Raw genomic sequence first — 57,671 nt, 5'->3', positions numbered from 1 at the left:
CGAGATAGAAGGGCGCAAGCTGCGTTTCTCCTACGCCACGCTGCGCGCCGCGGGAGTCGATCCGGCGGCGGCGATCTGCGCCCAGCTCACCGGCAACAGCATGGAGCCGCTGATCATGGATGGCTCCACCATCGGCATCGACACGGCCACCACGCACATCACCGACGGCGAGATCTACGCCCTGGAACACGAGGGCATGCTGCGGGTGAAGTTCGTCTACCGCCTGCCCGGCGGCGGCATCCGCCTGCGCAGCTTCAACCGCGACGAATACCCCGATGAGGAGTACCCGCCGGAGCAGTTCGACGGCGGGCAGATCCGCCTGATCGGCTGGGTGTTCTGGTGGTCCACCGTGCGCCATCGGCGCGCGCCGACCCTGGTGCGCTGAAGCCCTCGCGAATGAACAGGCCCCGCTTCGGCGGGGTTTTTCTTGCCTGTCGATTGAAGATAAATACAACTTTTGCTATATTTACTGCTGTCGCCACCCCATCGGAACAGGAGAGCCCCATGCAGTCGACCATTGAAGTCCGCCATGCCCCGCGCCCGGAGACGGTGAGTCTGGTCTATCAGATCTTCGGGGATGTCCTGGTGCCCCTGGATCAGGTGCGCGAGCGCTGGTTCCGCAACCTGAACCGGGAGAATTTCAGCAAGGCGCTGTCCTGCGGGCGTATCGCCCTGCCGGTAACCACGCTGGACGACAGCCACAAGGCGATGCAATACGTCGCGGTGGATCACCTGGCGGCCTATGTGGAGGAGCGCTCGCAGCAGGCGGACGCCGCCCTCGCCCGGCGCAAGGCGAACCTGCAGGTGGTGGAGACACGGCAGGCGGGGTAGCCAGAACACTTCCGGCTGAGGCCAGAGCCAGCAACCACGCCAGGCAGTCCCCTCTCCCTTCAGGGGGAGGGTTAGGGAGGGGGAGCGGTGCTAAGCAGGACGCCGGAGTTGAGGCTTGCACCCTCTCCCCAGCCCTCTCCCTGAAGGGAGAGGGAGCAGTTCGGAGCAAGCTGGAAGCATGGTGCCCGACGGAAGCGCACGGCGACGACCCGGTCATTTGCGCCGCAATAAAAAAGCCCCGCCAAAGCGGGGCTTTTTCATCGAACCAACCACTCAGTCGCGGCCATGTACCTTGGCAGTGTGCTCGGCCAGCGCCACGGCGCGGAACATGGCGCGGCGCTTGTTGATGGTTTCTTCCCACTCCGCCGCCGGTACCGAATCGGCAACGATGCCGCCGCCGGCCTGGACGTGGAGTTCACCGTTCTTGATCACCGCGGTGCGGATGGCGATGGCGGTGTCCATGTTGCCGTTCCAGGCGAGGTAGCCCACGGCGCCGCCGTAGACGCCGCGCTTGACCGGCTCCAGCTCGTCGATGATTTCCATCGCACGGATCTTCGGTGCGCCGGACAGGGTGCCGGCCGGCAGGATGGCGCGCAGGGCGTCCATCGCGCTGAGCTTCTCGTTCAGCTGGCCATTCACGTTGGAGACGATGTGCATGACATTGGAGTAGCGCTCGATGACCATCTGCTCGGTGACCTTCACGCTGCCGGTCTGCGAGACGCGGCCGACGTCGTTGCGGCCCAGGTCGATGAGCATCAGGTGCTCGGCGATTTCCTTGGCGTCGGAGAGCAGGTCTTCTTCCAGCGCGCGGTCGGCTTCCTCGGTGGCGCCCCGCGGGCGGGTGCCGGCGATGGGGCGCACAGTGACTTCGCCATCCTCGACGCGCACCAGCACTTCCGGCGAACTGCCCACGACGTGGAAGTCACCGAAGTTGAAGAAGTACATGTAGGGCGTCGGGTTGAAGCAGCGCAGCGCGCGGTACAGGTCGATCGGCGCGGCGCTGAAGTCGATGGACATGCGCTGCGACGGCACGACCTGCATGCAGTCGCCGGCCAGGATGTATTCCTTGATGGTGCCGACGGCGCGCTCGTAGTCCTCGCGGGTGAAGCTGGCGCGGAACTGCGGCTCCGGGGCGTTCACCGCGCTGAAGTCGAGGCCGCGGCGCGGGGTGATCGGCTGGCGCAGACGCTCCAGCAGCTCTTCCAGCTGGGCCAGACCTTTGTCGTAGGCGTCGGCCTGCGCCGGATCGGCGAGGACGATCGCGTGCATCTTGCCGGCGAGGTTGTCGAATACGACTACCGCGTCGGAAACCATCAGCAGGATGTCGGGATTGTTCAGCGGATCGGGGTTCGGGCACTGCGCCAGGCGCTGCTCGACGTAGCGCACGCAGTCATAGCCGAAGTAGCCGACCAGGCCACCGTTGAAGCGCGGCAGACCGGCGAGGGTCGGCACGCGGTAGCGGTCCTTGAACTCCTCGACGAAGGCCAGCGGGTCGGCGCATTCGAAGCTCTCGGTCTCGACGCCGTCGACCTTGATGCTCGCCTGGTGACCGTAAACGCGCAGCACGGTGCGGCTGGGCAGACCGATGATCGAGTAGCGGCCCCACTTCTCGCCGCCCTGCACGGATTCGAGCAGGTAGGTATTGGGGCCGTCGGCCAGCTTCAGGTAGATCGACAGCGGGGTGTCGAAGTCGGCAAGGGTTTCGCAGGTCAGCGGAATGCGGTTGTAGCCTTCGGCGGCCAGGCGCTGGAATTCTTCGCGGGTCATGATCAGCCTCGTGGAATGAGGAGGTAACGGACTTGGTTGCACACACGCGCCGGGCGTACCGGCCAAAGGATGTCAGGCGCGCCAGCGCCAGCGGGCCAGGGCCTTGATGACTTTCATCCAGAGTGTGTGGGGAGCCGTTTCCACGGTGCTGTCTCGCTGAGCGGGAGTTGAGGCGGAGTCGGGCAACACTATCGCTTTGCCCGAGTCGAAGCAAGGCAGCAGGTGGCGCAGGTCATCGAGCACCAGCGTCGGGGTTTCCTCCGCGATGGGGCGTCCATGGTTGTAGCCGTAGCTCAGGCCCACGCTGCGCACGCCGGCAGCCTTGGCGGCGAGGATATCGTTGCGCGAGTCGCCGACGAACAGGGCCTGTTCCGCCGACACGCCGGCCATCTTCATCACGAACAGCAGCGCGGCCGGGTCGGGCTTCTGCTGCGGCAGGGTGTCGCCACCGATGATCCAGCGGAAGAACTTGCCCAGCTTCATCTCGTCCAGCAGCGGGCCGACGAAGCGCTCGGGTTTGTTGGTGATCAGCGCCAACTCGACATCGCGCTTCTTCAGCCACTTCAGCGTTTCGATCACGCCGGGGTAGACCACGGTCAGCGCATGGCTGTCAGCGTAGGCATCCATGAACAGCTCAAGGGCGCGCTCGGTGTCGTCCTCGCTGACGTCATCGTGCTCGATGTCGTTGGCCAGGGCGCGGCGTACCAGTACCCGTGCGCCGTTGCCAACCCAGTGGCGCACGGCGTCCAGGCCTGCCGGCTGGCGCCCGAGCGCCAGCAGCATCTTGTCCACCGCCGCCGCCAGGTCGGGGACCGAGTCCACCAGGGTGCCGTCCAGGTCGAACATCACCAGACGCGGCAGCCCGGCGAACGGCAGTTGTGCAGCACTCATCACTTGCGCGCCTGCGCCAGCTCAGCGTGCATGGCGCGGATGACCTCGGCGTAGTCCGGTGCATTGAAGATGGCGGAGCCGGCGACGAAGGTGTCGGCGCCCGCTTCGGCGATCTCGCGGATGTTCTTCACGTTCACTCCGCCGTCGATCTCCAGGCGGATATCGCGGCCGGACGCGTCGATCAGCGCGCGGGCTTCGCGCAGCTTGTCGAGGGTGCCGGGGATGAATTTCTGCCCGCCGAAGCCGGGGTTCACGCTCATCAGCAGGACCATGTCGATCTTGTCCATCACGTACTTGAGCGCATCCAGCGAGGTGGCCGGGTTGAACACCAGGCCGGCCTTGCAGCCGCCGTCCTTGATCAGTTGCAGGGAACGGTCGATGTGCTGCGAGGCTTCCGGGTGGAAGGTGATGTAGGTGGCGCCGGCTTCGATGAAGTCGCCGATGATGCGGTCCACCGGGGACACCATCAGGTGCACGTCGATAGGCGCGGTGACACCGTACTTGCGCAGGGCCGTGCAGACCATCGGGCCGATGGTCAGGTTCGGCACGTAGTGGTTGTCCATCACGTCGAAGTGAACGATGTCGGCACCGGCAGCGAGCACCTTGTCCACATCCTCACCCAGGCGGGCGAAGTCGGCGGAAAGGATCGACGGAGCGATGGCGTAGGGTTGCATGGCGCACCTCTGTGGGCGGAAATCACGGATGGCGCGCATTGTAGCCGCTCGGACGGCTCGAAGGGGATTAGGCCGATAGTCGATGCGAAAAGTGCGGAACTGCAGTGAGAAGCGGGCAAAAAAAATCGCGGATCAATCCCGTCCCTGTGGGTGAGCACAGGGACGCAACCGTCCGCGAAACACTGTGAATCAGGAGGTCGGTGCGGTACGCAGTTTCTCGCTGCGGCCGCGCAGCCACTCGAGGGTCAGCAGGAGCACGACGGAGAAGCCGATCAGCAGGGTCGCCGCGGCGGCGATGGTCGGGCTGAGGTTCTCGCGGATACCGCTGAACATCTGGCGCGGCAGGGTGGCCTGCTCGGGGCCGGCGAGGAACAGGGTCACCACCACTTCATCGAAGGAGGTGGCGAAGGCGAACAGCGCGCCGGAAATCACACCGGGAGCGATCAGCGGCAGGGTGACCTTGAAGAAGGTCAGTACCGGCGGCGCGCCCAGGCTGGCGGCGGCGCGCACCAGGTTGTAGTTGAAGCCCTGCAGGGTCGCCGACACGGTGATGATGACGAAGGGCACACCGAGCACCGCGTGGACGATGATCAGCGAGATGTAGCTGTTGCCCAGGCCCAGCGGCGCGAAGAACAGGTAGCTGGCTACACCGATGATCACCACCGGCACGACCATCGGCGAGATCACCAGGCTCATGACCAGTGCCTTGCCGCGGAACTCGCCGCGGGTCAGGCCGATCGACGCCAGGGTACCGAAGACCATGGCCAGCACGGTGGCCGCCGGGGCGACGATGATGCTGTTGGTCAGCGCACGCATCCACTCGGCGGAGTTGAAGAAGTCGGCGTACCAGCGCAGGGAGAAACCCTGCAGCGGGTAGACCAGGAAGGTGCCGGAGTTGAACGACAGCGGCACGATGACCAGTACCGGCAGCACCAGGAACAGCAGGATCAGGCCGCAGAGGATGCGCAGGGTGTAGAACCACACGCGCTCGACCGGGGACATGTACGGGCTCAGCATCTTCTTGTTCTCCTCACATCAGCCCAGGCGCAGGCGGCTCGCGCCCACCAGCCAGCCATAGATCACGTAGAGCACCAGGGTGGCGAACAGCAGCAGGCCGCCCAGGGCCGTGGCCATACCCCAGTTGATGGTGGTGTTGGTATAGAAGGCGACGAAGTAGCTGACCATCTGGTCGTTCGGGCTGCCCAGCAGCGCCGGGGTGATGTAGTAGCCGATCGACAGGATGAACACCAGCAGGCAGCCCGCGCCGACGCCGGCCACGGTCTGCGGGAAATAGACCTTCCAGAAGCTCGAGAACGGATGACAGCCCAGCGAGATCGCGGCACGCATGTAGCTGGGGGAAATCCCCTTCATCACGCTGTAGATCGGCAGGATCATGAACGGCAGCATGATGTGGACCATGGAGATGTACACGCCGGTGCGGTTGAACACCAGCTGCAGCGGCTGGTCGATCAGGCCCATCTTCAGCAGCGCGCCGTTGATCAGGCCGCCCGACTGCAACAGCACGATCCACGCGGCGACGCGCACCAGGATCGAGGTCCAGAACGGCAGCAGCACCATGATCATCAGCAGGTTGGACTTGCGGGTCGGCAGAATCGCCAGCAGGTAGGCCAGCGGGTAGGCCAGCGCCAGGCAGATCAGGGTGATCACCGCGCCCATCCAGAAGGTGCGGGCGAAGATGTCCAGGTAGATCGACTGGTCGGGCGTGGCGCGGGCGATTTCGCCCAGGTCATCGATGCGGTGATCGAGCGCCGCCAGCAGGTAATACGGCGTGACAGAGCTGGCGTTGCGACGGATCGCCTGCCAGTAGGCCGGGTCGCCCCAGCGCTCGTCGAGGCCTTCCATTGCGTCCTTGTACGACGCCGGCTGCTCCTTGAACGGCAGCGCGCGGGCGGTCTTGGACAGCAGGCTGCGGTAGCCCGCCAGCTCCATGTTCAGGCGCTTGGACAGGTCACCGATGGTCTGGTTCTTGCGCGCGGCGACCAGGTCGTCGCTCAGCGCCTTGTACACCGCATCCGAAGGCAGCGACTTGCCGTCCCATTCGGAAATGGCGTTGACGGTCAGCGGCAGCGCACCGACGACCTCGGGGTTGTTCACGCTCTTGTAGAGCAGTGCCGCGATGGGCACGAGGAAGGTCAGCAGGAGGAAGACCAGCAGGGGCAGGACCAGCGCCTGCGACTTCAGGCGGTTCATCCGCTCCGCGCGCGCCAGGCGCTGCTTGAGGGTGGGGCCGGCGACCTCGTTCATCGACACAGCGGTGGCCATAGCGAACTCCGGTAAAACGGGCCGCCCGAAAGCGGCCAAGGTGTGGTGTCAGGAGGAGCCGTCGCGAGGGGGAGCGGCGGCTCCGGTCCGCCACGGTCCGGGCGGCCGTGGCGGTGGTATGGGCTTGCTTACTTGGCGGCCCAGGCGTTGAAGCGCTGTTCCAGCTGCTCGCCGTAGTCAGCCCAGAAGGTCACGTCCATGCCCACCTGGCCCTGCATGTTTTCCGGGGTGGTCGGCATGTCCTTCAGCAGCTCCTTGCTCAGCAGCGGTACGGCGTTCTTGTTGACCGGGCCGTAGGCGATGTTCTCGGAGTAGGTCTTCTGCTGCTCGGGTTGAACCGAGAAGGCGATGAACTTGAGGCTCTCGTCGACCTTCTTGGCGCCCTTCGGGATGGCCCAGGCGTCGAAGTCGTAGATGCCGCCGTTCCAGACGATCTTCAGGTTGCTCTCTTTCTGCACGGCAGCGATGCGGCCGTTGTAGGCGGAGCTCATGACCACGTCACCGGAGGCGAGGTACTGCGGCGGCTGGGCGCCGGCTTCCCACCACTGGATGTTGGGCTTGATCTGGTCGAGCTTCTTGAAGGCGCGGTCCTGGCCCTCTTTGGTCGCCAGCACCTTGTAGACGTCCTTGGGCGCAACGCCGTCGGCCATCAGGGCGAATTCCAGGGTGTACTTGGCGCCCTTGCGCAGGCCGCGCTTGCCCGGGAATTTGCTGGTGTCCCAGAAGTCGGCCCAGCTGGTCGGTGCGGTCTTCAGCTTGTCGGCGTTGTAGGCCAGCACGGTGGACCAGACGAAGAAGCCCACGCCGCAGTTGCTGACGGCGCCCGGTACGTAGTCTTCGGCCTTGCCGAGGATGGCCGGGTCGATGGTTTCGAACAGGCCTTCATCACAGCCACGGGCCAGTTCCGGCGACTCGACTTCCACCAGGTCCCAGGAGACGCTGTTGGTGTCGACCATGGCCTTCACCTTGGCCATCTCGCCGTTGTACTCGCCGGCGACGATCTTGTTGCCGGTGCTCTTCTCGTAAGGGCCGTAGAACGCCTTCACCTGGGCGTTCTTGTTGGCGCCGCCGAAGGACACCACGGTCAGGTCGGTAGCGGCCATGGACTGGGCCGCGAAGGCCACGCCCAGAGTCAGCGCTGCGAGTTTGAGCCCCGATGCTTTCAAGGACTTCGACATTATTGTTGTCTCCACAGTGTGCAGGTTTGTTTTTCTTGGATGCGTCCGGGAGTGGCCGGGCCGCGCTGTTACGCCGCGGACAGCGGGTCGAGCGCGCGGACGTGCTCGACTTCCCAGCCCAGCGGTACCACGTCACCGACACTGAGCGCAGGATCGAGCTCGGCGATCGGCTGTTTGACGAAGAAATCGGTACGGCCGCAGACCTCCAGGCGAATGCGCACGTGGTCACCCAGGTAGATGAACTCGGCAACGCGGCCGGAGAAGCGGTTCGCGCAGTTTTCGCTGTGGCCGTTCAGGCGCACGCGCTCGGGGCGGATCGACAGGCTGACGGTATCGCCGACGTTGCCGACGTTGACTGCCAGCGCCTCGACCTTCTCGCCACGGGCCAGGCCCACGGTGCAGCGCTCGCCATCGCGGGCCTGGAGCTGGCCGGCGATGCGGTTGTTCTCGCCGATGAAGTTGGCGACGAAGGAGTTGCGCGGGTGTTCGTAGAGTTCCGCCGGCGGGGCGATCTGCTGGATCTCGCCCTGGTGGAATACCGCCACGCGGTCGGACATGGTCAGGGCTTCGCCCTGGTCGTGGGTCACGTAGACCACGGTCACGCCCAGGCGCTGGTGGATGTGCTTGATCTCCATCTGCATGTGCTCGCGCAGCTGCTTGTCGAGCGCACCCAGGGGTTCGTCCATCAGCACCAGCTGCGGCTCGAAGACCAGCGCACGGGCCAGGGCCACACGCTGCTGCTGGCCACCGGAGAGCTGGGCGGGGTAGCGACCGGCAAAGGTGTCGAGCTGGACCATGGACAGTGCGCGCTTCACCCGCTCGCTCACGTCGGTCTTGCTCATGCCGCGCACGGAGAGCGGGAAGGCCAGGTTCTCGGCCACCGTCATGTGCGGGAACAGCGCATAGTTCTGGAACACCATGCCGATGTCGCGCTTGTGCGGGGGGACGTTGTTGATGGCGCGGCCGGCGAGCTGGATTTCACCGGCGGTAGGAGTTTCGAAACCGGCCAGCATCATCAGGCTGGTGGTCTTGCCGGAACCGGAAGGCCCCAGCAGCGTCAGGAATTCGCCTTTGCGAATGTCCAGATTGAGGTCCTTCACGATGAGGGATTCGCCGTCGTAGCTCTTCTGCACGCCACGGAAACTCACCAGCACATCGTTTGCCTGATTCTCGGCCATCACCGCACCTTTGTTTTTTTGTTAATGCCGTTGATCTCAAGCCTAGAGAAGCTGGACCGGCGCGCAAATCGGGCGGTATGAGAGATTGCTATAAGGCTTAGAGAGGATGCTTTGTAGGGCGCGCCCTACAAAAGGTGGCGATTTGAGATGTCAGGCCCGCCGCCGCGCAGCGGGCCCGGAAAATCGCCTCAGCGCTTGGCCCAGGCCTGGAAACGCTGCTCCAGCGCGTCGCCATGCTCGGCCCAGAACGCCACGTTCATGCCCACGGCATTGGCGATGTTCTGGGGTGCGGTAGGCAGGTTGGCGGCCACGTCCGGCGCCAGCAGTTCCACGGCCTTGCGGTTGGTCGGGCCGTAGGAAATGTTCTCGGCGAAGGCCTTCTGCTGCTGCGGCTGGCCGGCGAAGTTGACGAACTGTTCGGCCAGCTCCTTCTTGAACACGCCCGAGGGCAATGCCCAGAAATCGAAGTCGTAGATGCCGCCGGCCCAGACCATGCGGAAGCCCTTCTGCTCGGCCTGCGCGGCGGCGATCCGACCGTTGTAGGCGGAGCTCATCACCACGGTGCCGTCGGCGAGGTCACGCACCGGGTCCTGGCCGGACTTCCACCAGTTGATGCTCGGCTTCAGCTCATCGAGCTTGCGGAAGGCGCGGTCGACGCCGTCATTGGTCGCAAGCACCTTGTAGACGTCCCTGGGCGCAACGCCATCGGCCATCAGGGCAAATTCCAGACTGTACTTGGCACCCCAGCGCAGGCCGCGCTTGCCGGGGAATTTCTTCGTGTCCCAGAAATCCGCCCAGCTGCTGGGCGTGCCCTGCAGCTTGCTCTGGTTGTAGGCCAGCAGCGTGGTCCAGACGAAGATGCCGACGCCGCACGGCTGTACCGCGCCGGGAACGAAGTCGGCGGTGTTGCCCAGGGTCTTGGGATCGAGCTTCATGAACAGCCCTTCCTCGCAGCCGCGCGCGAGCTCGGGGGCCTCGACCTCCACCACGTCCCAGGACACATGGCTGATTTCCACCATGCGCTTGAGCTTGGCCAGGTCGCCATTGTAGGAGCCGTGCACGACGGCGTTGCCGGTCACTTCCTTGAACGGCTTGTAGAAGGCCGCTTCCTGCGCCTGCTTGTTGGCGCCACCGAAGGAAATCACCGTGACGTAGTCCGCCAGCGCCGGCATCGCAGCGCTCCCCAGCAGGCCGAACAGCAGCCCTCCCCTTACCGCTCGCAACATCTTCTTCTCCTTGTTATCACGACGTACTGCATGAAGCCGGCCATCATTCCCTGCTCCACGCCCGCTAGATAGACGGTGTGTTACAGAAATCGGACACGTCGCACAGAGTGAAGGGAAAATTCAGCGAGCCCTCTGCCGCAGGTCAAGCCCGCGGCGCGGGTCGGTCAGACGAGCTTGTGCTCCATGGCGTAACGCACCAGATCCGCCACCGAGTTGGCGTTGAGTTTCTGCATCAGCCGCGCCTTGTGGGTGCTGATGGTCTTGCTGCTGACCGCCAGTTGCTGGGCGATCTCGTTGACGCCCTCGCCGTGCACCAGGCGTTCGAACACCGAGAACTCGCGCTCGGAAAGCAGCGCGTGGGGCGGGCGCGAATCCGTGAGGCCGACTTCGAAGACCATGCGGTCGGCAAGATCGGGGTCGATGTAGCGGCCGCCGCTGGCGACCTTGCGGATCGCCGTGAGCAGCAGCGCCGGATCGCTGTCCTTGGTGGCATAGCCGGCGGCGCCGACCTTCAGCGCACGGGCGACCATCTGCACCTCGTCGTGCATCGACAGCATGAGGATCGCTGGCGGGTTGTTCAGCGCGCGGATCCGCGGGATGGCCTCCAGGCCGTTGACGCCGGGCATGGAGATGTCCAGCAGGACCACTTCGCAGGGCGTCTGGCGCAGGGTGTCGAGCAACTGCTCGCCGTTGGTTGCCTCGCCGACCACCTGCAGGTCCTTGGCCATGCCGATCAGCTGCTTGATGCCCTCGCGCACGATCGTATGGTCTTCCGCCACCAGCACTCGAATCACCGCCTCTCCTCCCGTTCCACGCTTGTCATTGTCGTTATGGTTTCCGTCCGGTCACGCGCTTCGGGACCGCAATGGCACACGGATCCACAGCGTGGTGCCCTCTCCGGGCTGGCTGTCGATCTGCAGGGTGCCGCCGAACATCAGCACTCGCTCGCGCATGCCGACCAGGCCGAAGGACACGCCCTGGCGTGTGGCGAGCGGATCGAAGCCCACGCCGTCATCGGCGATGCGCAGGCACAGCTCGCGCCCTTCGACGCTCAGCTGCAATTCCACAGTATGCGCCTGGGCATGCCGCATGACATTGGTCAGCGCCTCCTGGAGGATACGGAACAGCCCGATGGCCTTGGCGTCGGAGAGCTCCGGCGGGTTCTCCGGCACCTGCACCAGGCAGGGAATCTGCGTGCGTGATTCGAAGCGCCGCGCCTGCCACTCCAGCGCCGAACCGATGCCGGCATCGAGGATCGGCGGGCGCAGCGCAGTGGCCACGTCGCGCACCAGCTGGAACAGCTGGGCGATCAGGCGCTTCATGTTGTCCAGACGCTCGCGCAGGCCACTGTCCAGCTCGGCATAGGCCAGTTCGCACATGGAGGTTTCCAGCTTGAGCACGGTGAGCACCTGGCCCAGTTCATCGTGCACTTCGCGGGCGATGCGCGCCTTCTCCTCCTCCCGCACGCTCTCCAGGTGTGCCGACAGCTCGCGCAGTTGCGCACGGGAATCCTGCAGCTCCAGCTCGATCTGCTTGTGTTCGGTGATGTCCCAGACCACGCCGTCCCAGGCCGGGCGACCGTCGTCCAGGGTCCGCACCGTGGCCTTGATATCGACCCAGCGCGGCTCGTGGCTACGGGTGAGGATGCGCCCCTGCCACAGCCAGTTGCGATGGCCTTCCACCGCATCCAGCTGGCTGGCCAGGTAACTTTCGCGCTCGGATGGATGCACCAGGCCCATGATGCCCAGGCCGCTCTCGCGCAGGTAACCGGGCGAGTAGCCCAACGAGGTTTCGCTGCCACCGGTGATGAAGCTGATGTAGGCGAAATCGGAGTCGTCGTCCGGCGCGTTGGGCTCCAGGCGGAACACCAGTCCCGGCACGTTGGCGGCGATGCCCTGCAGGCGCGCTTCGCTTTCTTCCAGCGCGGCGCGGGCGCGACGACGCTCGGTGACGTCGTTGAGGAACACCAGCAGGTATTCCGAATCGCCGAAGCGCAGGAAGCTCAGCGAAACGTCCGCCGGCAGCCACTGACCGTCGGCGCGCAGGCAGCGGGTCTCGAAGCTCAGCGGCGCCTCGTCGGCATTGCGCGCGCGGCGCCAGAGGTTGAGCCAGCGGTCCATGTTCAGCGTCGGTTCGAAGTCAGACAGCGGCCGGTCCACCACGGCACCCGGCAGGTAGCCGAGCATCTCCTCGGCCGCGCGGTTGGCGTAGCGCACGTGGCTGTCCCAGTTGACCCAGAGGATGCCGACCGTGCTGCTGTCGATGGCGAACTGGGTCAGGCGCAAGGCCTGCTCCGCCGCCTGGCGCAATTCGATATCACGACGCGCGGCGAGCAGACGCGACTCCAGCGCGCGGTGCTGGCGGCGCAGCAGTAGCAGCGCAGCGACCGCAAACAGCAACAGCAGGCCGAGCAGGATGCAGAGGTTCTGCCAGAAGCCGGGAGACGAACCCAGGCGCGGGTAGGTCGGTTGCAGCCAGCGCTCGTGGAGCTGGTCGAGGTCCTTGGCCGGTACCGCGCGCAATGCCGCATCGATGATGCCCGCCAGCTCCGGCAGGCCACGGCGGGTTGCCACGCGCAGCAGTTGCGGATAGCCGATGTCGGCCACCACCAGCAGGCCGGTGAATTCGGTTTCGCGGGTCAGGCGCGCCAGTTGCGCCTCGTCGATCACTGCATAGTTGGCTTCGCGGCCGAGCACCTTGCGCAGCACTTCGCGGTCGCTGTCGACGATTTGCAGGGTCAGCCCCGAGTAGGTGCCGCGCAGGTAGTCCACCACCGGGCCGGGGCCGCGCACGGAGACGGATTCGCCATCACCAAGGGTGTCCAGCTCCACCGAGGTGCCGCTGCGGCGATCGCCCACGACCAGGCGCGGCACGCGCAGGTAAGGGTCGGAGAACAGCCAGTCGCGCAGGGTTGCCGGTGTCTGGCTGACACCGGGCGCGAGATCGATTTCCCCGGCGCGCACTGCCTTCTCCAGTGCCGCCTGATCCGGATAGGTGCGCCACTCCAGGCTCACGTGCAGGGCCTTGGCCAGCCACTCCAGCAGCTCGACGTTGGCCCCGGATAGCTGCTGCAGGCGGCGATCCTGCTGGACATAAGGCGCTTCGAGCACGGCGCCAACACGTAGCTGCGGATGCTCGGCAAGCCAGGCCAGTTGCGCTTGATCCAGGGTCAGGGGGGGCGCAGCGGTTTCCGCCACGGCCAGCAACGGCAGGCAGCAGAGCCAGGCCAGGCAGGCTTTCCAGAACAGACGTCTCATGCCGACAGCACCATGGATTTCACTCGGGTCAAAGCAAATGGCCGGCATACCTTACAGCAACCCCGGTTGAACCCGGCACGCCTGCGCCTGACAAAGCTAATACAAGCCGCTAGGCTGGCCGCTCTCGCGCCCCGCCGCGTGCTGCCCGCCAGACAGGGATATCTTCGATGCCGCACTTGCCTCGCCCGACGTTTCTCGCCCTCAGCCTGTGCCTCGGCCTTGCGCCGCTGGGCGCCAGTCGGGCCGAAGACGCCAAGCCCGCCGCCGGAACGCCGGCTGCCGCGCCAGTGGTGCGCCCGGCAGTGAGCGAGCGCAGCCAGGACGAAGCCAGCGGCCTGGTGCGCCAGTTGCCCGAAAGCGAGCGCCAGGAACTCAAGGCCGGCGACGAAACCTTCCTCGCCCTCTGGCTGCCGGCCAATGCTGCCGAGGCAACGGGCGCGGTGATCCTGATTCCCGGCGATGGCGAAAGCGCCGACTGGCCGGTGGCGATTGGCCCGCTGCGGCGCAAGCTGCCCGATGCCGGCTGGCAGACCCTGGCTGTCACCCTGCCGGACCCGCAAAGCACCGCGCCGATCCCGCGTCCGAAGGAAGCGCCGGACAAGGCCAGCGCCGACACCGATGCCACTGCCACCGACAGCGCCAGCAAACCCGAAGTGAAGGGCAGCGCAGGCAGCGCCACGCCGACACCGGAAAGCACCGGCGAAGCCGGCAGCGCCGAGCCGGCCCAGGCCAGCGCCGAAGCCCCACCGCCCCCCACCGACCCGGTCGAGCTGCGCAAAGCCCACGCCGAGCGCGTACTGGCGCGCATCCAGGCGGCCGTCGAACTGGCCCAGCAGCACCACCCGAAAACCATCGTCCTGCTTGGCCACGGCACCGGCGCCTACTGGGCGACCCGCTACCTGGGCGAACGCACGCCAGCCGAGGTCAAGAACCTGCTGCTGGTGGCGCCGGAGATGCCGCGCGATTTCAAGCCGTCGCTGGACGAGACCGTGCCGCTGCTGAACCTCGCCACCGGCGACTTCTATTACAAGGACAAGGCGCCTGACGTAGCGGCCGCGAAGCTGCGGCTGCAGGCCAGCAAACGGCAGAAGGCACCGAACTACGTGCAGATCGGCATGAATGCCCTGCCCGCCGACCTGGGCACCGAGCAGGACCAGCTCTACCGGCGCATCCGCGGCTGGCTGTCGATGCACCTGGAGCCGATCGAGCAGCCCTGAGGGCCGCCCGGCTCAGCGAAAACCGCGGCGCTGGCGCACCAGCAGGTAGGCATCCTGGATTTCGCGGGTCTTGTTGGTCGCCGCGGCGATCCGCTCAGGACTCGCGCCCATGCCTTCGAGCTTGTCCGGATGGTTCTGGCTGATCAGCTTGCGGTAGGCGCGTTTGATCTCCTCCGGCTCGCTCTCCGGCGTCACGCCCAACAGTCGAAGCGCTGCGGTGTAGGACTCGCGCGCAGTGGCCGGCGCCCTGGGCGGTTCGGCAGCCGCCGACAACGCCAGGACCCTGGCGCGGGCAAGCCCCAGCGAATCACCCCACTGCAGCAGCAGGTTCTTCTGCGCAGCGTTCGGTACGCCGCCGGCCCAGGCCATGCGCCAGCAGGCCTGGATCAAGCCCTCGGCCGTGGCTTCCTGGCCGTGGCGCTGGCGCAGGCCGGCGTCCAGCGACTCACCGCCGAGCTTGCCGCGACCGAAGGCATCGATGGCCTGCCGACGAGCCTTGTCGTCCAGTTGCAGACGCTGCATTTCGGCCCGCGCCTGCTGGATATGCGCATCGACCACACGACCGCGACTCTTGGCCAGCCGGCCCAGCAACAGGAAGAGCAACTCCTGGTCGCCCACCCGCGGCCCGCCGCGCAACTGATCGAACAGCCCCGTCCAGGTGCGCTGCTTCAGGCGCCGGTCGAGCACCTGGCCCAGCAACGCACCGAGCATGGCGCCCGGAATGCTTGCCAATGCCCAGCCGGCGATGACGCCCACCAAGGTCCCCGGCCAGAACACCTCAGCCCTCCGCCAGCTGGCGTTCGACTTCCGCCAGGCGCTCGTGGGTGCCGACATCGATCCAGCGCCCGCGATGATGGACGCCGCTCACCCGGCCGGCTTCCATGGCCTGGCGCAGCAGCGGCGCCAACTTGAAGGCGCCGGGTTCGCAACCCTCGAACAGTTCGGGCCGGAGGATGGCGATGCCACTGTAGGTCAGGCTCGGCTGGCCTTCGCGGTAATCGCTGACGCGGCCTTCACTCAGGCAGAAATCACCACGAGCGTGGTGGCCGGGGTTGTCTACCAGCACCAGGTGAGCCAGGTCGTCTTCGGCCAGCGCGCCGCGCAGGCTCGCATAATCGAAGTCGGTCCAGATGTCGCCATTGGCGATGACGAAGGCATCGCCGCCCAGCAACGGCAACGCCTTGAAGATTCCGCCACCGGTTTCCAGCGGCTCGCCTTCGGGCGAGTAGCGGAGGTTCACACCCAAGGCCGAGCCATCGCCCAGGTGATCCTCGATCTGCTGGCCGAGCCAGGCGTGGTTGATCACCAATTGAGCGAACCCGGCCCGGCGCAGCGCCTGCAGCTGGTATTCGATCAGCGGCACACCACCGGCGCGCACCAGCGGCTTGGGCGTGTGCAGGGTCAGCGGGCGCAGGCGTTCTCCCTTGCCCGCAGCGAGGATCATGGCCTTCATGCGGGATGCGTCTCGTCGTTGGGCAGGCTGGCCAGCAACGCCGCGAGGTCGGCCAGCTCTGGCCGGCGCGCGATGACGCTTTCCAGGTAACGGAAGAACCGCGGCACGTCGCCCAGGTAGCGCGGCTTGCCGTCGCGGTGGCAGATCCGTGCAAAGATGCCGATCACCTTCAGGTGGCGCTGGGCGCCCATCAGGTCGCTGGCGCGGAAGAAGCTCTCGAAGCTGTCCGGCAGCGCGATGCCCGCCGCCTGGGCCTTGCGCCAGTAGCGCGACAGGCCGTCGTGCACACGCGGCTCAGGCCAGCTGAGGAAGGCATCCTTATATAGGCAGGTCACGTCGTAGGTCACCGGACCGTAGACCGCGTCCTGGAAGTCCAGGATGCCGGGGTTCGGCTCGCTGAGCATCAGGTTGCGCGGCATGTAGTCGCGGTGCACGAACACGCGCGGCTGCTCCAGGGCACTCTGCACCAGCAGGTCGCAGGTGCGTTCCCAGCGGGCGAGCTGCTCGCCTTCCAGGGTTACCCCGAGGTGGCGTTGCAGGTACCAGTCGGGGAACAGCTGCAGTTCGCGGCGCAGCAGGGCCTCGTCATAGGCCGGCAGGCGCTCGGCTACATCCACCTGTTGGAACGCCACCAGGGCGTCGAGGGCATCCTCGAACAGCTCCTCGGCGTTCTGCGCGGTGAGCACGTCCAGGTAGGTCTGGCGTCCCAGGTCATCGAGCAGCAGGAACCCCTGCTCGACCTCTTCGGCCAGAATCTTCGGAACATGCACACCGGCTTCGGCCAGCAGACCGGCGACCTTGATGAAGGGCCGGACGTTCTCCTGGGGGGGCGGAGCGTCCATCACGATCAGGCTGCGACCCTCGCCCTGCCAGCGGAAATAGCGGCGGAAACTGGCGTCACTGCTGGCCGCAGTGAGGCTGGCCTCGGGCACCGGGCCCCAGCCCTGCGCGTTGAACACTGCGGGCAAACTCAAGTCCAACCAGCCGATCATCTGCTGGTAACGGGTATCCTGTGACATCTTTATGGGTTCTCCACGGCCCTAGCCGTTGCGCGGGTCATGCTTTATTATCCAGCATCTTTTTGAGCCCATCGAGAGGCGTGCGGTCCGCTTTGGGCCGATGGCTCGCAGGAAGCCCGGATTAACAAGATGGCAGTGAATTTCCCCGTGTTCCGTAGAAAATTCCCCTTACTGGTGACCGGTGGCCTGCTGGCTATCCAGCCGCTCGCCTCTGTGACCGCGGCACCCGGTGAGCAGTTCGCCTGCCAGCCCTCCGCGTCCGGCGCCTGGGACTGCTCCTCGCAGAACAGCGCCAGCAGCGTACCGCGTCCGCAGCATGGCGCCACCTCGGTCAGCGCCGGCGGCGCCGCCGCGGCCAGCAGCTCGAAGTCCTCGGGCAGTTCGAGCAGCGCCGGTGAAGAGCCCAAGCAGCTGGTCACCGAGTCCGGCGGCCGTGGCCTGAAGTCGCGCAGCAGCGACTACAGCCACCTCGACTGGATCCCGCGCGACAAGCTCACCGCCGCCCAGCAGGCGGAGATCGGGCCGTACTGCGGCGGAGAATACGTCGAACCGGTCCGCCCGGGCATGAACGACAAGACGCCGAACGACGAGGCCCCGACCTACGTTTCGGCGAAGGTGTCGCGCTACGAGCAGGAAAAACAGATCGCCACCCTCGCGGGTAACGTGGTCCTGCGCCAGGGCAGCATGCAGGTGGAGGCCGACGAGGCCAACCTGCACCAGGCCGAGAACCGTGGCGAGCTGGTCGGCAACGTCAAGCTGCGCGACAACGGCGCCCTGATCGTCGGCGACCACGCCGAGCTGCAACTGGACAACGGCGCGGCGAAGATCGACAACGCCGAGTACGTCATGCACCAGGCGCAGATCCGCGGCAGCGCGCTGTACGCCAAGCGCCAGGAAGACGCGATCATCCAGCTCAAGGACGGCACCTACACCCGCTGCGAACCGGGCAGCAACGCCTGGGTCGTCAAGGGCAACAACATCAAGCTGAACCCGGCCACCGGTTTCGGTACCGCGACCAACGCGACCCTGCGGGTGAAGGACATTCCGGTCTTCTACACCCCGTACATCTATTTCCCGATCGACAACCGTCGTCAGTCCGGCTTCCTGGCGCCTTCCTTCGCCAGCTCGACCGATACCGGTTTCACGCTGACCACGCCGTACTACTTCAACCTGGCGCCCAACTACGACGCCACGTTGTACCCGCACTACATGGTCAAGCGCGGTCTGTTGATGGAAGGTGAGTTCCGCTACCTGACCCACAGCAGTGAAGGCCAGGTCAACGCCGCCTACCTGAACGACAAGAATGACGACCGCAAGGACTTCCCCCAGTACACCGACACCCGTTGGCTGTATGGCTGGAAAAACGTCAGCGGCCTCGATTCCCGCGTCATGGCGCAGGTGGACTACACCCGCATCAGCGATCCGTACTATTTCCAGGACCTGGACACCTCGCTGGGCATCGGCTCGCCGACCTACGTCAACCAGCAGGGCAGCCTGACCTATCGCGGCGACAGCTATACCGCCCGCCTGAACGCCCAGTCCTACCAGCTGGCGACCGTGACCGACGTCACCCCGTACGATCGCCTGCCGCAGCTCACCCTGGACGGCAAGCTGCCGTTCAATCCGGGCGGCCTGAACTTCACCTACAGCACCGAAGCCGTGCGCTTTGATCGCGACCTGGACGATGGTTTCTATCGTTTGAACGAAGACGATCCGACCCTCTACCCGCGTCCGGACAACAACATCCAAGGCCTTGCACGAGCCACTGGCGACCGCTTCCACGCAGAGCCGGGTATCAGCCTGCCGATGAACCGCAGCTGGGGCTTCATGACCCCGACCGTCAAGGCGCTGTACACCAAGTACGACCTCGACCTGGACAGCCAGGGCAAGGCCACCCTGCCGTCGTATATCAACTACGACAGCAGCCCTGACCGCTCTCTGGGCCTGGCCAAGCTGGACAGCGGCCTGTACTTCGACCGCGATACCACTTTCGCCGGCACCAAGTTCCGCCAGACCCTGGAGCCGCGCGCGATGTACCTGTACGTCCCGTACAAGGACCAGGACAACCTGCCGACCTTCGACACCGGCGAGTTCACCTTCAGCTACGACTCGCTGTGGCGGGAAAACCGCTTTACCGGCCGTGACCGCATCGGCGACGCCAACCAGCTGTCCCTCGGCCTCGGCTCGCGCTTCATCGAGGACGATGGTTTCGAGCGCGCCTACATCGCCGCCGGCCAGATCTACTACTTCAGCGACCGCCGCGTACAGCTGCCGGGCCTGACCGAAGACGACCTGCGTGCCAGCGGCGCGAAGAACCCGGACGCCGATACCTGGCGCTCGCCGTACGCGCTCACTGGTATCTACCGCTTCGACCATGACTGGTACGCCAGCTCCGACTTCAACTGGAACCCGAACACGAACCACACCGACAACGGCAACCTGATGTTCCACTATCAGCCCGAAGCCGATCCGCGCAAGGTTCTGAACGCCGGCTACCGCTACCGTGCGGACAGCAAGCGCTTCAACCCGAACACCGGGCAGTTCGAGTACGGCAGCGACGAGTACAAGATCGAACAGCATGATTTCTCGTTCATCTGGCCGGTTCTACCGCAGTGGGCCGCCATCGGCCGCTGGCAGTTCGACTACAACCAGAGCCGCACGCTGGAAGCCTTCGGTGGCTTCGAGTACGACAGCTGCTGCTGGAAACTGCGCCTGATCAACCGTTACTGGGTCGACTACGACGACGAGGAGTACGTGACCTCGACGTCCAAGGCTGACCGCGGTGTATTCCTTCAAATCATCTTGAAAGGCCTTGGCGGCGTGGTTGGCAACCAGGTGGAAGGCTTCCTCGACCAAGGTATCCAGGGTTATCGTCACCGTGAAGACAATGCTATGTAAGGCCCTGCGCCCGCTGATGCTGGGCGCGCTGTTGGCAAGTTCCGTCGTGCACGCCGAAGTGGTTCCGCTGGATCGCGTCGTCGCCATCGTCGATAACGACGTGGTGATGCAGAGCCAGCTCGACCAGCGCCTGCGTGAAGTCCGTACAACCATCCAGAAGCGCGGCGCGCCGCTGCCGCCCGAGCACGTGCTGACCCAGCAGGTGCTTGAGCGCCTGATCATCGAGAACATCCAGCTGCAGATCGGCGACCGCTCCGGCGTACGCATCACCGACGAAGAGCTGAACCAGGCCATGGGCACCATCGCCCAGCGCAACAACATGAGCCTGGACCAGTTCCGCGCAGCCCTGTCCCACGACGGCCTGTCCTACGACGAAGCCCGTGAGCAGGTGCGCCGCGAGATGGTCATCAGCCGTGTGCGCCAGCGCCGTGTGGCCGAGCGCATCCAGGTCAGCGAGCAGGAAGTGCAGAACTTCCTCGCCTCCGACCTCGGCAAGATCCAGCTCTCCGAAGAGTACCGCCTGGCCAACATCCTGATCCCGGTGCCCGACAGTGCCTCGCCGGAAACCGTGCAGGCCGCGGCCCGCCAGGCCCAGGAGATGTACCAGCAGCTCAAGCAGGGCGCGGACTTCGGCCAGTTGGCCGTATCCCGTTCCGCTGGCGACAATGCCCTGGAAGGCGGCGAGATCGGCTGGCGCAAGGCCGCCCAGCTGCCCTCCCCGTTTGACAGCATGGTCGGCAGCTTGGCCGTGGGCGACGTGACCGAGCCGGTCCGTACCCCGGGCGGCTTCATCATCATCAAGCTGGAAGAGAAGCGCGGCGGCAGCAAGATGCTGCGTGACGAAGTCCACGTCCGCCACATCCTGCTCAAGCCCAGCGAGATCCGCAGCGAAGAAGAGACCCAGCGTCTGGCCGAGAAGCTCTACGAGCGCATCCAGGCCGGCGAAAGCTTCAGCGATCTGGCGAAGAAGTTCTCCGAAGACCCGGGCTCCAAGCTCAACGGTGGCGACCTCAACTGGGTCGACCCGGAATCCCTGGTACCGGAATTCCGCGAGGTGATGAACAACGCGCCGCAAGGCCAGGTCACCAAGCCGTTCCGCTCGCCGTTCGGCTGGCACGTGCTGGAAGTCCTCGGCCGTCGCGCCACCGACAGCAGCGACAAGTTCCGCGAGCAACAAGCCGCCCAGACCCTCCGCGCACGCAAGTACGACGAGGAACTGCAGGCCTGGCTGCGCCAGATCCGCGACGAAGCCTACGTCGAGATCAAGCAGTAAGCCGCGCGAGTCGCTCAGAAAGAAACCCGGCCCAGGCCGGGTTTCTTTTTGCCTGTCGAAAGCTTCGAAGAACCAGGGCTTCGTCGTAGAGTAGACCCACCTGCTGCAAATACCGATTCGAGAGCCCCCGATGAGCACCTCCCACCTGTTTGCCCTCACCCCCGGTGAGCCCGCCGGCATCGGCCCCGACCTCTGCCTGCTGCTGGCCCGCGAAGCGCAACCACACCCGCTGGTGGCCGTCGCCAGTCGTCAGTTGCTGGCCGAGCGCGCCGCCCTGCTCGGGCTGAAGATCGATCTGCGGGAAGTCGGCCCCGGGCATTGGCCCAGCGCCGCCGCTCCGGCCGGCACCCTGTACGTCTGGGACACCCCACTGGCCGCTCCAGTCGAGCCCGGCAAGCTGGACCAGGCCAACGCCGCCTATGTGCTGGAAACCCTGACTCGTGCCGGCCAGGGCTGCCTGGACGGTCATTTCGCCGGGATGATCACCGCGCCGGTGCACAAGGGCGTGATCAACGAAGCCGGCATCGCCTTCTCCGGCCACACCGAATTCCTCGCCGACCTCACCCACACCGCCCAGGTGGTGATGATGCTAGCTACCCGCGGCCTGCGCGTCGCCCTGGTGACCACCCACCTGCCGCTGCGGCAGATCGCCGATGCCATCACTCCGGATCGCCTGGAGCGCGTCACCCGCATCCTGCATGCCGACCTGCGCGACAAGTTCGGCCTGGCCAACCCGCGCATTCTGGTCTGCGGCCTGAACCCCCATGCCGGCGAAGGCGGCCACCTCGGCCACGAGGAGATCGACGTCATCGAGCCGACCCTGGAGCGCCTGCGCACCGAGGGCATGCAACTGATCGGCCCGCTGCCGGCCGACACCCTGTTCACCCCCAAGCACCTGGAGCATTGCGACGCGGTGCTGGCCATGTACCACGACCAGGGCCTACCAGTACTCAAGTACAAGGGCTTCGGCGCGGCGGTGAACGTGACGCTGGGCCTGCCGATCATCCGCACCTCGGTGGACCACGGCACCGCGCTGGATCTTGCCGGCACCGGCCGGATCGACAGCGGCAGCCTGCAGGTCGCCCTGGAAACCGCCTACCAGATGGCCGAAGCCGGCGCCGCCGCGCGCTGATCCACGGCCCTCCGTTCGGCCAGCGTTTCGTGCTGGCCGCGCCGGGCTGGTAAACTGATGGTTTTTCCGCCTCCAGCCGGCCGCCACAAGCGCCCGGCTGCTCTCCGGAGCCTTCGATGTCCGAACTCTTCCAGCACCGCGCCCGTAAACGCTTTGGGCAGAACTTCCTGCATGACGCCGGGGTGATTCACAAGATCCTGCGCGCCATCGCCGCCAAGGAAGGCCAGCACCTGCTGGAAATCGGCCCGGGCCAGGGCGCCCTGACCGAAGGCCTGGTGGACAGCGGTGCGAAGCTCGACGTGATCGAGCTGGACCTGGACCTGATCCCGCAGCTGAAATGGCGCTTCGGCCTGAAGCCCAACTTCAGCCTGCACCAGGGCGACGCCATGAAGTTCGACTTCTCCACCCTCATGGCCTCTCCCGAGGACAAGCTGCGCGTGGTCGGCAACCTGCCCTACAACATCTCCACGCCGCTGATCTTCCACCTGCTGGACCATGCCTCGCTGATCCAGGACATGCACTTCATGCTGCAGAAGGAAGTGGTGGAGCGCCTGGCCGCCGAGCCGGGCAACGGCGACTGGGGTCGCCTGTCGATCATGGTGCAGTACTTCTGCCGCGTGGATTACCTGTTCACCGTCGGCCCCGGAGCGTTCAACCCGCCGCCCAAGGTCGAGTCGGCCATTGTTCGTCTGGTGCCCTACGCCGAGCCACCGCATCCGGCCAAGGATCACCGCGTACTGGAACGCATTGTCCGCGAAGCCTTCAACCAGCGCCGCAAGACCCTGCGCAACACCCTGCGTACGCTGATGAGCGTCGAGGATATCGAAGCCGCGGGCGTCGACCCGACTCTGCGCCCCGAGCAGCTGAGCGTCGCCGACTTCGTCAGCCTGGCCAACCGCTACAGCGCAACCAACCCGGAAGCCGAGCAAGGACCGACCGCATGAGCGATCCCCGCTACCAGGTCAGCGTCAGCGTCACCACCCGCCACCTGCCCGAGCAGTCCCAGCCGGAGCAGCAGCGCTATGTGTTCGCCTACACCGTGACCATCCACAACCACGGCGAGCTGGCCGCCAAGCTGCTGACCCGCCACTGGATCATCACCGACGGCGACGGTCATGTGCAGGAAGTGCGCGGCGCCGGCGTGGTCGGCGAGAAACCGCTGATCGAGCCGGGCGCCAGCCATACCTACACCAGCGGCACCGTGATGGCCACCAAGGTCGGCAGCATGCATGGCAGCTACCAGATGGTCGCCACCGACGGGCACCACTTCGACGCCGAGATCCCGGCCTTCCGCCTCGCAGTCCCCGGAGCGCTGCACTGATGGCAACCTACGCCGTCGGCGACCTGCAGGGCTGCCTGGAACCGCTCAAGTGCCTGCTTGAGCAGGTGAAGTTCGACCCGGCCCAGGACAAGCTGTGGCTGGTGGGCGACCTGGTCAACCGCGGCCCGGCGTCCCTGGAAACCCTGCGCTTCCTCTACGGCATGCGCGATTCACTGGTCTGCGTACTGGGCAACCATGACCTGCACCTGATCGCCGTCGCCTATAACGCCGAGCGCCTGAAGAAGAACGACACCCTGCGCGAGATCGTCGAGGCGCCGGACTGCGCGCAACTGATCGAATGGCTGCGGCAGATGCCGCTGGTCCACCACGACGCCCAGCGCGACATCACCCTGGTGCACGCCGGCATCCCGCCGCAGTGGGACATCGACAAGTCCCTGCAGCGCGCTGCCGAAGTCGAAGCCGCCCTGCGCGACGACGCCCAGCTGCCGATGTTCCTCGATGGCATGTACGGCAACGAGCCGGCCAAGTGGGACAAGAAGCTCACCGGTATCGCGCGCCTGCGGGTGATCACCAACTACTTCACGCGCATGCGTTTCTGCACCCCCGAAGGCAAGCTCGACCTGAAATCCAAGGAAGGCCTGGACACCGCACCGCCCGGCTACGCCCCCTGGTTCAGCTATGCCGAACGCAAGGCCGCCGGGCGCAAGATCATCTTCGGCCACTGGGCCGCGCTGGAAGGCCAGTGCAACGTGCCCGGCCTGTTCGCCCTCGACACCGGCTGCGTGTGGGGCGGCAGCATGACACTGATGAACATCGACACCCTCGAGCGCATCCACTGCAGCTGCGCCGACAAACCAGAATGATTGCAGCGCAGCCAGAGGCTGCGCGCCTTGCGAGGTAATCCCATGAGCGACTTCAAGCGCATCGCCCCCGACCAGGCCCAGCAACTGCGCGAAAGCGGCGCCCAGGTCGTCGACATCCGCGACCCGCAGAGCTACGCGACGGGCCACATCAGCGGCTCGCGGCACATCGACAACTACTCGGTGGCCGACTTCATCCGCGAGGCCGACATGGACGCGCCGCTGGTCGTGGTCTGCTACCACGGCAACTCCAGCCAGAGCGCGGCGGCCTATTTCGTCCAGCAGGGCTTCTCCGAGGTCTACAGCCTCGATGGCGGCTTCGAACTGTGGCGCAGCGTCTATCCCGCGGATACCAGCGCTGGCGGCGCTGACTGAAAGCCCCTACGAAAGGGGCGGATTTGCCCCTTCAAAAAATCTGTAACTTCTCGCTCTTTCGTCCTTTACACACTGAAGAACGAACTATCCTTTCCCTCAGGCCATCCAAAAAAGGGAGAGCCGGCACACCGGCTTCCGGTTAATCGGCAGTGACCATTGGGGCGGATCAGGGCAGTGGCCAGGTTCCGTTGGAGTTCTGGGGGATTCTCGCCGGTAAGCACTGGCAGCCCGACCGCACCCGCACAGACCGATCCGGCGCCGGCTCCATGCATCGAGCGAGGAGACGTCATGAGCATTTTCAGTCACTTCCAGGAACGCTTCGAAGCGACCCGTCAAGAAGAGTACTCCCTCCAGGAGTACCTGGATCTCTGCAAGCAGGACAAGATCGCCTACGCCACCGCCGCCGAGCGGATACTGATGGCCATTGGCGAGCCTGAACTACTCGACACATCCGTCGATTCCCGCCTGTCGCGAATCTTCTCCAACAAGGTGATCCGCCGCTACCCGGCCTTTGCCGACTTCCATGGCATGGAAGAGTGCATCGACCAGATCGTCTCCTTCTTCCGCCACGCCGCCCAGGGCCTGGAAGAGAAGAAGCAGATCCTTTACCTCCTGGGCCCGGTTGGCGGTGGTAAATCCTCCCTCGCCGAGAAGCTCAAGCAACTGATGGAGCACGTGCCCTTCTACGCGATCAAGGGCTCGCCGGTGTTCGAGTCGCCTCTGGGGCTGTTCAACCCGGACGAAGACGGCGCCATCCTTGAGGAAGACTACGGCATCCCGCGCCGCTATCTGCGCTCGGTAATGTCGCCCTGGGCAACCAAGCGCCTCAACGAGTTCGGCGGCGACATCAGCCAGTTCCGCGTGGTCAAGCTGCACCCCTCGATCCTCAACCAGATCGCCATCGCCAAGACCGAACCGGGTGACGAGAACAACCAGGACATTTCCGCACTGGTCGGCAAGGTGGATATCCGCAAGCTGGAAGAATTCCCGCAGAACGACGCCGACGCCTACAGCTACTCGGGCGCCCTGTGCCGGGCCAACCAGGGCCTGATGGAATTCGTCGAGATGTTCAAGGCGCCGATCAAGGTCCTGCACCCCTTGCTCACCGCGACCCAGGAAGGCAACTACAACAGCACCGAAGGCCTCGGTTCCCTGCCCTACAGCGGCATCATCCTCGCCCACTCCAACGAATCGGAATGGCACAGTTTCCGCAACAACAAGAACAACGAGGCCTTCATCGACCGCATCTACATCGTCAAGGTGCCGTACTGCCTGCGCGTCTCCGACGAGATCAAGATCTACGACAAGCTGCTGATCAACAGCTCCCTGGCGCACGCCCACTGCGCGCCGGACACCCTGAAGATGCTCTCGCAGTTCTCCGTGCTGTCGCGCCTGAAGGAGCCGGAAAACTCCAACATCTATTCGAAGATGCGCGTCTATGACGGCGAGAACCTCAAGGACACCGATCCCAAGGCCAAGTCGATCCAGGAATACCGCGACACTGCCGGGGTCGACGAAGGCATGTCCGGGCTTTCCACCCGCTTCGCCTTCAAGATCCTCTCCAAGGTGTTCAACTTCGACCCCCATGAAGTCGCCGCCAACCCGGTACACCTGCTCTACGTGCTGGAACAGCAGATCGAGCAGGAGCAGTTCCCGCCGGAAACCCGCGAGCGCTACCTGCGCTTCCTGAAGGAATACCTGGCGCCGCGCTACGTCGAGTTCATCGGCAAGGAAATCCAGACCGCGTATCTGGAGTCCTACAGCGAGTACGGCCAGAACATCTTCGACCGCTACGTGCTGTACGCCGACTTCTGGATCCAGGACCAGGAATACCGCGACCCGGAAACCGGCGAAATCCTCAACCGCGCCGCCCTCAACGAGGAGCTGGAGAAGATCGAGAAACCGGCTGGCATCAGCAACCCGAAGGACTTCCGCAACGAAATCGTCAACTTCGTGCTGCGCGCCCGCGCCGGCAACAACGGCAAGAACCCCAGCTGGCTGTCGTACGAGAAGCTGCGTGTGGTGATCGAGAAGAAAATGTTCTCCAACACCGAGGACCTGCTGCCGGTCATCAGCTTCAACGCCAAGGCGAGCAAGGAGGATCAGCAGAAGCACAACGACTTCGTCAAACGCATGGTCGAGCGCGGCTACACCGAGAAGCAGGTGCGCCTGCTGTCGGAATGGTATCTGCGGGTTCGCAAGTCGCAGTAGTCTGCCATCGGCGCGGCGGCATTCCCGCCGCGCCGGTCGCCGTCGCATTCGGACCTGTCCGTGGCGGCTCCACGCCGCTGCGCAGCAGGCCCTGAGGAGCATTCATGAGCTACGTCATCGACCGGCGTCTGAACGGCAAGAACAAGAGCACGGTGAACCGCCAGCGCTTCCTGCGGCGTTACCGTGAGCACATCAAGAAGGCCGTCGAAGAGGCCGTCAGCCGCCGCTCCATCACCGACATGGAACACGGCGAGCAGATCAGTATTCCTGGCCGCGATATCGACGAGCCGGTCCTGCACCATGGTCGTGGCGGACGCCAGACGGTGATCCACCCCGGCAACAAGGAATTCACCACCGGCGAGCACATCCCGCGTCCCCAGGGCGGCGGCGGTGGCCGTGGCGCCGGCAAGGCGAGCAACCAGGGCGATGGGATGGACGACTTCGTCTTCCAGATCACCCAGGAAGAATTCCTCGACTTCATGTTCGAGGACCTGGAATTGCCCAACCTGGTCAAGCGCCACCTCACCGGCAGTGACACCTTCAAGACCGTGCGCGCGGGCATCAGCAACGAGGGCAACCCCTCGCGCATCAATATCGTGCGCACCCTGCGCTCGGCCCACGCGCGGCGTATCGCCCTGTCCGGCTCCACCCGCGGCAAGCTGCGTGCGGCGATAGCGGAGCTGGATCGCCTGAAGCGCGAAGAGCCGGACAACCTCGGCGACATCCAGGAGCTGGAGCAGAAGATCGCCGGCATGCGCGCACGCATCGACAAGGTGCCGTTCCTGGACACCTTCGACCTCAAGTACAACCTGCTGGTGAAGCAGCCCAACCCGACTTCCAAGGCCGTGATGTTCTGCCTGATGGACGTCTCCGGCTCCATGACCCAGGCCACCAAGGACATCGCCAAGCGCTTCTTCATCCTGCTGTACCTGTTCCTCAAGCGGAACTACGAGAAGATCGAAGTGGTGTTCATCCGCCACCACACCAGCGCCCGCGAGGTGGACGAGGAAGAGTTCTTCTATTCCCGCGAGACCGGCGGGACCATCGTCTCCAGCGCCCTGAAGCTGATGCAGGAGGTAATGGCCGAGCGTTATCCCACCAATGAATGGAACATCTATGCCGCCCAGGCTTCGGACGGCGACAACTGGAACGACGACTCGCCAGTCTGCCGCGACATCCTGATGAAGCAGATCATGCCCTTCGTCCAGTACTACACCTACGTCGAGATCACCCCGCGCGAGCACCAGGCGCTGTGGTTCGAGTACGAGAAGATCCGCGATACCTTCGAAGACAGCTTCGCCCAGCAGCAGATCGTCTCCGCCTCGGACATCTACCCGGTGTTCCGCGAGCTGTTCCAGAGGAGGCTCGTCGCATGAGCAAGCGCCAGCCGATCGCCACCGGCTCGGAGTGGACCTTCGAGCTGATCCAGCAATACGACCGCGAGATCAGTCGCCTCGCCGAGCGCTACGCGCTGGACACCTACCCCAACCAGATCGAGGTGATCACCGCCGAGCAGATGATGGATGCCTACGCCTCCGTCGGCATGCCCATCGGTTACAACCACTGGTCCTACGGCAAGCACTTCCTCAGCACGGAAAAGAACTACAAGCGCGGTCAGATGGGGCTGGCCTACGAGATCGTGATCAACTCCGACCCGTGCATCGCCTACCTGATGGAAGAGAACACCCAGTGCATGCAGGCACTGGTGATCGCCCACGCCTGCTACGGGCACAACAGCTTCTTCAAGGGCAACTACCTGTTCCGCACCTGGACCGACGCCACCTCGATCATCGACTACCTGGTGTTCGCCAAGTCCTACATCAACAAGTGCGAGGAGCGGTACGGCATCGACGCCGTGGAAGACCTGCTGGACTCCTGCCACGCCCTGATGAACTACGGTGTGGACCGCTACAAGCGGCCCTACCCGATCTCCGCCGAGGAAGAGAAACAGCGCCAGAAGGAACGCGAGGAGCAGATCCAGCGCCAGGTCAACGACCTCTGGCGGACCATTCCCAAGGCCGGCGGCAAGGACAAGGAGCAGGGCCTGGCCCGCTACCCCAGCGAGCCGCAGGAAAACATCCTCTACTTCATCGAGAAGAACGCCCCGCTGCTCGAACCCTGGCAGCGCGAAGTGGTGCGCATCGTGCGCAAGGTGGCGCAGTACTTCTACCCGCAGCGCCAGACCCAGGTGATGAACGAAGGCTGGGCCACGTTCTGGCACTACACCCTGATCAACGACCTCTATGACGAAGGCCTGGTCAGCGACGGCTTCATGATGGAGTTCCTCCAGTACCACACCAGCGTGGTTTACCAGCCCGGCTTCGACAGCCCCTATTACAGCGGCATCAACCCCTATGCGCTGGGCTTCGCCATGTACCGCGACATCCGCCGCATCTGCGAGAACCCCACGGATGAGGACAAGCGCTGGTTCCCCGACATCGCCGGCAGCGACTGGCTGGCCACCATCAAGTTCGCCATGAAGAGCTTCAAGGACGAGAGCTTCGTCCTGCAGTTCCTCTCGCCCAAGGTGATCCGCGAGTTCAAGCTGTTCAGCATCCTCGACGACGACCAGAAGGACGACATGCTGGTCGACGCCATCCACGACGACGACGGTTACCGCAAGATCCGCGAAACCCTGGCCGCGCAGTACAACCTCGGCAACCGCGAGCCGAACATCCAGATCTGGGACGTCGACCGCCGCGGCGACCGCTCGCTGACCCTGCGCCACCAGCAGCACGACCGCAAACCGCTGGGGGAATCCACCGACGACGTGCTCAGGCACCTGCACCGCCTGTGGGGCTTCGACATCCACCTGGAGACCCTGCAGGGCGAGAACATCGTCAACACCTTCCACATGCCCCCAAAGGGTGAACGCGACAGCGAAGAGGGCTACCCGCGTCTCGACCTGATCATCCCACCCATTTGATCGGTTGACCGGGGCAGCAGGCGTGACAAGCATGGCGGCAACCCCGCTGGAGACCGCCATGCGTCTGTTCGCCATTCTCCTGCTCTGCCTTGCTGTCGCGACCTGCAGCAACCCCGTCCCCCACGCCCAGGTCGCGCATCCCGCCGATGCGCGCCTGGCCGGGCTGCGCGATTTCCAGCTGATGCCGCCGGAAAACGCCGTCGACGCCCTGCCCTACCGCAGCCGCTATCCCCTGATCAACGCCCAGGTGCGTCAGGGCCTGATCGAGCGTGGCTACCGCGAGAGCGCCGCACCGCAACTACGCGTCTACTACTGGCTGGCGCTGCAGGACGCGCCGCTGGAGTTCAAGGTCGACGTGCCGCCGCCCGACCCGCTCGGCCCCTACCTCGCCATCCACCGTCTGCGCGATGAAACCGGCACCCTGCGCCTGCGCCTTACCGACGCGCAGGAGCAGACACTCTGGGAAGGCACCGTCAGTACCGGCCTGAGCCCCGCGCACGCCAGCGCCGCCCTGCTGCAGGACGCCATCGGCGCCCTCGTCCAACAGATTCCCCCCGCCGCGCCGTAGCCGCATACATCGTAGGAGCGGACTCCGTCCGCGATGGCATCCGGCGCGACGCGGACCTATCGCGGACGTAGTCCGCTCCTACGCGCGAGCCCAACATTCCGCCGCGCTTGCCCCCCCCGTCACAAACCCCGAAGCTATCCCCAGAACAGGAGACAGCTTCATGCAGATCTACAAGGTGGGCGGCGCCGTGCGCGATCGCCTGCTCGGCATCCCCTTCAGCGACACCGACTGGGTGGTGGTCGGCGCCAGCGCCGACGAAATGCTCGCCCAGGGCTACCGCCCGGTCGGCGCCGACTTCCCGGTCTTCCTCCACCCGAAGACCGGCGAGGAATACGCCCTCGCCCGCACCGAGCGCAAAAGCGGGCGCGGCTACGGCGGCTTCACCTTCTACGCCAGCCCCGACGTTACGCTGGAAGAAGACCTGATCCGCCGCGACCTGACCATCAATGCCATGGCCGAGGACGACGACGGCCAGGTCGTCGATCCCTACCATGGCCAGAAGGACCTCGAAGCCCGCCTGCTGCGCCACGTCTCCCCGGCCTTCGCCGAAGACCCGCTGCGTGTGCTGCGCGTCGCCCGCTTTGCCGCGCGCTATGCGCCGATGGGCTTCAGCGTGGCGCCGGAAACCCTGGCGCTGATGCGCGAGCTGTCGGAATCCGGCGAGCTGGAAGCGCTGACCGCCGAACGCAGCTGGAAGGAAATCTCCCGTGCCCTGATGGAGTCGCGCCCGGACGTGTTCATCCAGGTCCTGCGCGACTGCGGCGCCCTGGCCGTGCTGATGCCGGAAGTCGATGCCCTGTTCGGCGTGCCGCAGCCACCGCAGCACCATCCGGAGGTGGATACCGGCGAGCACGTGCTGGCCGTGCTGCGCGAATGTGCGAAGTACAACCAGCCACTGAGCGTGCGCTGGGCTTGCCTGGTGCACGACGTCGGCAAGGGCGAGACCCACGAGGAAGAATGGCCCAAGCACCACGCCCACGAACACCTGGGCCTGCCGCTGATCGACGCGATCAACGCGCGCTTCAAGGTCCCGCGGGACTGCCAGGAGCTGGCGCGGCTGGTGGGCGAGTACCACACCCACTGCCACCGCGCGCTGGAACTGCGGCCGAACACCCTCCTCGAGCTGCTGCAGTCCTTCGACGTCTACCGCCGACCACAGCGCTTCGAGGAGTTCCTCGCCGCCAGCGAGATGGACGCCCGTGGCCGCCATGGACTGGAAGACCGCGACTACCCGCAGGCCGAGTACCTGCGTGGCGCCGCACAGGCCGCCCGAGCCGTCGCGGTGCAGCCATTGCTGGAAAAGGGCTACAAGGGCGCCGAGCTGGGTGAAGCGCTCAAGCGCGAGCGCCTGACGGCCTTGAAGGCCTACAAGGAAAGCCACAATGGCTGAAGGTGACGGGATAACCCTGTAGGAGCGAGCTTGCTCGCTCCTACAGAAAAGCGGTTACGACGCCGCGCAGGCCTCGATCAACGCCGCCGGCGTCAGCTCCACGCCGCGCCATTGGAAGGGCACCGGCCAGAGCTTCTGCGCGATCTGCGCGTCCGCCCACAGGCTGGCAAACGAACGCTGCGTCCCCGGATGCTTCATCTCGGGCGCCAGCAGCGCCAGCGGCCAGAGTACGAAGGCGTTCTTCAGCACCTCGGCACGCGGCAGCGTCAGGCCGTCGAACTCGCCGTGCAGGTCGCCATACAGCAGCACGTCGATATCCAGCGGCAACCCTTTGCGCTCCGGCGCATAGCGACCGTTGTCCGCCTCGATGTGCTTGAGCCGCAGGCTCAGCTCCGCCAATGGCAGATCGGTGCGCGCAACGATCACGAAGTTGTAGAAGGGGCCGCTGCGGATGCCCACCGGCTCGCTCTCGAACACCGGCGAGCAGTGGATGTCCTGGAGAAAGCCGTCCAGCGCCTCCAGCCCGGCGAGCAGGTGACGCTCACGGTCGAAGTTGCTGCCCAGACCGAGGTAGACCGTCGTCAGCGGCATCCGCGTTCGATCTCCACTCCCACGCCGATAGCAGCCGCGACGGCCCCAGGCTTGGTGACTTTCAGGCGCAGCCACTGGATGCCGAATTCCGCCATCAGCAGCTCGGCCAGGCGCTCGGCGAAGGTTTCCACCAGCTGGAAGTGCGCGTCACGGGCGAAGGCCATGACCCGCTCGGAGAGCACCGCGTAGTCCAGGGCCTTGGCGATATCGTCGTCGGCCGCTGCCGGGCGGTTGTCCCAGCCCAGCGTCAGGTCCAGGCGCAGGCACTGCCGGATACCCCGTTCCCAGTCGTAGACGCCGATCACGGTGTCTACTTCCAGCCCCTCGATGAAAACTCTGTCCACTGACTGCATGCTCCAAGGCGACACGACAAGCGGCCGGCGCCCCGTTAGAATCGGAAACGACCTCGTCTCCGGTGGAAACCATGTTCTGGTTCTTGGCGATCCTCGCCTACCTGCTCGGATCACTGTCCTTCGCGGTACTCCTCAGTCGCCTGTTCGGCACCGCCGACCCGCGCGCCAGCGGCTCGGGCAACCCCGGCGCCACCAACATGCTGCGCCTGGCCGGGAAGAAGATCGCTATCCTCACCCTGCTCGGCGATCTCGCCAAGGGGCTGGTTCCGGTGCTTTTCGCCCGGATGATCGGCCTGACCGACGTGGAACAGGCCTGGATCGGGCTGGCAGCGGTGATCGGCCACCTCTACCCGCTGTACTTCAACTTCCGCGGCGGCAAGGGCGTCGCCACCGCCGCCGGCATGCTGCTGGCGCTCTACCCGCCGGCCGCCCTGCTCGCGGCAGTAGCCTGGCTGGTCACCTTCAAGCTGTCGCGCACCAGTTCGCTGGCTTCCCTGGTGGCCACGCCGCTGACCCTGCCGCTGCTGGCCTGGCAGGAACCTTCGGCGCTGCTGCCGATGACCGTGCTCACCGGCCTGATCGTCTGGCGTCACCGCAGCAACCTGCGCGACCTGATCGCCGGGCGCGAGCGTCATTTCTAGAGCCACGAGCTTCCCGGCCCGCGTACTGCGCTGCAAGCGAAAAAACGGCCCATGCCGCTCAGAGCATGGGCCGCGTCGTTTGCAGCTTCATTATTCAGATCGCCGGCAGCGAATCCATTGGCCAACGTGCCTGCACGCCAATCGACGGGCCGTCCTGCTGCCCGGCCACCAACCGCTGGCAGCCAGCATAGGCGATCATCGCGCCGTTATCGGTGCAGAAGCGCGGGCGGGCGTAGAACACCTGGCCTTTCATCTCGCCGAGCATTTTCTCCAGATGCTGGCGCAGCGCCTGGTTGGCGCTGACGCCACCGGCGATCACCAGGCTCTTCAGGTGAGTCTGCTTGAGCGCGCGCTTGCACTTGATGGTCAGGGTCTCGACCACGGCGGTCTGGAACGCCAGGGCGATATCGCAGCGGGTCTGCTCGCTGTCGTCACCTTCGGCCACGCAGCGCTGCCAGGTGTTCAGGGCAAAGGTCTTGAGGCCGCTGAAACTGAAATCCAGCCCGGGACGGTCGGTCATCGGCCGCGGGAAGACGAAGCGACCGGCGGTGCCGCTCTCGGCAAGACGTGCGATCTCCGGACCACCGGGATAGGCCAGGCCAAGCAGTTTGGCGGTCTTGTCGAAGGCTTCACCGGCAGCGTCGTCCACCGACTCGCCGAGCACCTGGTACTGGCCGATGCCATCCACCCGCACCAGCTGGGTGTGACCGCCGGACACCAGCAAGGCGACGAACGGAAACTTCGGTGGCTGCTCTTCGAGCATTGGCGCCAACAGGTGGCCTTCCATATGGTGCACGCCGACAGCCGGTATGCCCCAGGCGAACGCCATGGCCTGGGCGCAGGAAGCACCGACCAGCAGTGCGCCCACCAGGCCGGGACCGGCGGTGTAGGCGATGGCGTCGATGTCTTCGGCGGTACGGCCGGAGTCGGCCAGCACCTGGCGAATCAGCGGCAGCATGCGCTTGACGTGATCACGGGAGGCCAGCTCGGGAACCACGCCGCCGTATACGCGGTGCAGGTCGATCTGGCTGAACAGCGCGTCGGCCAGCAGGCCTTTTTCGCTGTCGTACAGGGCGACGCCGGTCTCGTCGCAGGAGGTTTCCAACCCCAGCACTAGCATGGGTTTGAGCCTTTACTCTGGGCAAAATTGAAGCCGCGCATCATAATCGCCGGCTGGGCTTCGGACCAGTGCTTTTCGATCGGAGGCTTTGCATTCCTCCTTCCGAACGTTTAATATCCGCAACCCTTGAAAACCGCCGACTCCGAACAACCGTCAGGAGCGCGATAAATCCTCCGGTAATCATTGAAGGTACGACCTGGATGCCCGCCGTCAAAGTTAAAGAGAACGAACCCTTCGACGTAGCTCTGCGTCGTTTCAAGCGCTCCTGCGAAAAAGCAGGCGTACTGGCCGAAGTCCGTAGCCGTGAGTTCTACGAAAAGCCGACCGCCGAGCGTAAGCGCAAGGCCGCTGCCGCTGTTAAGCGTCACGCCAAGAAAGTGCAGCGCGAACAGCGCCGCCGCGAGCGCCTGTACTGAGTTACAGCGCTTCGTCGCACGCTTTCCGCATCGCCCGGCCCACTCGCCGGGCGAGTGCCTGAAACCAGGCACCCCACTCCGATTCGCATTCGCGGACTTCGGAGTTTTTGCTTTTCCAGCCCCATGCTTAGTCTCAAGCCTCGCACGCGGCTCCAACGCCCCGAGCTATGCTTGGGTCCACCCTGCGTCCCGATGAGTCTATGGCCGGCCTGATTCCACAATCCTTCATCGATGACCTGCTCAACCGCACCGACATTCTCGATGTGGTGAGTTCGCGCATCCAGCTGAAGAAGACCGGCAAGAACTACAGCGCCTGCTGCCCGTTCCACAAGGAGAAGACACCCTCCTTCACCGTCAGCCCGGACAAGCAGTTCTATTACTGCTTCGGCTGCGGCGCCGGCGGCAACGCGCTCGGCTTCATCATGGACCACGACCAGCTGGACTTCGTCCAGGCAGTCGAGGACCTGGCCAAGCGCGCCGGCATGGACATCCCCCGCGAGGAAGGCCGGCGCGGCAACAAGCCTCGCCAGCCGGTCGACTCGCCGCTCTACCCGCTACTGGCCGCCTCCGCCGAGTTCTACCGCCAGGCACTCAAAGGCCACCCGGCGCGCAAGGCCGCGGTGGAGTACCTCAAGGGCCGCGGCCTGACCGGCGAGATCGCCCGCGACTTCGGCCTGGGCTTCGCCCCGCCGGGCTGGGACAACCTGCTGAAGAACCTGGGCGGCGACAACCTGCAGCTCAAGGCCATGCTCGACGCCGGCCTTTTGGTGGAGAACCCCGACAGCGGCAAGCGCTACGACCGCTTCCGCGACCGGGTGATCTTCCCCATCCACGACAGCCGCGGGCGGGTGATCGCCTTCGGCGGCCGGGTGCTGGGCGACGACAAGCCGAAATACCTGAACTCGCCGGAAACCCCGGTCTTCCATAAAGGGCAGGAGCTCTACGGCCTGTACGAGGCACGGAAGAACAACCGGGATCTCGACGAGATCATGGTGGTCGAAGGCTACATGGACGTCATCGCACTGGCCCAGCAAGGCATCCGCAATGCGGTCGCCACCCTGGGCACGGCCACCAGTGAAGAACACATCAAGCGGCTGTTCCGCATCGTGCCGAACATCCTCTTCTGCTTCGACGGCGACCAGGCCGGCCGCAACGCCGCCTGGCGTGCGCTGGAGTCGGCGCTGAGCAATCTGCAGGACGGGCGCAAGGTGCGCTTCCTGTTCCTGCCCGAGGGCGAGGACCCGGACAGCCTGGTCCGCGCCGAAGGCCCGGATGCGTTCCGCGCCCGCCTCGCCCACCAGGCCCAGCCGCTGGCGGATTACTTCTTCCAGCAACTGACCCAGGAAGCCGACCCCAGCACGCTGGAGGGCAAGGCGCACCTGGCGACCCTGGCCGGGCCGCTGCTGGAGAAGATTCCCGGCAACACCCTGCGCCTGCTGATGCGCCAGCGCCTGGGCGAAATTACCGGCCTGTCCGCCGAAGCGCTCAGCCAGATCGGCGCACCGCGCTCGGGCCTCACTGGCCAGGGCAAGGCCGGCCATGCGCCCGCTCCGGCCAAGGCGCAAGGCTCGGATCAGCACGCGCACGAATACGCCGACTACGACATGGGCCAGTTCGCCGGCCAGTTCGCAGAGCATGGCGACAGTCATTACCAGGATGCTTCGAACTACTTCGAGGCGCCGCAGGAGTTTTCCGCCGGCAACGGCGGCGCCAAGCAGGGCAAGAAGCCCTGGAAGGGCGATCGCAAATGGGACGGCAAGGGCAAGAAGGGCGACTTCACGCCGCGCCAGCCACGCACCGAGATCAGCGTCGAATCGCCGACCCTGACCGCGCTGCGCACCTTGCTGCACCATCCTCAACTGGCGCAGAGCGTCGAGGATGCGAGCCACTTCTCCAACGAGGGACAGACCTATTCGCAACTGCTCGCCGCACTGGTCGAAGCGTTGCAGAAGAATCCGAAACAGAGCTCGATGCACCTCATCGCGCGCTGGCACGGAACTCCCCAGGGGCGCCTGCTGCAGGTGCTGGCGGGGAAAGAATGGCTGATCGACGACGGCAATCTTGAAAAGCAGTTCGTCGACACCATTACTACACTTGCACACAACCAACTGCACAGCAGCCGCGAAGCCCGCCTGCACAGCGTGCTGCGAAAGAATCCCAGTGAACTGACCGACGAAGAGAAAGCGTTACTGCGGGAGCACTACAGCACCCCCTCTTCAACAGGCAGCCAGAGCTGAACTGGCGCCTGAAGCCTCGAATCTGGTATAATCCTCGGCTTATTTCAGCCCGCCAAGACCTTCAGTGGATAGGGTGTTATGTCCGGAAAAGCGCAACAGCAATCTCGTCTCAAAGAGTTGATCACCCGTGGTCGTGAGCAGGGTTACCTGACTTACGCGGAGGTCAACGACCACCTGCCGGAGGATATCTCTGATCCGGAACAGGTAGAAGACATCATCCGCATGATCAACGACATGGGGATCAACGTATTCGAGACAGCCCCGGATGCGGATGCCCTGCTGCTGGCGGAAACCGATACCGATGAAGCTGCCGCCGAAGAAGCTGCTGCCGCCCTTGCCGCGGTAGAGAGCGACGTTGGCCGTACGACCGACCCGGTGCGCATGTACATGCGTGAAATGGGTACCGTGGAACTGCTGACCCGCGAAGGCGAGATCGAAATCGCCAAACGCATCGAGGAAGGCATCCGCGAGGTCATGAGCGCCATCGCCCAGTTCCCGGGCGCGGTGGACGGCATTCTCGAAGAGTACAACCGCATCGTCGCCGAAGGCGGCCGCCTGTCTGACGTCCTCAGTGGCTACATCGACCCGGATGACGGCACCCTGCCGGCCGAAGAAGTCGAGCCGGTCGGTCTGAAAGACGACGCCGAAGCCAAGGACAAGGACAAGGACGAAGAGGACGAAGAGTCCGACGGCGACAGCGAGGAAGAAGAAGGCGACGGCGGTCCGGATCCGGAAGAAGCCGCTCGTCGTTTCGGCGCCGTTTCCGAGCAGCTGGAAAAAGCCAAGAAGGCACTGAAGAAGCACGGCCGTGGCAGCAAGCAGGCGACCGAAGAACTGGTCGCCCTGGCCGAACTGTTCATGCCGATCAAGCTCGTGCCCAAACAGTTCGACGTGCTGGTCGCCAAGGTCCGCGATTCGCTGGACAGCGTCCGCCGCCAGGAACGCGCCATCATGCAACTGTGCGTGCGTGATGCCCGCATGCCGCGTGCCGACTTCCTGCGCCAGTTCCCCGGCCACGAAACCGACACCGCCTGGGTCGACTCCGTACTCAAGGGCAAGCCCAAGTACGCCGAGGCCATCGAACGCCTGCGTGACGACATCCTGCGCAACCAGCAGAAGCTGGTCGACCTGGAAACCAGCTCGCAGCTGACCGTTGCCGAGATCAAGGACGTCAACCGCTCCATGTCCATCGGCGAGGCGAAAGCCCGTCGTGCGAAGAAGGAAATGGTCGAGGCGAACCTGCGTCTGGTGATCTCCATCGCCAAGAAGTACACCAACCGCGGCCTGCAGTTCCTCGACCTGATCCAGGAAGGCAACATCGGCCTGATGAAGGCGGTGGACAAGTTCGAATACCGTCGCGGCTACAAGTTCTCGACCTACGCCACCTGGTGGATTCGCCAGGCGATCACCCGTTCGATCGCCGACCAGGCCCGCACCATCCGTATTCCGGTGCACATGATCGAGACGATCAACAAGCTCAACCGTATCTCCCGCCAGATGCTGCAGGAGATGGGCCGTGAACCGACCCCGGAAGAGCTGGGCGAACGCATGGACATGCCGGAAGACAAGATCCGCAAGGTCCTGAAGATCGCCAAGGAACCGATCTCCATGGAAACGCCGATCGGTGACGACGAAGACTCGCACCTGGGCGACTTCATCGAGGACTCCACCATGCAGTCGCCGATCGAAGTGGCGACCAGCGAGAGCCTCAAGGAAGCCACCCGCGAAGTCCTCGCCGGCCTCACCGCTCGCGAAGCCAAGGTCCTGCGCATGCGCTTCGGCATCGACATGAATACCGACCACACCCTCGAGGAAGTCGGCAAGCAGTTCGATGTAACCCGTGAGCGTATCCGTCAGATCGAAGCCAAGGCGCTGCGCAAGCTGCGCCACCCGTCGCGAAGCGAGCATCTGCGCTCCTTCCTCGACGAGTGACGAAGAACCCCCGGCCAAAACCGGGGGTTTTTCTTTGGGCCTTCCATCGGGCAAAGTGCCACGTCTACACTTCGGCATAGTCCCCCCTGGAATGAGGCCCTTCATGCCGCGTCTGCAGGCAGTTCTACTGTGGTGCCTCGCATTCTGGGCGGGACAGGCATTCGCCCTGAGCCTCACGCCCGAGGAGCAGCAGTGGCTGCAGGCGCACCCCACGCTGCGCCTGGGCGTCGACGCCTCCTGGCCCCCCTTCGAGTTCCGCGACGCGCAAGGCCACTATCAGGGGCTCGCCCCGACTTACGTGGAGTACCTCAGCGAACAGCTCAAGGTGAAGCTGCAGTCGGTCGAGCCGAAGGACTGGAACGGCCTGCTGCAACAGGCCCGTGCCGACCAGGTCGACCTGCTCCCCGGCGTCATGGCCACACCCACGCGCCTCGACTACCTCAGTTTCACCCGCCCCTACCTCGACTTCCCGATCATCATCCTCGCCCGCCGCAACGGACCGGAGCCGGCGAACGTGAAGGAGCTGTACGGCCTGAGAGTCGGCGTGGTGGCCCATTACGCCCCCCACGAACTGCTGGTCGCCAACCACCCCGACCTCAACCTGCAGCCACTGCCGAGCATCGCCGCCGGCCTGCAGGCGCTGGCCACCGGTCAGGTGGACGCCTTCGTCGGCGACCTCGCCTCCAGCGTCTGGAACCTGCGCCAGCTCAAGCTCGAAGGCCTGCAGATCAGCGGCGAGACACCGTACCGCTACCAGCTGGCGATGGCCGTACCCAAGAACCAGACCATCCTGCTGGGTATCCTCGACAAGGTGCTCGCCGACATGAAGCCCGAGCAGATCGAGGCGCTGCAGGCGCCCTGGGTCGGCGGCCTGGTGGATCGCCGCAGCATCTGGCCCGAGGTGTTCCGCGTCGTACTCCCCATCGCCCTGCTCACCGCCCTCACCCTGCTGGTGCTGTTCACCATGAACCGCCGCCTGCGCGGCGAGATGCAGCGCCGCGAGAAGCTCGAACAGGCCCTGCGCGACAGCGAACAGCACTACCGTGGACTGGTGGAAAGCCTCACTGCCATCGCCTGGGAAATGCGCCTGGCGGAAAACCGCTTCACCTACGTCTCGCCCCACGCCCAGCGGCTGCTTGGCTACCCGATCAAGGACTGGCTGGAACCCGGCTTCTGGCAGCGCACCCTGCACCCCGAAGACGCCGAGCGCGCCATCCACTTCTGCCTCAGCGAGAGCCAGGCCGGACGCAACCACAGCTTCGACTACCGCATGCTCGCCGCCGATGGGCGGATCGTCTGGATTCGCGACATCGTCACGCTGATCCACCATGACGACGAGATGATCCTGCGCGGCCTGATGATCGACATCACCGAGGCCATGCACACCGAACAGGCCCTGCGCCTGTCCGAGCAGAAGTTCGCCTCGGTGTTCCACCACTGCCCGGACATCATCGTCCTCGCCCGGCGCGTCGACGGGCAGTTGCTGGCGGTGAACAGCACCTTCGAACGGCAGATCGGCATCCCCGCCAGCGAAGCGCTGGGCAAGACCTCCACCGAACTGGGCATCTGGGGCGAACCGGGCATGGGCCCGGCGATGCTCGCGCGCCTGCAGGGCGAGCCGCTGAACAACGTCGAGATCCCGCTCAACCGCCGCGACGGCACGCGCTTCACCGCCCTGCTCTCGGCCCAGCACATCGTCCTCGACGACACCCCGGCGCTGGTGGTGGTGGTGCGCAACATCTCCCAGGTCAAGGAAACCCAGGAACAACTGCGCGTCTCCGAGGAAAAGTTCGCCAAGGCCTTCCACGCCTCCCCCGACGGCATGCTCATCTCGCGCATCAGCGACGGCCGCCTGGTAGAAGTGAACCAGGGCTTCACCCGCATCACCGGGTACAGCCGCGAAGAAGCCGCCGAGCGCTCCACGCTGGACCTGCGCCTGTGGGCCAACCCGGCCGACCGCAGCAAGCTGCTGGGCATTCTCGACAACGCTTCCAGCGCCCCGGACTTCACCGCGCCGATTCGCACCCGCGACGGCGGCCTGCGCCTGTGCGAGCTGTCCGCCCACCGCATCACCATCGGCAATGACGACTGCATGCTGACCATCGCCCGGGACATCACCGAGCAGCAGCAGATGCAGGAGAAGCTCCGCCTTGCCGCCACCGTCTTCGAAAGCACCGCCGAAGGCGTGATGATCACCGACGCGCACCAGCAGATCGTCGCGGTCAACCGCGCCTTCAGCGAAATCACCGGCTACAGCGAGCAGGAAGCCCTCGGCAACTCGCCGCGCCTGCTTGCCTCCGGCCAGCACGACACCAGTTTCTACGTGGCCCTCTGGCACCAGCTCAACGCCGAAGGTCACTGGCAGGGCGAAATCTGGAACCGGCGGAAGAACCAGGAACTGTACCCGGAGTGGCTGACCGTCAGCGCCGTGCGCAACGCCGACGGCGAACTGACCCACTACGTCGGCGTCTTCGCCGACATCTCCACCCTCAAGTACGCCCAGGCGCGGCTCGACTACCAGGCCCACCACGACCCGCTCACCGGCCTGCCCAACCGCCTGCTGTTCGAAAGCCGCCTCAACGCCTCGCTCAAGGAAGCCCAGGAAGACGATCACCACGGCGCGGTGATGTTCCTCGACCTCGACCGCTTCAAGCACATCAACGACAGCCTCGGCCACCCCGTCGGCGACCTGCTGCTGAAATCCATCGCCACCCGCCTGCGCGAGCAACTGCGCGACGTCGACACCGTAGCCCGTCAGGGCGGCGACGAATTCATCATCCTGCTGCCCGGCCTGCACCACGCACTGGACGCCGAGCACGTAGCGAACAAACTGCTGGTCTGCTTCGACAAGCCGTTCATCGCCGGCGAGCAGGAGTTCTTCGTCAGCGCCAGCATTGGCATCTGCCTCTATCCCAGCGACGGCGGCGACGTCGCCACCCTGGTGAAGAACGCCGACGCCGCGATGTACCGGGCGAAAGCTCAGGGCCGCAACCGCGTCGAGTTCTACACCCGCGAACTGACCTTCCAGGCCACCGAGCGCATGGCCCTGGAACACGAACTGCGCCGTGCCCTGGAAAGCGACCAGCTGCAGCTCTACTACCAGCCCAAGCTGTCCCTCGCCAGCGGCCAGCTCGTAGGAGCGGAGGCGCTGATCCGCTGGAAGCATCCGCAATTCGGCGCGATTTCTCCGGACCGTTTCATCCCCCTGGCCGAGGAAAACGGCCTGATCCTGCCGCTGGGCGACTGGGTGCTGCGCGAAGCCTGCCGGCAGATGAGCCGCTGGCAGGACAGCCACGCCGCCTTCGGCCCGCTGTCGGTCAACCTCGCCGGCGCGCAACTGCGCCAGACCAACCTGGTCGAGCGCATCCAGGAACTGCTCGCCCACTACAACCTGCAGCCCTCGCGCCTGCAACTGGAGATCACCGAAAGCTTCCTCATGCACCAGACCGAGGAAGCCCTGTCGATCCTCCACAGCCTCAAGCGCGCGGGCGTGCAACTGGCCATCGACGACTTCGGCACCGGCTACTCCTCGCTCAGCTACCTGAAGCAACTGCCACTGGACACCCTGAAGATCGACCAGTCTTTCGTCCACGGCCTGCCGGACGACCCCCACGACGCCGCCATCGCCCGCGCCATCATCGCCCTGGGCCGCAGCATGAACCTCACGGTAATCGCCGAAGGCGTGGAACACGAAGCCCAGGAACGCTTCCTCGAAGCCGAAGGCTGCGACCAGATCCAGGGCTATGCCCTCAGCGCGCCACTGCCGGCCGATGCCTTTGCCAACAGGTTCCTGGTCCCGCTGCATCCGGTTGGCGCGAGCCAGAACGCCCCGGTATAATCCGCCCGCCTTCTGGGGGCCTATAGCTCAGTTGGTTAGAGCAGAGGACTCATAATCCTTTGGTCCACGGTTCAAGTCCGTGTGGGCCCACCACCCTTTCAGCAAAAAGCCGCGCAGATGCGCGGCTTTTTGCGTTTCTGGCGTTGGTGAGCCGATTAACCGCCATATTCGGCTCACCAAATGAGCCGAATACCCATCGCAGCAACTTGCGAATCCCCCTACACCGCAACTGCGTTGCTGTCCTACAAGGGCTCTGCGTAGCGTTCTGCCTGCCACGGTTCGCCGTGGCCAGGAGTGGAATCCTGAAGACATCAGGGGTGGCATACACACGCCATGGCGGACGACGCTGGCTGTCACAGTCAACGTCTTCCGGCTGTCCATGGCGGACCGTGTAAGGCGGGCTTCGGCCCGGCCGGGCTTCCCTGATGTCTCGGTATTCCACCCTTGCACGGTCCGCCTCCCTCTGTGGTTGTTCGGGCGGCGGCTTCTGGACGTACAGGGAGTAACAGCATGAAGTTTTCCGATTCGATGTCGGCCGACGAAGGCCTGATTCCTACCGTGTTCCCCCGTTACAACCGTCGCTTGCGCGGGCTGCTGATCGAGAAGCAGGCGTGGTTCGTCATTCGTGACCTGGCGAAGCTGACCAATAGCCACCTGGGCGAGCGGGTGACGAGCAAGCTCGACCCGGACCAGATTCGCCACGAGCTGCTGGCGGGCTCGAAGGAGAAGCTCTACCTGGTCAGCGAAAGCGGCCTCTACGCGCTGCTGCTGGTGCACTTCTATCACCCGGAGAACCGCAGCCTGCGCCAATGGATCAGCACCGAGGTGCTGCCGACCCTGCGCGATGCGCAGCAGAACAACCCGCACCTGCCGCGCCGGCGCATGGAGCAGATCGAGGGCCAGCCGACCAGCGTGATGGACTGGCAGGGCAAGGTCTGGGTGCGCTGGACCGATGCGGTGCGCATCATGGAAAACCAGGTGCGTTCGCTGCACTGATACCGCTCCTGTGCACTTCGCAGGATGGCGTGGAGCGGAGCGATACCCATCGCTTCACGCCGCCTGAGCCCCCGTTAAAGCATCGAAGTCCCCTGTGAAGCACGGTGCAGGGGGCGGCCCTCTCCCCCGCCCTCTCCCTGAAGGGAGAGGGAGCAGTTCGTGCCAGCTGATACCGTGGTTTCGGCCGGTACCATCCAGCGTTATCCGCCGCCAAGGGTATGGCGGATAACCTGTGCCGGGTTATCCGCCCTACGTTTACTGCGCGTTTCTGGCAGTTCCCCGGCAGCGCAATGCGAGCCACTTCACACCAGCCGTCGACTCCCTGGCGCAAGCCGCCTCAGCCTATGACAGGGGTCAATATCAGATAGCCACTAGCCATTAAATTGGCATCTCCCTGATATGAGCGATCCCCTCATGACTCTCCACCGGCATCCCGTCCAATTGCTTGTCGCGTCCGAGGACCCGGCGCTGGCCCGTCAGGTTCGTGCCCTGCTGGCCGCCTATGAGTTGCGCTGCGGCGTGATGGAAGGCCCTTGTGACTGCCAGCAGGCGCCGCTGTGCCGCTGGTTCCAGGACGCACCGCTGGGCGAGACCGGGAAGATCACCGCGCTGCTGGCTGATGCCATCGGTGTGCTGGAGCGCACCCGCCATGCCTTCCGCTCCCGCGAGCTGGGCGAGCTGCGGCAGCGCCTGAGCGGCGCGCTGCAAGAGTTGTCGGGGCCCCGCCCCCTGGTGTAAAAGACAAACCACCCGCGTTCCGCCGTTGCGGAAGCTGGCTTTGCCGGGCAGGACTTGTGGGCCTGCAAGACAAAGCGCCGAGTTGGTCGCCGTCGATTTCGACGAGACGACGAGCCGGCGCTTTTTTCATGCCCGACAAAAACAGCAGACCCGCAAGGAGCCGAACATGGGCCTGGGACCGAAGCTCGAGAGCGTGCTCGAGCGCATCGGCCTGTCGACGATGGAAGTCGATCAGCGCCTGAGTTACCTGGAGTGGCGCGAGGAGGATGGCGGCCATCTCCATGGCCGCGCCGCCGAACTGGACGGCTGCCACCAGCGCTTCATCGAGCAGCTCTACGATCACCTGCGCAAGTACCCGCCGCTGGGATCGATCCTCGCCGAGCCGGCAACGCTGGCGCGGCTGAAATGCAGCCAGTTCGAGTACTACCGCCAGCTCTGGGATGCCCCGCAGGACGCCGACTACGTGCGCGACCGCCTGCGCATCGGGCTGGTGCACCAGCAGGTCGGCGTAGAGCTGAAGTGGTACCTGGGCGCGTATCGCCTGTACCTCGACCAGATGCTCGCCGACCTGATGGGCGATGCACACGAAGCCAAGACCTACGCCAGTCTGCTCAAGCGGGTGTTCTTCGACATGTCGCTGGCCATCGACACCTACGGCGCCGCCCAGCGCCAGGCGCTGGAGGACAGCGAGGCGCGTTATGCCCGCGCCCTGCGCGGCGCCAACGACGGCATCTGGGACTGGGACCTGGGCAACGACCGCCTCTACGTCTCCGAGCGCTGGGCGCGCATGCTCGGGCTGACCCGCGACAACCTCGGCGAAGGCAGCACCAGCTGGTTCGCCCGCGTGCACCCGGACGACCTGCCCGGCCTGCGCAAGGCCATCGACGCCCACCTGCGCGGCAGCAGCGCGCTGCTCAGCCACGAGTACCGCATCCGCCAGCGCGACGGCAATTACCTCTGGGTGCTGGCACGCGGCGTGGTCACCGACGGGCGCATGGCTGGCTCGCAGACCGACATCAGCCAGCACAAGGCCAGCGAACACCAGCTCAGCCATGCGGCGCGACACGACCCGCTCACCGGCCTGGGCAACCGCCTGCGCCTGGACGAGCTGCTGCAGCAGGCCCTGATGCGCCAGCGCCGCCCCGGCGCGCGGGAGTCCGGCCTGCTGTTCATCGACCTGGACCGCTTCAAGCTGATCAACGACAGCCTCGGCCACGCGGTGGGCGACCGCGTACTGGTGGAAGTCTCCCAGCGCCTGCTGCGCTGCCTGCGACCGGGCGATCATCTGGCGCGCTTCGGCGGCGACGAGTTCGTCGTGTTGCTGGACGACCTCGCCAGCCTGGTCGACGCCGAGCAGGTCGCGCAACGCATGCTCGATTGCCTGCGCCAGCCGCTGCATGTAGATGGCCGCACGCTGGTGGTCAGCGCCAGCATCGGCATCACCGGGCTGATGACCGACGGCCAGGCCATCGACACCCTGCAGGCCGCTGACCTTGCGCTGTACCGCGCCAAGGAGGCCGGCAAGGCGCAGTACGCGCGCTTCAGTCTGGAGCTGCAGGCCGAGGCGCAGCGCCGGCTGGACCTGGAAAGCGCGCTGGCCCAGGCACTGCGCCGCGAGGAATTCAGCCTGCATTACCAGCCCATCGTCCGTCTGGACCGCGATTCGCCGCACTGGGAAGCGGTGGAAGTGCTGCTGCGCTGGAAGCACAACGGCCAGTCGATCTCGCCGCTGGACTTCATCCCGGCGCTGGAGGAATCCGGCGAGATCGTCCCGGTCGGCGACTGGGTACTGCGCCAGGCGTGCCGGCAGACGGCGCTGTGGCAGAGCCAGGGGCATCGCAGCCTGTACTGCTCGGTCAATCTCTCGAGCCGGCAACTGCAGCAGCCGGGCTTCGCCGCGCGGGTGCAGCAGATTCTCGCGGAGAGCGGCCTGTCGCCGCGCAGCCTGGTGCTGGAAATAACCGAAAGCCTGCTGATGCAGGATGGCGCGGAAACCCTCGCCTGCCTGCGCGAGCTGGCCGCCGAGGGTGTGCACCTGGCGCTGGACGACTTCGGCACCGGCTATTCCTCGCTGGGCTACCTCAAGCGCTACCCGCTTCACATCCTCAAGGTCGACCGCAGCTTCATCACCCGCGTGCCGGACGACCCGGAGCTCAGCGCCATCTGCCGCGCGATCATCGGCCTGGGCCACAGCCTCGGCCTGGAAGTGGTGGCCGAAGGCGTGGAGCGCCAGGAGCACCTCGACTTCCTGCGCGCCGAAGGCTGCCGCCACGCCCAGGGTTTCCTGTTCAGCAAGCCAGTGGCGCCGGAGCAACTGTTCCAGACCCGCCTGGAGCACCAGCGATGAAGCTCAACATGCCCGTCACCGGGCGCCAGGTGGATGTGCCCATCAATGCCAACATCCTTTCCACCACCGACCTCAAGGGCGCGGTCACCCATGTGAACCCGGACTTCATCCAGGTCAGCGGCTTCGAAGCCGAGGAGCTGGTGGGCTTCAACCACAACCGCGTGCGCCATCCGGACATGCCGCCCGCCGCCTTCGCCCACCTCTGGCAGACCCTGCAGGCCGGGCGCAGCTGGATGGGGCTGGTGAAGAATCGCTGCAAGAACGGCGATCACTACTGGGTCAGCGCTTTCGTCACGCCAATCCGCCATGGCGGCAAGGTCGTGGAGTACCAGTCGGTACGTACGCGCCCCGGCGCCGAGCAGATCGACGCGGCGGAGCACCTTTATGCGCGCATGCGCCAGGGCAGGACATTACGTCGCCCGCGCGTGCCGCTGGTCCTTCAACTGCTGCTTGGTGTGCTGCTGGCGCAGGCCGGCGGCGCTCTTCTCGCGCTGCTGCTACCCAAGCTGACCGCGCTGGCCTTCCTGCTGGCGCTGGGCGCATCCGGCACTTGGCTGGTGCTGCGCCTGCAACCGCTGGGCGCGCTGCTCGGACGCGCGCGCAAGATTGCCGACAACCCGCTGAGCCAGCAGCTCTATTCAGGCCGCGCGGACGAATTCGGCGAGCTGGATTTCGCCTTGCGCATGCTGGAGGCGGAGACCGCCGCGGTGGTCGGGCGGATGGCCGACGCGTCCCGGCAACTGGCAGAGCACTCCGCCGCACTGGCCGACGCCATGGCCGGCGGCAGCGCCGCTTCGCAGTTGCAGCAGCGCGAGACCGAGCAGGTCGCCAGCGCCATGCAGCAGCTGGCGCAAAGCGTCCAGGAAGTCGCCCGGCACGCACAGCACAGCGCGGTGGCGGCGCAGTGCAGCGAACGCATCACCCAGTCCGGACATCAGGACGTGCACGGCACGCGCGGGCAACTCGCTGCGCTGGAAGCCGGGGTGCGTGCGGCCAGTGCTGCGGTGGAGCAGCAGAAGGAACACAGCGAGGCGATCTCGCGGATGCTCGAGGTGATCCGCGACGTCGCCGGGCAGACCAACCTGCTGGCGCTGAACGCCGCCATCGAGGCCGCGCGCGCCGGGGAAAGCGGACGCGGCTTTGCGGTGGTCGCCGACGAGGTTCGCGCGCTGGCATCGCGCACGGAGCATTCCGCGCGGGACATCCAGTCGCTGGTCGGCAACCTTCAGCAGGGCGCCGAGGATTCGGTGCGCGCGCTATGGCACTGCTGCGACCAGGCGGTGGCCAGCCTGGCCCAGGCCGGTCAGGCAGCGGGCACGCTGGAGAAGATCAGCGAGCAGGTCTCGGCGATCCAGCGCATGAGCCTGGAGATCGCCGAAGCCATCGAGGAACAGGGCGCTGCCAGCGAGGACGTGCAGCGCAGCCTGCACGCCATCCGCGGCTCGGCCGATAGCAACGCGGCGCAGGTCGGCACCTGCCAGCGCAGCGCCGCGCGGATGGCGGAACTGTCGGCGGAGCTGCGGATGCTGGCGGAGCATTTCTGGGAGGGCGGCCGGGCGGGTTAGCGCTTGGCGATGATGTACACGGCGTGGACGATACCGGGGATGTAGCCGAGCAGTGTCAGCAGGATGTTGAGCCAGAACGCTCCGCCGAAACCGACCTGGAGGAACACGCCCAGCGGCGGCAGAAGGATAGCGATGAGGATGCGGATGAGGTCCATGCGGTGGCTCCTTGTGAGATTGCCTCGTGCATGGAGTTGACCGCCGGCAAGCGGAGCGGGTTCAGAGAATCTGCCTGGCTACTGCGCCGGCCTGCAGGAGCGTCCCATGGACGCGATTGCGGGCACCGGCCGCCCCTGCAGGTGCAGTGCGCGCAAGAGCCACCCTCTCCCCAGCCCTCTCCCTGAAGGGAGAGGGGGCCGTTTGGAGTTGCCGGTTCACGCGGAGTATCGCCTGACGCCGCTTTAATCCCCTCTCCCGCCTGCGGGAGAGGGTTAGGGAGAGGGGCTTTTGATTTTGAAGGAGTGGAGCAGGCCCGCAATCGCGAGCAAGCTCGCTCCTACAAAGAGCATCACGCGTCAGAGGAACCAGCGGTACTCCCGCGCGCTGACTTCGTTCATGAAGTCCAGGTGGTCGTGGCGCTTGTTCTCGCAGTAGACGAAGACGAACTCGCTGCCCAGGCCTTCCTTCACCACCGGGTGGTCTTCCATCTCAGCGACGGCGCCGAGCATGTCGCGGGGGAAGTCGATGCCGCTGGCGCGGTCTTCGTTCAGCGGCGGGATCGGTTCCTGACGGGTGTCCAGGCCGTGCTCCATGCCGGTGAGGATCGCCGCGAGCACCAGGTAAGGGTTGGCGTCGGCGCCGGCCAGACGGTGTTCGATACGCAGGTTCCTGCCATCGGATTCGGGGATGCGGATGCACGCATCGCGGTCCTCGAAGCCCCAGCTGGCCTTGCTCGCCGCGTTCACACGGGAGCCGTAGCGACGGTAGGCGTTGTGGTTGGCGGCGAAGATCGGCATGCAGTGCGGCAGCAGCTCCAGGCAGCCGGCCACGGCGTGGCGCAGGGCCTGCTGGTTGTCCTGGTCGAGCAGGTTGTTGCCGTCGCGGTCGTACAGGCTGACGTGCACGTGCATGCCGCTGCCCGGCGCATGCAGGTAGGGCTTGCTCATGAAGCTGGCGCGGTAGCCATGCTTGAGCGCCACGCCACGGGTGGCGCGGGTGAACAGCGCAGCCTGGTCGGCGGCGTGCAGGCCATCGTCGCAGTGGGCGAAGTTGATCTCGAACTGCCCCGGGCCGATCTCGGCGGTGATGACGTTGGCGTCCACGCCCTGCTCGCGGGAGGCTTCGACGATTTCATGGAGCACATCGGAGAAGCGCGACAGGCGCTCGATGTGCATGTTCGGCTGGTCGTCCTCGTCGTCGCTCAGCGGGTCGCGCGGGTACTGCGGCAGACCGGCGTCGAGTTTCTTGTCGAACAGGTAGAACTCCAGCTCAAAGGCCACCACCGGGCGAATGCCTTTGGACTCCAGGCGCTGCATGACTCGGGCAAGCACTTCGCGCGGTTCGAATTCGATGGGCGCCTCGGTGCCGTCGGAGCTGATCAGCATCTGTCCCAGTGGCTGGTTCTCCCAGCGCACCGGCTTGAGCGAGCCGGGGATCAGGCGGCGCGGCGCATCCGGGTCGCCGTCGTTGAAGCAGTAGTCGCCGATGGGGTGCAGGCCACCCTGTACGCCCAGCAGCACGCAGTTCTGCGGCAGTTTCAGCGGGCTGCCGGCGGCGACTTTTTCCAGCATGTCCACAGGGTAGCGCTTGCCGTAGAAGTGGCCGGGAATGTCCAGGCAGATCAGGTCGACGTAGCGGATGTCCGGGTATTGCTGGCGGAAGGCGCGGACTTCGCTGAGCAGGTCGGGATGCATCGGGCGGTTCATGATGTTCTCTGGGGCCTTTGTGCGGGGGCGGCCGGATCGTTTTCCCAAGCCAACCCTCGCGGGCTGGCTTGGGAAATCAGGTGAAGATCCACAGCACCCGGGTGGGTTTGTCGGTGAGGTTGCCGTAGCGGAACTGGCTGTGCGGCGGCAGCTGGAAACTGTCGTTGGGGTAGAGGGTGACGGTGTCGTCCTCGTACCAGAGGGTCAGCTCGCCTTCGAGGACGAAACCGCCCTGCTCCGAGCTGTCGTCCAAGTGGCCTTCGCCGCTGGTGGCGCCGGGGGCGAGGATGCTGTCGAGCATGGAGAAGCCGCCGGACATGTTCGGCGAGGCGAGGATGTCGGTGACGCCGCCGGCGTAGTACAGGGTGCGGCGGTCGTTCGGCCGGGTCACCCAGTCGCGCTCGCGGCGGGTGTCGCCGGCGTAGAAGTAGGTGGTCGGTACGCCCAGGGCTTCGCTGATGGCGGTGAGGTCGGCGACGGTGGGTTGCGACAGGCCGCGCTCGACCTGGGACAGGAAGCCCACCGAGCGGCCGATCTGCTCGGCCAGCTCGCCCAGGGTGAGGTTCTTGTGCTTGCGCAGGTCGCGGATCAGCGTGGCAAGGTGTTCGTTGGTGGCCGTCTGGGTCATGGCAGGGTCCGGATCAGATGAAATCCCGTAATCGATACCAGGCCTTGCCGACGGCTTCCAGTGGCGCGGCGAAGCGCTGGCCGCCGGGGAACCCGGGATTGCGGATGCGTTGATAGAGGTCAAGCTCGTCGCTGCGGCCGCCCATGGCTTCGCTCACGGCGTGGGCCGCGGCCAGGCTCGGCAGCACGCCGTGGCCGGAATAGCCCTGCAGCCAGTAGAGGTCGCCGCGCCGGCCGATGTCCGGGGTGCGCCGCATGCTGCAGTCGATGTGCCCGCCCCAGGCGTATTCCAGCTCCACGCCCTTGAGTTGCGGGAATACCCGCTCGACATAGGGCCGCGTGGCAGCGCGAATGTCCGAAGGCATGCCGCCCAGGTAGGTGCAGCCGCCGCCGAACAGCAGGCGATGATCGGGGGTCAGGCGGAAGTAGTCGAGGACGAACTGGTTGTCGGTGACGCAGCAGTTCCTCGGCAGCAGCGAGCGGGCCAGTTCCTCGCCCAGCGGCGCGGTGGCGACCTGGTAGGTGCCCACCGGCAGGATGCGTTCGGAGACGTCGCGGTCCAGCCCGTCGATGTAGGCGTTGCAGGCCAGCACCAGAGAGGCGCAGCGCACGCTGCCCCGCTCGCCATTGGAAAGCTCGGTGGTCACTTCGTAGCCGTTGCCGCTCTCGCGGAAGCTCAGGGCTCGGGTCTGCTCGAAGATGCGGCCACCGGCGCGCTCGATAGCGCCCGCCAGGCCGTAGGCCAGTTTCAGCGGATTGAGGTGCGCGGAATTCGGGTCATACAGGCCGGCCTGATAGCGGTCGCTGGCGATCCACTGCGGCAGGTCTTCACGGGGGATGAACTGCAGGCCTTCGTAGCCCCAGCGGCGGTTGGCCTCGGCCTGCCAGTCGTAGAGCGAACCGACCCGGCGCGGCAGCACGGCGGTCCACAGATGGCCGATGCGGTAGTCGCAGTCGAAGCCGTGGCGTTGCGGCAGGTCGCGCAGTTCGTGGGCGGCCCAGAGCATGCCCTGCCAGAGGCGCAGCGCACCTTCATGGCCGAGGTCGTCCTCGATGGGGCCCAGGTCGCTGGACCAGCCCGGCAATGCCTGCCCGCCGTTGCGTCCGGAGGCTGCCCAGGCGATGCGGCTGGCCTCGATCATGCAGACCTGGCGGCCGCCTTCGACCAGTTGCAGCGCCGTGTGCAGGCCGCTGAAACCGGCACCGATCACCAGGACTTCGCATTCCAGCGGCTCGCGAAGGGCTTCGCGGGGCTGGATCAGCTCGGGGTTGGCGCCGGCGTAGTAGGTGCCGACCGGTTCGGGCGAACGCAGGAACATCGCTACCTCGTGAAATTGTTCTGATTATTTTTCATGAAAAATAACAGAACAAATTTCACAAGGCTAGCCCGTCGCGCATTCGCGGACGGGCTGCGCTTCAGATCATCAGGAAGACAGCACTGCGGCGCCGCCCTGCTCCTCGCGCTTCTGCCGCACGCTGACCACCACCACCAGCGCCACCAGGATGCCGGCGAGGATGGCCGAGGAGCCGATGGTGCCGAAGTCCAGCCCGCCCTTCTCGTGGGACTTGGTCAGCACGTCGCCCAGGGTCGCGCCGAACGGACGGGTCAGCACGAAGGCCACCCAGAACAGCAGTACCGAGGACAGTTTGGTGAAATAGTGCAGCGCCACCACCACGGCGATCAGGCTGCCGATCAGCAGCGCACCGCCGGCGAAGCCCAGGCCGGAGTCGTCGGCGAGGAAGTCGCCCAGCGCGGTGCCCAGGGTGTTGGAGAAGAGGATGGCGATCCAGTAGAACATCTCGCCCTTGAAGGTACGGATATTGTCCACCGACAGCGAAGTGCCGCTGAAGCGCCAGACCGCGAAGATCGCCGCCAGGATGCTGATGAGGATCGCCGACCCGGTGGCGTAGCCAAGCTCCAGGGTGCGGTCCATGAAGTCGGACATGGTGGTGCCGGCGGTACTGGTGGAAAGGATTACCAGCCAGTACAGCCAGGGCACATAGCGCTTGCTGGCGAGCTGGCCGACCAGGGTGACGAGGAACAGGCTGATGAGGATCAGCGAGCTGATCGCATAGCCGACGTTGAGGGTCATCGACAGCAGGTCGCCGGCGGTTTCCCCCAGGGTGGTGGCGCAGATCTTCATCACCCAGAAGGCCAGGGTGATCTGTGGCAGTTTGTTGTTCACGGGCATGTCTCCGGAAGTGGGCGGGATCGACGCGTGTCCTTGCTGACAGAGCGCGGCGCTGCACCCCGGAGCTGGCGGTCTCCCCCGATAACCCCCTGGCGCATGGACGTGGAGACTGCGGGCAGTGCGGTGAAGAAAGGGTCAAGCCGGGATGAAAAATCCATTGGCCAATTTCGCTTCTGAAGCGGGGCGACGGATGACAGATCACGCTCAGTTGCTATGGTTTTACGTGGGGGCGATGCGCCCGAAGACCGCTTGACTGCGCGCGTGGCGCATGGGGATAGGGATGAATCAGATGATCAAACCGCAACCGTACTGCAAGAACTGCCGCCTGGCGCCGCCGACCCTGAGCGACGACAAGGTCATGGAGCTCGAGGCGATCATCAAGCCGGGGCACCTGCTGCACAAAGGAGACTTCGTGTTCCGCCAGGGCGACCCGTTCCACAGCGTGTACCTGGTGCGCTCCGGTTCGATCAAGACCTTCACCACCAACGAACAGGGACTGGAGAAGATCACCGGCTTCTACTTCGCCACCGAGATCTTCGGCTTCTCCGGCATGGGCGAAGGCAGCTACCCGGTGTCGGCGCAGGCGCTGGAAAGCACGCTGTGCAGCGAGATCCCGTTCAACCAGCTGGAGGAACTGTCGCTGCAGATTCCGGGGCTGTCGCACCAGATCATGCTGATGATGAGCCGCAAGATCCGCGAGGATCAGCAGATGAAGCTGCTGCTCTCGCGGCTGAATTCCGACTCGCGCATCGCTGCCTTCCTGCTGAACATTTCCGCGCACTTCCGCGAACGCGGCTTCTCCGCCACGCGCTTCCGCCTGAGCATGTCGCGCAACGAGATCGGCGATTACCTGGGGCTGGCAGTGGAGACCGTATCGCGCAGCTTCACCCGCCTGCAGAAGCACGGGTTGATCCGGGTGGACGGGCGGGAGACGGAGATCGTCGACTTCACCGAGCTGTGTGCACTGGCCGGGGGTGAAGTCGAGCTTTGAGTTTCCGCGTGGGGGCGAACCGCCCCCGTACCGAATCCCCTGGCCTGCACAGGGCCGTCCTTCGCAGGAGCGGAGCTTCTCCGCTATTACCGCGACGGCGGTGCAATGGCCGGCCTGCCGGCCGGTTCGCTCCTACAGGGGACCGATCAAGTCCCGATCACACCGCCATCATCCTTGGTGATCACCAGCGTCGTGGAACGCGGGATGCTCTTGCCGTCGCTGGCCGGGAAGCTCAGCGTCGGGTGCTGGATGTTCACCCACAGGGTCTTGCCATCCGGCGTCTGGGTGATGCCGGTCAGCTCGCAGCCGCGCGGGCCGACCAGGAAGCGGCGCACCTCGCGGCTGTGCGGATCGGCGCAGAGCAACTGGTTGCAGCCCATGGCCTGCATCGGCGCTTCGGCGTCGTCGTAGTCGGTCTCGATCCACAGGCGCCCGGCGGTATCGAAGTACAGGCCGTCCGGCGAGGAGAAGATGTCGCCGTTGATGGTCCCGATCAGGTTCTCCGGCGCGCTGGCGCCCTGGTGCTCGCCGGCCAGCAGGAAGATCTCCCACTGGAAGCTGGTGGCGGTCGGATCGCCGCCGGCTTCGTTCCAGCGCAGGATCTGCCCGTGGAGGTTGTCCTTGCGCGGGTTGGCGGCGTCCACCGGCTGCTTCTTGCCCCGGGCATCGTTGTTGGTGAGGCTGACGTAGACCTCGCGGGTGGTCTGCTGCACGGCGACCCACTCGGGGCGGTCCATGGGCGTGGCGCCGAGCTTGTCGGCGGCGGCGCGGGCGTTGACCAGCACCTCGGCCTGGCTGGCGAAACCGTTCTCGGCGCTCAAGCCGTTCTGCCCGTGCACCAGCGGCAGCCACTGGCCGCTGCCATCGGCATTGAAGCGGGCGACGTAGAGCGTGCCTTCATCCAGCAGGTCGACGTTCGCCGCGCGGTTGTTCGCGTCGTATTGGCCAGCCGGGACGAACTTGTAGATGTACTCGCCCTTTGTGTCGTCGCCGTAATAGAACGCCATGCGGTTGTCGGCGCCCAGGGAGAGGGTCGAGCACTCGCGGCAGAAGCGGCCGACGGCGGTGCGCTTCTTCGGCGTGGACTTCGGGTCGAACGGGTCGATCTCCACCACCCAGCCGAAGCGGTTCGGTTCGTTGACGTGGCCACCGTGGGGCTGGTCGGCCTTGGGCGTGGCGTCGAAGCGCGCGTCCACTGCCTCCCAGGCGTAGTAGTTGCTGAACTGGCCGTTGGACAGGCCGTAGCGCTTGTGCGAAACGCGCCTGGCGTAGTCGTCCTTGTCGCGGTTGACGAAGTACTGGTGCCAGTTCTCTTCGCAGGCCAGGTAGGTACCCCAGGGCGTGACGCCCATGGAGCAGTTGTTCAGGGTGCCGAGTACCTGTTTCGCGTCCGGGTCGCTGGCGGTGCGCAGCAGGTCGTGGCCGGCCAGCGGGCCGGACAGGTCCAGCGGCGAGCTGCCGGTAATGCGGCGGTTATAGCGGGAGCCCTCGACGCGCAGCCACTGGCCGCCGGCGTCCTTCTTCACTTCGATCACGCTCAGGCCGTGGGCGGCGATTTCCTTGCGCACCTCGCCTTCCGGGCGGCCGCGCGAACCGTCCGGACGATCCTCGAAGGTCTGGCCCCTGGGGTGCAGCGTCGGGTTGATGTACTCGTGGTTGATCACCAGCAGGCCATGGCTGTCCGGCGCGTCCGGGAAGGGGAAGTAGTGCATGCCGTCATGGTTGTCGCCGGCCTGCAGTTCCTGGGCTTTCCAGTCCTCGCTGGCGTCGCCCTTCCAGGCCGGCGAGCCGCTCACCACGGCGTCGCCCCAGGAGAAGAACGGCCGAGCGCTGTAGCCTTCGGCGACTATCACCCGGTCGAACTTCGGGTCCTGCTGCACCGGTACGCCCTTGAAGCCCAGCAGCGCAGTGGGCACCGGCGCATCGGCGGCGAACAACGAGCGGCCGGGGAACAGGCTGCCGCCGAGAAAGCCGACCGCGCCCAGCACCAGGCTGTTCTTCAGCAGGCGGCGGCGCGAAGCGTCGATCAGCTCGCTCATCGGCACGTTGCCGGAGGGGTTGATCGCCTGGTCGTCGAAGGCGGCCAGTCGGTCGTGGAAATCCTGGAAACGCTCGCTCATCAGAAGGTTCCTTCCGCACGGCCGTCTTTCTGACGGCTCGGGTTGTCAGTAGAAGCTATCGGCGGAAGGTTAGGAACGCGGTGTTACGTCGGCATGACAAAGCCGCCGAGCCCTGTGACAGGCTCGGCGGCAGCGATAAAAGCCGCCCCGCAGGACCAAGACGACGTCCGGGGGCGGGCGCGAGGGCATTTGCGAAGCTCGCGCGGGGCGGGCTTCAGGCATGGGGGGAATCTTCGACGGGGCCTATGGAAACGGCGTTGTCTTACACCTTTGTCTACCCGTCCGATTCGGCTGACAGGCGCTAGAGTAGCGACCCGGATAGCCGGCTATCCATTTCGATTTTCCAGTTTCGTTGATAAGCAGACCTTATGGATTTCCGCCAGCTTCGCTATTTCGTCGCGCTCTACGAGGAAGGCCATGTCGGGCGCGCCGCCGAACGTCTGGCGATTTCCCAACCGGCACTGTCGCAGCAGATTCGCCAGCTGGAGCAGAACCTGGATGTGGCGCTGTTCCAGCGCAGTGGCAAGCGCCTGTTGCCGACCGCCGCTGCGCACACGCTGTACAACCATGCGGGGCCGCTGCTGGAGGGCCTGGAGCGCGCCCGCGAGGCGTTGCGGGGCTATCGCGGGCAGAGCGCGCGCAGCCTGGTCATCGGCGTGCTGCAGACGGTCAACGCGAGCCTGGTGCCGCATCTGGTGGAACGCCTGCACGCCGCGCAACCTCATGTGCAGGTGCGCATCTACGAACTGTCGGGGGTGGAGATCGAGCGGCGCCTGCTGATCGGCCAGCTGGATATCGGCATCGGCTTCCTGCCGCCGCGCCAGCCGGCGCTGCATGGTGTCGAGCTGTACCCGGACGAGTTGCAGCTGGTGATCCCGGCGGACCACCCGCTGAAGGACTTCAAGAAGGTGTCGCTGGCCCAGGCGGCGGAACTGCCGATGCTGCTGCTCGGCGAGGAATTTCGCGCCCGGCAGATCTGGCAGGAGCAACTGGCAGCCATCGGCCGGCGGCCACGGGTGCAGGCGGAGCTGAACCACATGGGCGGCATCCTCGACAGCCTGCCGCAGAGCCGCTTTGCGACAGTACTGCCCGGCCGCGCGCGGCAGATGCATGCGCACAAGGACCTGCTGTGGAAGCCCTTGAGCGAACCGCGCATTCCGCTGAGCGTTGGGTTGGTGTATCGCGATGCGCAGCGGCAGCAGCCGACGGTGGAGTT

48 protein-coding genes and 1 tRNA gene (2 of these 49 running past the window's edge) are annotated in these 57,671 nt (G+C 65.5%); 27 read left to right on the top strand and 22 right to left on the bottom strand.

Annotation, left to right across the window (positions count from 1 at the left end; translation table 11 throughout):
- A protein-coding gene (locus J2T47_RS04125; protein ID WP_253442618.1) for an XRE family transcriptional regulator crosses the window boundary here: on the top strand, nt 1–385 show its end. Its footprint begins 386 nt before the window's first position; the window shows 385 of its 771 coding nt (coding positions 387–771); the start codon falls outside the window, past its left edge; the stop codon is at nt 383–385.
- A gap of 119 nt (nt 386–504) precedes the next feature.
- The gene (locus J2T47_RS04120; RefSeq protein WP_253442616.1) at nt 505–831 is read left to right on the top strand and encodes a pyocin activator PrtN family protein; all 327 of its coding nucleotides are present in this window, start codon (nt 505–507) and stop codon (nt 829–831) included.
- A 273-nt stretch (nt 832–1,104) separates the two neighbouring features.
- On the opposite strand, the gene trpE is transcribed toward J2T47_RS04120, so the two are convergent.
- The 10 genes from trpE to J2T47_RS04070 all read right to left on the bottom strand — a co-directional run bounded on the left by trpE (nt 1,105) and on the right by J2T47_RS04070 (nt 13,285).
- Nucleotides 1,105–2,598: an anthranilate synthase component I gene (gene trpE, locus J2T47_RS04115; RefSeq protein WP_253442614.1), complete on the bottom strand. Its 1,494-nt coding sequence runs from the start codon at nt 2,596–2,598 to the stop codon at nt 1,105–1,107.
- A 72-nt stretch (nt 2,599–2,670) separates the two neighbouring features.
- Complete coding sequence (locus tag J2T47_RS04110; protein WP_253442612.1) at nt 2,671–3,489, bottom strand: phosphoglycolate phosphatase; 819 nt, start codon at nt 3,487–3,489, stop codon at nt 2,671–2,673.
- Complete coding sequence (gene rpe, locus J2T47_RS04105; protein ID WP_015475282.1) at nt 3,489–4,163, bottom strand: ribulose-phosphate 3-epimerase; 675 nt, start codon at nt 4,161–4,163, stop codon at nt 3,489–3,491. The genes J2T47_RS04110 and rpe overlap by 1 nt, the downstream gene beginning before the upstream one ends.
- Before the next feature lie 189 nt (nt 4,164–4,352).
- Nucleotides 4,353–5,180, bottom strand: a complete 828-nt coding sequence (locus J2T47_RS04100) for an ABC transporter permease (RefSeq protein WP_045214142.1) — start codon at nt 5,178–5,180, stop codon at nt 4,353–4,355.
- Nucleotides 5,181–5,198: 18 nt separating this feature from the next.
- Nucleotides 5,199–6,446, bottom strand: coding sequence for an ABC transporter permease (locus J2T47_RS04095; protein ID WP_253442610.1), 1,248 nt, complete (start codon nt 6,444–6,446; stop codon nt 5,199–5,201).
- A 128-nt stretch (nt 6,447–6,574) separates the two neighbouring features.
- Nucleotides 6,575–7,624, bottom strand: coding sequence for an ABC transporter substrate-binding protein (locus tag J2T47_RS04090; protein WP_081520783.1), 1,050 nt, complete (start codon nt 7,622–7,624; stop codon nt 6,575–6,577).
- Nucleotides 7,625–7,692: 68 nt separating this feature from the next.
- The gene (locus J2T47_RS04085) at nt 7,693–8,802 is read right to left on the bottom strand and encodes an ABC transporter ATP-binding protein (RefSeq protein WP_253442608.1); all 1,110 of its coding nucleotides are present in this window, start codon (nt 8,800–8,802) and stop codon (nt 7,693–7,695) included.
- 188 nt (nt 8,803–8,990) lie between these two features.
- A complete protein-coding gene (locus J2T47_RS04080; RefSeq protein WP_253442606.1) occupies nt 8,991–10,028 on the bottom strand; it encodes an ABC transporter substrate-binding protein in 1,038 nt (345 codons plus the stop codon).
- Between the two features lie 164 nt (nt 10,029–10,192).
- Nucleotides 10,193–10,822, bottom strand: a complete 630-nt coding sequence (locus J2T47_RS04075; protein ID WP_253442604.1) for a response regulator — start codon at nt 10,820–10,822, stop codon at nt 10,193–10,195.
- 51 nt (nt 10,823–10,873) lie between these two features.
- Nucleotides 10,874–13,285: a PAS domain-containing sensor histidine kinase gene (locus J2T47_RS04070; protein ID WP_253442602.1), complete on the bottom strand. Its 2,412-nt coding sequence runs from the start codon at nt 13,283–13,285 to the stop codon at nt 10,874–10,876.
- Between the two features lie 167 nt (nt 13,286–13,452).
- Between J2T47_RS04070 and J2T47_RS04065 the strand changes: the two genes are divergently transcribed.
- A complete protein-coding gene (locus J2T47_RS04065; protein ID WP_253442600.1) occupies nt 13,453–14,502 on the top strand; it encodes an alpha/beta hydrolase family protein in 1,050 nt (349 codons plus the stop codon).
- A 12-nt stretch (nt 14,503–14,514) separates the two neighbouring features.
- Here J2T47_RS04065 and J2T47_RS04060 read toward each other — a convergent pair whose 3' ends face one another.
- Genes J2T47_RS04060 through J2T47_RS04050 form a run of 3 tightly spaced genes read right to left on the bottom strand, consistent with a single transcriptional unit; the run spans nt 14,515 to nt 16,974 of the window.
- Nucleotides 14,515–15,279, bottom strand: coding sequence for a DnaJ domain-containing protein (locus J2T47_RS04060; RefSeq protein WP_253442598.1), 765 nt, complete (start codon nt 15,277–15,279; stop codon nt 14,515–14,517).
- 1 nt (nt 15,280) lies between these two features.
- Complete coding sequence (gene murU, locus J2T47_RS04055; RefSeq protein WP_253442596.1) at nt 15,281–15,955, bottom strand: N-acetylmuramate alpha-1-phosphate uridylyltransferase MurU; 675 nt, start codon at nt 15,953–15,955, stop codon at nt 15,281–15,283.
- Nucleotides 15,952–16,974 (bottom strand): aminoglycoside phosphotransferase family protein, encoded by a 1,023-nt coding sequence (locus J2T47_RS04050; RefSeq protein WP_253442594.1) that lies wholly within the window; start codon nt 16,972–16,974, stop codon nt 15,952–15,954. The genes murU and J2T47_RS04050 overlap by 4 nt, the downstream gene beginning before the upstream one ends.
- A 129-nt stretch (nt 16,975–17,103) precedes the next feature.
- On the opposite strand from J2T47_RS04050, the gene J2T47_RS04045 reads away from it, so the two are divergent.
- The 12 genes from J2T47_RS04045 to J2T47_RS03990 all read left to right on the top strand — a co-directional run bounded on the left by J2T47_RS04045 (nt 17,104) and on the right by J2T47_RS03990 (nt 31,889).
- On the top strand, nt 17,104–19,872 hold the full coding sequence (locus tag J2T47_RS04045; protein ID WP_253442592.1) for an LPS-assembly protein LptD: 2,769 nt from the start codon (nt 17,104–17,106) through the stop codon (nt 19,870–19,872).
- Nucleotides 19,853–21,145 carry a peptidylprolyl isomerase gene (locus tag J2T47_RS04040; protein WP_253442590.1) on the top strand — a complete coding sequence of 431 codons (1,293 nt, stop codon included), beginning with the start codon at nt 19,853–19,855 and terminating at the stop codon, nt 21,143–21,145. The genes J2T47_RS04045 and J2T47_RS04040 overlap by 20 nt, the downstream gene beginning before the upstream one ends.
- Before the next feature lie 130 nt (nt 21,146–21,275).
- Nucleotides 21,276–22,277 (top strand): 4-hydroxythreonine-4-phosphate dehydrogenase PdxA, encoded by a 1,002-nt coding sequence (gene pdxA, locus J2T47_RS04035; RefSeq protein WP_253442588.1) that lies wholly within the window; start codon nt 21,276–21,278, stop codon nt 22,275–22,277.
- 116 nt (nt 22,278–22,393) lie between these two features.
- On the top strand, nt 22,394–23,221 hold the full coding sequence (gene rsmA / locus J2T47_RS04030; RefSeq protein ID WP_253442586.1) for a 16S rRNA (adenine(1518)-N(6)/adenine(1519)-N(6))-dimethyltransferase RsmA: 828 nt from the start codon (nt 22,394–22,396) through the stop codon (nt 23,219–23,221).
- Complete coding sequence (gene apaG / locus J2T47_RS04025; protein ID WP_054908027.1) at nt 23,218–23,598, top strand: Co2+/Mg2+ efflux protein ApaG; 381 nt, start codon at nt 23,218–23,220, stop codon at nt 23,596–23,598. The genes rsmA and apaG overlap by 4 nt, the downstream gene beginning before the upstream one ends.
- The gene (locus J2T47_RS04020; protein WP_253442584.1) at nt 23,598–24,422 is read left to right on the top strand and encodes a symmetrical bis(5'-nucleosyl)-tetraphosphatase; all 825 of its coding nucleotides are present in this window, start codon (nt 23,598–23,600) and stop codon (nt 24,420–24,422) included. Before apaG ends, J2T47_RS04020 begins: the two co-directional genes overlap by 1 nt.
- 42 nt (nt 24,423–24,464) lie before the next feature.
- Complete coding sequence (gene glpE / locus J2T47_RS04015; protein ID WP_138213009.1) at nt 24,465–24,794, top strand: thiosulfate sulfurtransferase GlpE; 330 nt, start codon at nt 24,465–24,467, stop codon at nt 24,792–24,794.
- A gap of 288 nt (nt 24,795–25,082) precedes the next feature.
- Nucleotides 25,083–27,005 carry a PrkA family serine protein kinase gene (locus J2T47_RS04010; RefSeq protein ID WP_045212719.1) on the top strand — a complete coding sequence of 641 codons (1,923 nt, stop codon included), beginning with the start codon at nt 25,083–25,085 and terminating at the stop codon, nt 27,003–27,005.
- A 104-nt stretch (nt 27,006–27,109) separates the two neighbouring features.
- Nucleotides 27,110–28,381 carry a YeaH/YhbH family protein gene (locus J2T47_RS04005; protein WP_045212721.1) on the top strand — a complete coding sequence of 424 codons (1,272 nt, stop codon included), beginning with the start codon at nt 27,110–27,112 and terminating at the stop codon, nt 28,379–28,381.
- Nucleotides 28,378–29,931 carry a SpoVR family protein gene (locus J2T47_RS04000; RefSeq protein WP_253442582.1) on the top strand — a complete coding sequence of 518 codons (1,554 nt, stop codon included), beginning with the start codon at nt 28,378–28,380 and terminating at the stop codon, nt 29,929–29,931. Before J2T47_RS04005 ends, J2T47_RS04000 begins: the two co-directional genes overlap by 4 nt.
- A 58-nt stretch (nt 29,932–29,989) precedes the next feature.
- Nucleotides 29,990–30,499 carry a DUF4136 domain-containing protein gene (locus J2T47_RS03995; protein WP_253442722.1) on the top strand — a complete coding sequence of 170 codons (510 nt, stop codon included), beginning with the start codon at nt 29,990–29,992 and terminating at the stop codon, nt 30,497–30,499.
- 160 nt (nt 30,500–30,659) lie between these two features.
- A complete protein-coding gene (locus tag J2T47_RS03990; protein WP_253442580.1) occupies nt 30,660–31,889 on the top strand; it encodes a multifunctional CCA addition/repair protein in 1,230 nt (409 codons plus the stop codon).
- A gap of 54 nt (nt 31,890–31,943) precedes the next feature.
- Here J2T47_RS03990 and folK read toward each other — a convergent pair whose 3' ends face one another.
- Complete coding sequence (gene folK, locus J2T47_RS03985; protein WP_253442578.1) at nt 31,944–32,480, bottom strand: 2-amino-4-hydroxy-6-hydroxymethyldihydropteridine diphosphokinase; 537 nt, start codon at nt 32,478–32,480, stop codon at nt 31,944–31,946.
- Nucleotides 32,471–32,824, bottom strand: coding sequence for a dihydroneopterin aldolase (gene folB / locus J2T47_RS03980; protein WP_015475255.1), 354 nt, complete (start codon nt 32,822–32,824; stop codon nt 32,471–32,473). The genes folK and folB overlap by 10 nt, the downstream gene beginning before the upstream one ends.
- An 80-nt stretch (nt 32,825–32,904) precedes the next feature.
- Between folB and plsY the strand changes: the two genes are divergently transcribed.
- Nucleotides 32,905–33,474 carry a glycerol-3-phosphate 1-O-acyltransferase PlsY gene (gene plsY, locus J2T47_RS03975; RefSeq protein ID WP_253442576.1) on the top strand — a complete coding sequence of 190 codons (570 nt, stop codon included), beginning with the start codon at nt 32,905–32,907 and terminating at the stop codon, nt 33,472–33,474.
- Nucleotides 33,475–33,568: 94 nt separating this feature from the next.
- Here the strand turns inward: plsY and tsaD are convergent, their stop codons facing one another.
- Nucleotides 33,569–34,594, bottom strand: a complete 1,026-nt coding sequence (gene tsaD, locus J2T47_RS03970; protein WP_253442574.1) for a tRNA (adenosine(37)-N6)-threonylcarbamoyltransferase complex transferase subunit TsaD — start codon at nt 34,592–34,594, stop codon at nt 33,569–33,571.
- 200 nt (nt 34,595–34,794) lie between these two features.
- Here tsaD and rpsU point away from each other — a divergent pair, with 200 nt between their 5' ends.
- The 9 genes from rpsU to J2T47_RS03925 all read left to right on the top strand — a co-directional run bounded on the left by rpsU (nt 34,795) and on the right by J2T47_RS03925 (nt 48,663).
- Nucleotides 34,795–35,010: a 30S ribosomal protein S21 gene (gene rpsU / locus J2T47_RS03965; protein ID WP_003085057.1), complete on the top strand. Its 216-nt coding sequence runs from the start codon at nt 34,795–34,797 to the stop codon at nt 35,008–35,010.
- Between the two features lie 200 nt (nt 35,011–35,210).
- Nucleotides 35,211–37,247, top strand: a complete 2,037-nt coding sequence (gene dnaG, locus J2T47_RS03960) for a DNA primase (RefSeq protein ID WP_253442572.1) — start codon at nt 35,211–35,213, stop codon at nt 37,245–37,247.
- Nucleotides 37,248–37,325: 78 nt separating this feature from the next.
- The gene (gene rpoD, locus J2T47_RS03955; protein WP_253442570.1) at nt 37,326–39,179 is read left to right on the top strand and encodes an RNA polymerase sigma factor RpoD; all 1,854 of its coding nucleotides are present in this window, start codon (nt 37,326–37,328) and stop codon (nt 39,177–39,179) included.
- Nucleotides 39,180–39,282: 103 nt separating this feature from the next.
- On the top strand, nt 39,283–43,017 hold the full coding sequence (locus J2T47_RS03950) for a bifunctional diguanylate cyclase/phosphodiesterase (protein WP_253442568.1): 3,735 nt from the start codon (nt 39,283–39,285) through the stop codon (nt 43,015–43,017).
- A gap of 16 nt (nt 43,018–43,033) precedes the next feature.
- A tRNA-Ile gene (locus J2T47_RS03945) sits at nt 43,034–43,110 on the top strand.
- A 417-nt stretch (nt 43,111–43,527) separates the two neighbouring features.
- Nucleotides 43,528–44,013, top strand: a complete 486-nt coding sequence (locus J2T47_RS03940; RefSeq protein WP_253442566.1) for a BRO-N domain-containing protein — start codon at nt 43,528–43,530, stop codon at nt 44,011–44,013.
- Nucleotides 44,014–44,427: 414 nt separating this feature from the next.
- Nucleotides 44,428–44,751 carry a hypothetical protein gene (locus J2T47_RS03935; protein WP_081520808.1) on the top strand — a complete coding sequence of 108 codons (324 nt, stop codon included), beginning with the start codon at nt 44,428–44,430 and terminating at the stop codon, nt 44,749–44,751.
- 166 nt (nt 44,752–44,917) lie between these two features.
- A complete protein-coding gene (locus J2T47_RS03930; RefSeq protein WP_253442564.1) occupies nt 44,918–47,098 on the top strand; it encodes a putative bifunctional diguanylate cyclase/phosphodiesterase in 2,181 nt (726 codons plus the stop codon).
- Nucleotides 47,095–48,663, top strand: coding sequence for a methyl-accepting chemotaxis protein (locus tag J2T47_RS03925; RefSeq protein ID WP_253442562.1), 1,569 nt, complete (start codon nt 47,095–47,097; stop codon nt 48,661–48,663). Before J2T47_RS03930 ends, J2T47_RS03925 begins: the two co-directional genes overlap by 4 nt.
- Here the strand turns inward: J2T47_RS03925 and J2T47_RS03920 are convergent.
- The 5 genes from J2T47_RS03920 to J2T47_RS03900 all read right to left on the bottom strand — a co-directional run bounded on the left by J2T47_RS03920 (nt 48,660) and on the right by J2T47_RS03900 (nt 53,344).
- Nucleotides 48,660–48,818, bottom strand: coding sequence for a YqaE/Pmp3 family membrane protein (locus J2T47_RS03920; RefSeq protein ID WP_003084988.1), 159 nt, complete (start codon nt 48,816–48,818; stop codon nt 48,660–48,662). The two genes, J2T47_RS03925 and J2T47_RS03920, sit on opposite strands and share 4 nt — an antisense overlap.
- Nucleotides 48,819–49,175: 357 nt before the next feature.
- Complete coding sequence (locus J2T47_RS03915) at nt 49,176–50,525, bottom strand: glutamine synthetase family protein (protein WP_253442561.1); 1,350 nt, start codon at nt 50,523–50,525, stop codon at nt 49,176–49,178.
- Nucleotides 50,526–50,601: 76 nt separating this feature from the next.
- Nucleotides 50,602–51,153, bottom strand: a complete 552-nt coding sequence (locus tag J2T47_RS03910; RefSeq protein ID WP_045212753.1) for a helix-turn-helix domain-containing protein — start codon at nt 51,151–51,153, stop codon at nt 50,602–50,604.
- Between the two features lie 13 nt (nt 51,154–51,166).
- A complete protein-coding gene (locus J2T47_RS03905) occupies nt 51,167–52,471 on the bottom strand; it encodes an NAD(P)/FAD-dependent oxidoreductase (protein ID WP_253442559.1) in 1,305 nt (434 codons plus the stop codon).
- Between the two features lie 105 nt (nt 52,472–52,576).
- Nucleotides 52,577–53,344: a COG4705 family protein gene (locus J2T47_RS03900; RefSeq protein ID WP_253442558.1), complete on the bottom strand. Its 768-nt coding sequence runs from the start codon at nt 53,342–53,344 to the stop codon at nt 52,577–52,579.
- Nucleotides 53,345–53,633: 289 nt separating this feature from the next.
- On the opposite strand from J2T47_RS03900, the gene fnr reads away from it, so the two are divergent.
- Complete coding sequence (gene fnr / locus J2T47_RS03895; RefSeq protein ID WP_437180946.1) at nt 53,634–54,335, top strand: fumarate/nitrate reduction transcriptional regulator Fnr; 702 nt, start codon at nt 53,634–53,636, stop codon at nt 54,333–54,335.
- Nucleotides 54,336–54,481: 146 nt separating this feature from the next.
- Here fnr and J2T47_RS03890 read toward each other — a convergent pair whose 3' ends face one another.
- Complete coding sequence (locus J2T47_RS03890; protein ID WP_253442555.1) at nt 54,482–56,455, bottom strand: PhoX family protein; 1,974 nt, start codon at nt 56,453–56,455, stop codon at nt 54,482–54,484.
- 368 nt (nt 56,456–56,823) lie between these two features.
- Between J2T47_RS03890 and J2T47_RS03885 the strand changes: the two genes are divergently transcribed.
- Nucleotides 56,824–57,671: the 5' portion of a LysR family transcriptional regulator gene (locus J2T47_RS03885; protein ID WP_253442554.1), read on the top strand. 31 nt of this gene lie beyond the right edge of the window; the window shows 848 of its 879 coding nt (coding positions 1–848); its start codon is at nt 56,824–56,826; the stop codon falls past the right edge of the window.

Source organism: Pseudomonas nitroreducens (assembly GCF_024170165.1).
Taxonomy (GTDB): domain Bacteria; phylum Pseudomonadota; class Gammaproteobacteria; order Pseudomonadales; family Pseudomonadaceae; genus Pseudomonas; species Pseudomonas nitroreducens_C.
The sequence above is the reverse complement of the archived record's forward strand: the minus strand, read 5'-3'. Positions and strand labels throughout refer to the sequence as shown.

Bases quoted from the DNA above. Each gene is read 5' to 3' on its own strand.
- J2T47_RS03900 (WP_253442558.1), bottom strand. From the start codon at position 53,344: ATGCCCGTGAACAACAAACTGCCACAGATCACCCTGGCCTTCTGGGTG.
- J2T47_RS04065 (WP_253442600.1), top strand. From the start codon at position 13,453: ATGCCGCACTTGCCTCGCCCGACGTTTCTCGCCCTCAGCCTGTGCCTC.
- rpe (WP_015475282.1), bottom strand. From the start codon at position 4,163: ATGCAACCCTACGCCATCGCTCCGTCGATCCTTTCCGCCGACTTCGCC.
- plsY (WP_253442576.1), top strand. From the start codon at position 32,905: ATGTTCTGGTTCTTGGCGATCCTCGCCTACCTGCTCGGATCACTGTCC.
- J2T47_RS03910 (WP_045212753.1), bottom strand. From the start codon at position 51,153: ATGACCCAGACGGCCACCAACGAACACCTTGCCACGCTGATCCGCGAC.
- pdxA (WP_253442588.1), top strand. From the start codon at position 21,276: ATGAGCACCTCCCACCTGTTTGCCCTCACCCCCGGTGAGCCCGCCGGC.
- tsaD (WP_253442574.1), bottom strand. From the start codon at position 34,594: ATGCTAGTGCTGGGGTTGGAAACCTCCTGCGACGAGACCGGCGTCGCC.
- J2T47_RS04095 (WP_253442610.1), bottom strand. From the start codon at position 6,446: ATGGCCACCGCTGTGTCGATGAACGAGGTCGCCGGCCCCACCCTCAAG.
- J2T47_RS03915 (WP_253442561.1), bottom strand. From the start codon at position 50,525: ATGAACCGCCCGATGCATCCCGACCTGCTCAGCGAAGTCCGCGCCTTC.
- J2T47_RS04005 (WP_045212721.1), top strand. From the start codon at position 27,110: ATGAGCTACGTCATCGACCGGCGTCTGAACGGCAAGAACAAGAGCACG.
- J2T47_RS04100 (WP_045214142.1), bottom strand. From the start codon at position 5,180: ATGCTGAGCCCGTACATGTCCCCGGTCGAGCGCGTGTGGTTCTACACC.
- dnaG (WP_253442572.1), top strand. From the start codon at position 35,211: ATGGCCGGCCTGATTCCACAATCCTTCATCGATGACCTGCTCAACCGC.
- J2T47_RS03940 (WP_253442566.1), top strand. From the start codon at position 43,528: ATGAAGTTTTCCGATTCGATGTCGGCCGACGAAGGCCTGATTCCTACC.
- fnr (WP_437180946.1), top strand. From the start codon at position 53,634: ATGATCAAACCGCAACCGTACTGCAAGAACTGCCGCCTGGCGCCGCCG.
- J2T47_RS04085 (WP_253442608.1), bottom strand. From the start codon at position 8,802: ATGGCCGAGAATCAGGCAAACGATGTGCTGGTGAGTTTCCGTGGCGTG.
- apaG (WP_054908027.1), top strand. From the start codon at position 23,218: ATGAGCGATCCCCGCTACCAGGTCAGCGTCAGCGTCACCACCCGCCAC.
- J2T47_RS03950 (WP_253442568.1), top strand. From the start codon at position 39,283: ATGCCGCGTCTGCAGGCAGTTCTACTGTGGTGCCTCGCATTCTGGGCG.
- J2T47_RS04045 (WP_253442592.1), top strand. From the start codon at position 17,104: ATGGCAGTGAATTTCCCCGTGTTCCGTAGAAAATTCCCCTTACTGGTG.
- murU (WP_253442596.1), bottom strand. From the start codon at position 15,955: ATGAAGGCCATGATCCTCGCTGCGGGCAAGGGAGAACGCCTGCGCCCG.
- rsmA (WP_253442586.1), top strand. From the start codon at position 22,394: ATGTCCGAACTCTTCCAGCACCGCGCCCGTAAACGCTTTGGGCAGAAC.
- J2T47_RS03920 (WP_003084988.1), bottom strand. From the start codon at position 48,818: ATGGACCTCATCCGCATCCTCATCGCTATCCTTCTGCCGCCGCTGGGC.
- J2T47_RS03930 (WP_253442564.1), top strand. From the start codon at position 44,918: ATGGGCCTGGGACCGAAGCTCGAGAGCGTGCTCGAGCGCATCGGCCTG.
- rpoD (WP_253442570.1), top strand. From the start codon at position 37,326: ATGTCCGGAAAAGCGCAACAGCAATCTCGTCTCAAAGAGTTGATCACC.
- trpE (WP_253442614.1), bottom strand. From the start codon at position 2,598: ATGACCCGCGAAGAATTCCAGCGCCTGGCCGCCGAAGGCTACAACCGC.
- J2T47_RS04020 (WP_253442584.1), top strand. From the start codon at position 23,598: ATGGCAACCTACGCCGTCGGCGACCTGCAGGGCTGCCTGGAACCGCTC.
- glpE (WP_138213009.1), top strand. From the start codon at position 24,465: ATGAGCGACTTCAAGCGCATCGCCCCCGACCAGGCCCAGCAACTGCGC.
- J2T47_RS04070 (WP_253442602.1), bottom strand. From the start codon at position 13,285: ATGAGACGTCTGTTCTGGAAAGCCTGCCTGGCCTGGCTCTGCTGCCTG.
- J2T47_RS04090 (WP_081520783.1), bottom strand. From the start codon at position 7,624: ATGTCGAAGTCCTTGAAAGCATCGGGGCTCAAACTCGCAGCGCTGACT.
- J2T47_RS04010 (WP_045212719.1), top strand. From the start codon at position 25,083: ATGAGCATTTTCAGTCACTTCCAGGAACGCTTCGAAGCGACCCGTCAA.
- J2T47_RS03990 (WP_253442580.1), top strand. From the start codon at position 30,660: ATGCAGATCTACAAGGTGGGCGGCGCCGTGCGCGATCGCCTGCTCGGC.
- J2T47_RS03925 (WP_253442562.1), top strand. From the start codon at position 47,095: ATGAAGCTCAACATGCCCGTCACCGGGCGCCAGGTGGATGTGCCCATC.
- J2T47_RS04110 (WP_253442612.1), bottom strand. From the start codon at position 3,489: ATGAGTGCTGCACAACTGCCGTTCGCCGGGCTGCCGCGTCTGGTGATG.
- J2T47_RS03995 (WP_253442722.1), top strand. From the start codon at position 29,990: ATGCGTCTGTTCGCCATTCTCCTGCTCTGCCTTGCTGTCGCGACCTGC.
- folK (WP_253442578.1), bottom strand. From the start codon at position 32,480: ATGCCGCTGACGACGGTCTACCTCGGTCTGGGCAGCAACTTCGACCGT.
- J2T47_RS04120 (WP_253442616.1), top strand. From the start codon at position 505: ATGCAGTCGACCATTGAAGTCCGCCATGCCCCGCGCCCGGAGACGGTG.
- J2T47_RS03890 (WP_253442555.1), bottom strand. From the start codon at position 56,455: ATGAGCGAGCGTTTCCAGGATTTCCACGACCGACTGGCCGCCTTCGAC.
- J2T47_RS03935 (WP_081520808.1), top strand. From the start codon at position 44,428: ATGACTCTCCACCGGCATCCCGTCCAATTGCTTGTCGCGTCCGAGGAC.
- J2T47_RS04050 (WP_253442594.1), bottom strand. From the start codon at position 16,974: ATGTCACAGGATACCCGTTACCAGCAGATGATCGGCTGGTTGGACTTG.
- J2T47_RS03905 (WP_253442559.1), bottom strand. From the start codon at position 52,471: ATGTTCCTGCGTTCGCCCGAACCGGTCGGCACCTACTACGCCGGCGCC.
- J2T47_RS04080 (WP_253442606.1), bottom strand. From the start codon at position 10,028: ATGTTGCGAGCGGTAAGGGGAGGGCTGCTGTTCGGCCTGCTGGGGAGC.
- J2T47_RS04000 (WP_253442582.1), top strand. From the start codon at position 28,378: ATGAGCAAGCGCCAGCCGATCGCCACCGGCTCGGAGTGGACCTTCGAG.
- rpsU (WP_003085057.1), top strand. From the start codon at position 34,795: ATGCCCGCCGTCAAAGTTAAAGAGAACGAACCCTTCGACGTAGCTCTG.